This is a genomic window from Pseudomonas sp. H3_A02 (assembly GCF_054671965.1).
The window spans coordinates 5,979,391-6,037,061 of record NZ_CP162807.1; the positions used below are offsets into that span (position 1 = coordinate 5,979,391).

The 57,671-nt window shown below is 60.8% G+C and carries 52 protein-coding genes (1 of these 52 running past the window's edge); 6 read left to right on the forward strand and 46 right to left on the reverse strand.

The window, feature by feature from the left end:
- The 44 genes from flhB to AB4N80_RS26445 all read right to left on the reverse strand — a co-directional run.
- Positions 1–475, reverse strand: the 5' portion of a protein-coding gene (gene flhB / locus AB4N80_RS26230; protein ID WP_122569003.1) for a flagellar biosynthesis protein FlhB. The gene continues 662 nt to the left of window position 1, outside the view; only the first 475 of its 1,137 coding nucleotides appear in the window; it begins with the start codon at positions 473–475; its stop codon lies off the left edge, out of view.
- 3 nt (positions 476–478) lie between these two features.
- Positions 479–1,261 (reverse strand): flagellar biosynthetic protein FliR, encoded by a 783-nt coding sequence (fliR, locus tag AB4N80_RS26235; protein ID WP_122569004.1) that lies wholly within the window; start codon positions 1,259–1,261, stop codon positions 479–481.
- A 4-nt stretch (positions 1,262–1,265) separates the two neighbouring features.
- Positions 1,266–1,535: a flagellar biosynthesis protein FliQ gene (gene fliQ, locus AB4N80_RS26240; protein WP_038858957.1), complete on the reverse strand. Its 270-nt coding sequence runs from the start codon at positions 1,533–1,535 to the stop codon at positions 1,266–1,268.
- Positions 1,536–1,558: 23 nt separating this feature from the next.
- Positions 1,559–2,308, reverse strand: a complete 750-nt coding sequence (gene fliP, locus AB4N80_RS26245) for a flagellar type III secretion system pore protein FliP (RefSeq protein ID WP_053120292.1) — start codon at positions 2,306–2,308, stop codon at positions 1,559–1,561.
- Positions 2,308–2,745, reverse strand: a complete 438-nt coding sequence (gene fliO / locus AB4N80_RS26250) for a flagellar biosynthetic protein FliO (protein WP_122569005.1) — start codon at positions 2,743–2,745, stop codon at positions 2,308–2,310. The genes fliP and fliO overlap by 1 nt, the downstream gene beginning before the upstream one ends.
- The gene (fliN, locus tag AB4N80_RS26255; RefSeq protein ID WP_053120289.1) at positions 2,746–3,204 is read right to left on the reverse strand and encodes a flagellar motor switch protein FliN; all 459 of its coding nucleotides are present in this window, start codon (positions 3,202–3,204) and stop codon (positions 2,746–2,748) included.
- A gap of 70 nt (positions 3,205–3,274) precedes the next feature.
- Positions 3,275–4,243, reverse strand: a complete 969-nt coding sequence (fliM, locus tag AB4N80_RS26260; protein WP_122569006.1) for a flagellar motor switch protein FliM — start codon at positions 4,241–4,243, stop codon at positions 3,275–3,277.
- Positions 4,244–4,252: 9 nt separating this feature from the next.
- Positions 4,253–4,756, reverse strand: coding sequence for a flagellar basal body-associated protein FliL (gene fliL, locus AB4N80_RS26265; protein ID WP_060738644.1), 504 nt, complete (start codon positions 4,754–4,756; stop codon positions 4,253–4,255).
- 231 nt (positions 4,757–4,987) lie between these two features.
- Positions 4,988–6,358 (reverse strand): flagellar hook-length control protein FliK, encoded by a 1,371-nt coding sequence (locus AB4N80_RS26270; protein ID WP_122569007.1) that lies wholly within the window; start codon positions 6,356–6,358, stop codon positions 4,988–4,990.
- Positions 6,359–6,445: 87 nt separating this feature from the next.
- Complete coding sequence (locus AB4N80_RS26275; protein WP_003199096.1) at positions 6,446–6,790, reverse strand: Hpt domain-containing protein; 345 nt, start codon at positions 6,788–6,790, stop codon at positions 6,446–6,448.
- 31 nt (positions 6,791–6,821) lie between these two features.
- Positions 6,822–8,528 carry an ATP-binding SpoIIE family protein phosphatase gene (locus tag AB4N80_RS26280; RefSeq protein ID WP_122569008.1) on the reverse strand — a complete coding sequence of 569 codons (1,707 nt, stop codon included), beginning with the start codon at positions 8,526–8,528 and terminating at the stop codon, positions 6,822–6,824.
- Between the two features lie 5 nt (positions 8,529–8,533).
- A complete protein-coding gene (locus AB4N80_RS26285; RefSeq protein WP_058543552.1) occupies positions 8,534–8,839 on the reverse strand; it encodes an STAS domain-containing protein in 306 nt (101 codons plus the stop codon).
- A gap of 102 nt (positions 8,840–8,941) precedes the next feature.
- On the reverse strand, positions 8,942–9,391 hold the full coding sequence (gene fliJ, locus AB4N80_RS26290; RefSeq protein WP_053182982.1) for a flagellar export protein FliJ: 450 nt from the start codon (positions 9,389–9,391) through the stop codon (positions 8,942–8,944).
- Positions 9,392–9,397: 6 nt separating this feature from the next.
- Entirely contained in the window at positions 9,398–10,756 is a 1,359-nt protein-coding gene (gene fliI, locus AB4N80_RS26295) for a flagellar protein export ATPase FliI (RefSeq protein WP_003199089.1), read from the reverse strand.
- A complete protein-coding gene (gene fliH / locus AB4N80_RS26300; RefSeq protein WP_122569009.1) occupies positions 10,746–11,606 on the reverse strand; it encodes a flagellar assembly protein FliH in 861 nt (286 codons plus the stop codon). The genes fliI and fliH overlap by 11 nt, the downstream gene beginning before the upstream one ends.
- 7 nt (positions 11,607–11,613) lie before the next feature.
- The gene (gene fliG, locus AB4N80_RS26305; RefSeq protein WP_003199086.1) at positions 11,614–12,633 is read right to left on the reverse strand and encodes a flagellar motor switch protein FliG; all 1,020 of its coding nucleotides are present in this window, start codon (positions 12,631–12,633) and stop codon (positions 11,614–11,616) included.
- Positions 12,626–14,410, reverse strand: a complete 1,785-nt coding sequence (gene fliF, locus AB4N80_RS26310; protein WP_122569010.1) for a flagellar basal-body MS-ring/collar protein FliF — start codon at positions 14,408–14,410, stop codon at positions 12,626–12,628. The genes fliG and fliF overlap by 8 nt, the downstream gene beginning before the upstream one ends.
- A gap of 15 nt (positions 14,411–14,425) precedes the next feature.
- Positions 14,426–14,752, reverse strand: coding sequence for a flagellar hook-basal body complex protein FliE (gene fliE, locus AB4N80_RS26315; RefSeq protein ID WP_460079623.1), 327 nt, complete (start codon positions 14,750–14,752; stop codon positions 14,426–14,428).
- Between the two features lie 225 nt (positions 14,753–14,977).
- The gene (fleR, locus tag AB4N80_RS26320) at positions 14,978–16,372 is read right to left on the reverse strand and encodes a sigma-54-dependent response regulator transcription factor FleR (RefSeq protein ID WP_122569011.1); all 1,395 of its coding nucleotides are present in this window, start codon (positions 16,370–16,372) and stop codon (positions 14,978–14,980) included.
- A 5-nt stretch (positions 16,373–16,377) separates the two neighbouring features.
- Positions 16,378–17,586, reverse strand: a complete 1,209-nt coding sequence (locus AB4N80_RS26325) for a sensor histidine kinase (RefSeq protein WP_122569012.1) — start codon at positions 17,584–17,586, stop codon at positions 16,378–16,380.
- 110 nt (positions 17,587–17,696) lie between these two features.
- Positions 17,697–19,172 (reverse strand): sigma-54 dependent transcriptional regulator, encoded by a 1,476-nt coding sequence (locus AB4N80_RS26330; RefSeq protein ID WP_003199076.1) that lies wholly within the window; start codon positions 19,170–19,172, stop codon positions 17,697–17,699.
- 168 nt (positions 19,173–19,340) lie between these two features.
- Entirely contained in the window at positions 19,341–19,637 is a 297-nt protein-coding gene (locus AB4N80_RS26335) for a hypothetical protein (protein ID WP_014337157.1), read from the reverse strand.
- A gap of 11 nt (positions 19,638–19,648) precedes the next feature.
- Entirely contained in the window at positions 19,649–20,044 is a 396-nt protein-coding gene (gene fliS / locus AB4N80_RS26340) for a flagellar export chaperone FliS (protein ID WP_122569014.1), read from the reverse strand.
- A 132-nt stretch (positions 20,045–20,176) separates the two neighbouring features.
- Positions 20,177–21,607, reverse strand: a complete 1,431-nt coding sequence (gene fliD, locus AB4N80_RS26345; protein ID WP_122569015.1) for a flagellar filament capping protein FliD — start codon at positions 21,605–21,607, stop codon at positions 20,177–20,179.
- 82 nt (positions 21,608–21,689) lie between these two features.
- Entirely contained in the window at positions 21,690–22,055 is a 366-nt protein-coding gene (locus AB4N80_RS26350) for a flagellar protein FlaG (protein ID WP_122569016.1), read from the reverse strand.
- Between the two features lie 72 nt (positions 22,056–22,127).
- Complete coding sequence (locus tag AB4N80_RS26355) at positions 22,128–22,976, reverse strand: flagellin domain-containing protein (RefSeq protein WP_122569017.1); 849 nt, start codon at positions 22,974–22,976, stop codon at positions 22,128–22,130.
- A gap of 278 nt (positions 22,977–23,254) precedes the next feature.
- On the reverse strand, positions 23,255–24,181 hold the full coding sequence (locus AB4N80_RS26360; protein ID WP_163006878.1) for a ketoacyl-ACP synthase III: 927 nt from the start codon (positions 24,179–24,181) through the stop codon (positions 23,255–23,257).
- A 478-nt stretch (positions 24,182–24,659) separates the two neighbouring features.
- Entirely contained in the window at positions 24,660–27,566 is a 2,907-nt protein-coding gene (locus AB4N80_RS26365) for a TIGR00180 family glycosyltransferase (RefSeq protein WP_122569018.1), read from the reverse strand.
- Between the two features lie 63 nt (positions 27,567–27,629).
- Positions 27,630–31,211 carry a glycosyltransferase gene (locus AB4N80_RS26370; RefSeq protein WP_122569019.1) on the reverse strand — a complete coding sequence of 1,194 codons (3,582 nt, stop codon included), beginning with the start codon at positions 31,209–31,211 and terminating at the stop codon, positions 27,630–27,632.
- Between the two features lie 110 nt (positions 31,212–31,321).
- Entirely contained in the window at positions 31,322–32,887 is a 1,566-nt protein-coding gene (locus AB4N80_RS26375; protein ID WP_354336171.1) for a flagellar hook-associated protein 3, read from the reverse strand.
- A gap of 13 nt (positions 32,888–32,900) precedes the next feature.
- On the reverse strand, positions 32,901–34,967 hold the full coding sequence (gene flgK, locus AB4N80_RS26380; protein WP_122569021.1) for a flagellar hook-associated protein FlgK: 2,067 nt from the start codon (positions 34,965–34,967) through the stop codon (positions 32,901–32,903).
- Positions 34,968–34,977: 10 nt separating this feature from the next.
- Complete coding sequence (gene flgJ, locus AB4N80_RS26385) at positions 34,978–36,279, reverse strand: flagellar assembly peptidoglycan hydrolase FlgJ (RefSeq protein ID WP_122569022.1); 1,302 nt, start codon at positions 36,277–36,279, stop codon at positions 34,978–34,980.
- A 10-nt stretch (positions 36,280–36,289) separates the two neighbouring features.
- Positions 36,290–37,363 carry a flagellar basal body P-ring protein FlgI gene (locus tag AB4N80_RS26390; RefSeq protein WP_163006880.1) on the reverse strand — a complete coding sequence of 358 codons (1,074 nt, stop codon included), beginning with the start codon at positions 37,361–37,363 and terminating at the stop codon, positions 36,290–36,292.
- A 42-nt stretch (positions 37,364–37,405) separates the two neighbouring features.
- Positions 37,406–38,101: a flagellar basal body L-ring protein FlgH gene (gene flgH, locus AB4N80_RS26395; protein WP_122569023.1), complete on the reverse strand. Its 696-nt coding sequence runs from the start codon at positions 38,099–38,101 to the stop codon at positions 37,406–37,408.
- A 72-nt stretch (positions 38,102–38,173) separates the two neighbouring features.
- A complete protein-coding gene (flgG, locus tag AB4N80_RS26400) occupies positions 38,174–38,959 on the reverse strand; it encodes a flagellar basal-body rod protein FlgG (RefSeq protein WP_053146447.1) in 786 nt (261 codons plus the stop codon).
- Between the two features lie 49 nt (positions 38,960–39,008).
- A complete protein-coding gene (locus AB4N80_RS26405) occupies positions 39,009–39,746 on the reverse strand; it encodes a flagellar basal body rod protein FlgF (protein WP_122569024.1) in 738 nt (245 codons plus the stop codon).
- A gap of 174 nt (positions 39,747–39,920) precedes the next feature.
- Entirely contained in the window at positions 39,921–41,072 is a 1,152-nt protein-coding gene (gene rffA / locus AB4N80_RS26410; protein ID WP_122569025.1) for a dTDP-4-amino-4,6-dideoxygalactose transaminase, read from the reverse strand.
- Between the two features lie 51 nt (positions 41,073–41,123).
- Positions 41,124–41,801: a metallophosphoesterase family protein gene (locus AB4N80_RS26415; protein ID WP_122569026.1), complete on the reverse strand. Its 678-nt coding sequence runs from the start codon at positions 41,799–41,801 to the stop codon at positions 41,124–41,126.
- On the reverse strand, positions 41,782–42,759 hold the full coding sequence (locus AB4N80_RS26420) for an ATP-grasp domain-containing protein (protein WP_122569027.1): 978 nt from the start codon (positions 42,757–42,759) through the stop codon (positions 41,782–41,784). The genes AB4N80_RS26415 and AB4N80_RS26420 overlap by 20 nt, the downstream gene beginning before the upstream one ends.
- Positions 42,756–43,604 (reverse strand): NAD-dependent epimerase/dehydratase family protein, encoded by an 849-nt coding sequence (locus tag AB4N80_RS26425; protein ID WP_122569028.1) that lies wholly within the window; start codon positions 43,602–43,604, stop codon positions 42,756–42,758. The genes AB4N80_RS26420 and AB4N80_RS26425 overlap by 4 nt, the downstream gene beginning before the upstream one ends.
- The gene (locus AB4N80_RS26430; protein WP_122569029.1) at positions 43,601–44,329 is read right to left on the reverse strand and encodes a class I SAM-dependent methyltransferase; all 729 of its coding nucleotides are present in this window, start codon (positions 44,327–44,329) and stop codon (positions 43,601–43,603) included. Before AB4N80_RS26430 ends, AB4N80_RS26425 begins: the two co-directional genes overlap by 4 nt.
- 44 nt (positions 44,330–44,373) lie before the next feature.
- Positions 44,374–47,910: a glycosyltransferase gene (locus tag AB4N80_RS26435; RefSeq protein WP_460079641.1), complete on the reverse strand. Its 3,537-nt coding sequence runs from the start codon at positions 47,908–47,910 to the stop codon at positions 44,374–44,376.
- A gap of 52 nt (positions 47,911–47,962) precedes the next feature.
- Entirely contained in the window at positions 47,963–48,643 is a 681-nt protein-coding gene (locus tag AB4N80_RS26440) for a WbqC family protein (protein ID WP_460095668.1), read from the reverse strand.
- Positions 48,644–48,793: 150 nt separating this feature from the next.
- A complete protein-coding gene (locus AB4N80_RS26445; RefSeq protein ID WP_122569032.1) occupies positions 48,794–50,347 on the reverse strand; it encodes a sigma-54-dependent transcriptional regulator in 1,554 nt (517 codons plus the stop codon).
- A gap of 310 nt (positions 50,348–50,657) precedes the next feature.
- Between AB4N80_RS26445 and phhA the strand changes: the two genes are divergently transcribed.
- The 3 genes from phhA (at position 50,658) to AB4N80_RS26460 (ending at position 53,092) form a co-directional block, all read left to right on the forward strand.
- Entirely contained in the window at positions 50,658–51,443 is a 786-nt protein-coding gene (phhA, locus tag AB4N80_RS26450) for a phenylalanine 4-monooxygenase (RefSeq protein WP_122569033.1), read from the forward strand.
- 99 nt (positions 51,444–51,542) lie between these two features.
- Positions 51,543–51,899, forward strand: coding sequence for a 4a-hydroxytetrahydrobiopterin dehydratase (locus tag AB4N80_RS26455; protein WP_003184087.1), 357 nt, complete (start codon positions 51,543–51,545; stop codon positions 51,897–51,899).
- On the forward strand, positions 51,899–53,092 hold the full coding sequence (locus AB4N80_RS26460; protein ID WP_122569034.1) for an amino acid aminotransferase: 1,194 nt from the start codon (positions 51,899–51,901) through the stop codon (positions 53,090–53,092). Before AB4N80_RS26455 ends, AB4N80_RS26460 begins: the two co-directional genes overlap by 1 nt.
- Before the next feature lie 194 nt (positions 53,093–53,286).
- On the opposite strand, the gene AB4N80_RS26465 is transcribed toward AB4N80_RS26460, so the two are convergent.
- Entirely contained in the window at positions 53,287–53,850 is a 564-nt protein-coding gene (locus tag AB4N80_RS26465) for an NAD(P)H nitroreductase (RefSeq protein WP_122569035.1), read from the reverse strand.
- Positions 53,851–54,011: 161 nt separating this feature from the next.
- Between AB4N80_RS26465 and AB4N80_RS26470 the strand changes: the two genes are divergently transcribed.
- Positions 54,012–55,466, forward strand: a complete 1,455-nt coding sequence (locus tag AB4N80_RS26470) for a TrkH family potassium uptake protein (protein ID WP_122569036.1) — start codon at positions 54,012–54,014, stop codon at positions 55,464–55,466.
- Here the strand turns inward: AB4N80_RS26470 and AB4N80_RS26475 are convergent.
- Positions 55,423–56,484, reverse strand: a complete 1,062-nt coding sequence (locus AB4N80_RS26475) for an AraC family transcriptional regulator (protein WP_122569037.1) — start codon at positions 56,482–56,484, stop codon at positions 55,423–55,425. The two genes, AB4N80_RS26470 and AB4N80_RS26475, sit on opposite strands and share 44 nt — an antisense overlap.
- Positions 56,485–56,644: 160 nt before the next feature.
- On the opposite strand from AB4N80_RS26475, the gene AB4N80_RS26480 reads away from it, so the two are divergent.
- Together AB4N80_RS26480 and AB4N80_RS26485 are read left to right on the forward strand one after the other, a co-directional pair.
- A complete protein-coding gene (locus tag AB4N80_RS26480) occupies positions 56,645–56,956 on the forward strand; it encodes an Mpo1-like protein (RefSeq protein ID WP_122569038.1) in 312 nt (103 codons plus the stop codon).
- 12 nt (positions 56,957–56,968) lie between these two features.
- Positions 56,969–57,559, forward strand: coding sequence for an HD domain-containing protein (locus AB4N80_RS26485; protein WP_460079651.1), 591 nt, complete (start codon positions 56,969–56,971; stop codon positions 57,557–57,559).
- Positions 57,560–57,671: the final 112 nt, after the last annotated feature.

The following is a 57,671-nucleotide window of genomic DNA, read 5'->3' on the forward strand; positions in this document are numbered from 1 at the left end:
ACAAAACCAGCAGGAATTTCCCAAACGCCTTGAGCAACTCCATCAGCGCCGTGGTGGAAAACATGCGCTTGATCCCGGCGGCCGGGTTCATCCGGCTGAATTTGGGGGCCAGGCTACCGGCGGCGAACAACCAGCCACCTAGGGAAATCGGCCCGATCACGGCGGCCAACAGCAAGCAGATCAGAACAGGCTGCACCGCCAGGATCGCAATCTTGCCCGAGTGCAGCAAATGCTGGGACATGGATCCCGGAGAGAGCAGCACCTCACGGGGCAGGGAGAAATTCAGGCGCATGATCTCCAGCAGGTCCAGGGCCAAGCCGCCGCCATAAATCAGCAACCCGCCCGCCCCGGCCAGCATCACCGCCAGCGTGTTGAGCTCCTTGGAGCGGGCGATCTCGCCCTTTTCCCGGGATTCGCGCAGGCGCTTTTCCGTGGGGTCTTCTGTCTTGTCCTGACCACTCTCGCTCTCGGCCATGGTTCAGCGCGCCTGTGCCATGTCGCGTAAAAGCTGCAAGGCCTGGGTGGCCAGCGGCTGATATTGATTGAGGATATCCCCCAGGCTGACCCAGAAAATCACCATGCCCAGCACGAGGGTCAGCGGGAAGCCAATGGAGAAAATATTCAATTGCGGCGCCGCACGGGTCATCACGCCAAACGCGATGTTGACCACCAGTAACGCGGTGATCGCCGGCAATACCAGCACCATCGCCGCACCCAGGACCCAACCGAGCTTGCCGGCGATTTCCCAGAAATGATTGATCAGGAACGCACTGCCCACCGGCATGGTGGTAAAGCTCTCGGTCAAGACCTCGAACACCACCAGATGCCCATTCATTGCGAGGAACAACAGGGTCACCAGCATCGTCAGGAACTGACCGATCACCGCCGTCGTCACGCCGTTGGTGGGGTCGACCATGGACGCGAAGGCCATGCCCATCTGGATCGAAATGATTTGCCCGGCCACCACGAATGCCTGGAAGAACAACTGCAGCGAGAACCCCATCAAGACACCGATGAGAATTTGCTCGGCCACCAACATCAGTGCGCTGAGGTCCAGGGCATTGACCGGCGGCATCGGTGGAAGTCCGGGCGCGATAACCACCGTGATCGCCAGGGCGAAATACAAGCGCACACGCCGCGGCACCAGGGTCGTGCCGAAGATCGGCATGCTCATCAGCACCGCGGTGACGCGAAACAGTGGCAGGACGAACGATGCCACCCAGGAACTGATCTGGGTGTCCGTCAGCGCGAGCATCGACATCAGGTCAGCCGATCAACTGCGGAATACTGCCGTACAGCTGCAGGATGTATTCCATGAAGGTTTGTACCATCCAGGGGCCGGCGACGATCAGCGTCACCAGCATCACCAGCAGGCGCGGCAGGAAGCTCAAGGTCTGTTCGTTGATCTGGGTCGCGGCCTGGAACATCGCCACCAGCAACCCCACCAACAGACTGGGGATCACCAGGATGGCAACCATCATGGTCGTCAGCCAGAGCGCTTCACGGAACAGGTCTACCGCTACTTCAGGCGTCATATCGCCCTCTCCGCACAAAAGGCCTAAACACCGCCGAAACTGCCCGCCAGGGTACCGATGATCAGCGCCCAGCCATCCACCAGCACAAACAGCATGATCTTGAACGGCAGGGAAATGATCAGCGGCGAGAGCATCATCATACCCATGGCCATCAGCACGCTGGCGACCACCAGGTCAATGATCAGGAACGGGATGAAAATCATGAAACCGATCTGGAACGCGGTTTTCAGCTCGGACGTCACGAACGCCGGCACCAGGATGGTCAGCGGCGCCTGGTCGGCGCTGGGGATGTCGGTGCGCTTGGACAGGCGCATGAACAGCTCCAGGTCACTGCTGCGGGTCTGGGCCAGCATGAAATCCTTGATCGGCACCTCAGCCTTGGCCACAGCATCCTGCGCAGTAATTTTTTCTGCCAGGTAGGGTTGCAGCGCATCCTGGTTCACCCGATCAAACACCGGCGCCATGATGAACATGGTCAAGAACAGCGCCATGCCGGTGAGGATCTGGTTCGAGGGTGTCTGTTGCAGGCCCAGGGCCTGGCGCAGAATCGAAAAGACAATGATGATCCGGGTGAAACTGGTCATCAACATGACGAACGCCGGGATGAAACTCAGCGCGGTCATGATCAGCAGGATCTGCAGGCTGACCGAGTATTCCTGGGCCCCTTCGGCATTGGTCCCCAGGGTGATCGCCGGAATCGACAGCGGGTCGGCGGCGAACGCCAACGGTGCGGCCAGCATCAGGGCCAATGCCAACAGAATGCGCAACGGCATTACTTTTTATCCTTCTGGTCTTTCCCCAGCAGCTCCATGAGGCGCTGGGCAAATTCGGGGCTGGCCGGCTCGGTGGAGGGTACCTGCACCGGCTCCTTGAGGACGTGCAAGGCGGTGATGGTGCCCGGGCTCAGGCCCAGCAGGATCTGCTCGTTGCCGACCTGCACCAGCACCAGCCGGTCACGCGGCCCGAGCGCGCGGGAGCCGACGATGTCGATGACCTGGCCCTTGCCGCTCGGCCCCGCCTGTTGCACACGGCGCAACAACCAGGCGAGAAAGAAGATCAAGCCCAGCACCAACAGCAAGCCGAGCACCAGTTGCGCCAGTTGCCCGGCGATCCCGCTGCCTGCCGCCGGCGCAACAGCCGCCGTGGCAACCGGTTCGGCCGCCAGCACGCTCAATGGCAGCATCAACGCTGCGGCGAAGAAACCTTTCACTCAGCGCAGCTTCTTGATGCGTTCGCTCGGACTGATCACGTCCGTCAGGCGAATGCCGAACTTCTCGTTGACCACCACCACTTCGCCATGGGCGATCAAGGTGCCGTTGACCAGCACGTCGAGCGGTTCGCCGGCCAGGCGGTCCAACTCGATCACCGAGCCCTGGTTGAGCTGCAGCAGGTTGCGGATGTTGATATCGGTGCTGCCCACTTCCATGGAGATCGATACCGGGATATCGAGGATCACATCCAGGTTCGGCCCATCCAGTGTGACCTGTTCATTGCTCTTGGGCACGCTGCCAAATTCTTCCATCGGCAGGCGGTTGGAGCCGTGATTACCGCTATCGGCGGCCAGCAAGGCATCGATGTCAGCCTGCCCGGCGTCGCCGGTTTCTTCCAGGGCCGCAGCCCATTCGTCGGCCAGCGCCTGGTCATCCTGGGTGTTCATATCGTTAGCCATCATTTGTCCTCGGCGGGCAAAAATCAGTAAAAAACCTAAATCCGTTACAAACTTAAGAAGTTGACACCGCTCAGCGGCGTTCGATCGGCTCGATCACCTGCAACGCCAGGTTGCCTTTGTGAGAGCCCATCTTGACCTTGAAGGCCGGCACGCCATTGGCGCGCATGATCATGTCGTCGGGCATCTCCACCGGAATGATGTCCCCCGGCTGCATGTGCAGGATGTCCCGCAGACGCAGTTGACGCCGGGCGACCGTCGCGCCGATCGGCACGTCGACGTCGAGGACGTCCTGGCGCAACGCGTTGATCCAGCGCTCATCCTGGTCGTCGAGGTCCGACTGGAAACCGGCGTCGAGCATTTCGCGCACCGGCTCGATCATCGAATACGGCATGGTCACGTGCAGGTCGCCGCCACCACCATCGAGTTCGATGTGGAAGGTCGAGACCACGATGGCTTCGCTCGGCCCGACGATGTTGGCCATGGCCGGGTTCACTTCCGAGTTGATGTACTCGAAGTTCACTTCCATGATCGCCTGCCAGGCTTCCTTCAAATCGATGAAGGCCTGTTCCAGCACCATGCGCACCACTCGCAGCTCGGTCGGGGTGAATTCACGACCCTCGATCTTGGCGTGACGACCGTCGCCACCGAAAAAGTTGTCCACCAGCTTGAACACCAGCTTGGCGTCGAGGATGAACAACGCGGTGCCGCGCAACGGCTTGATCTTCACCAGGTTGAGGCTGGTGGGCACGTACAACGAATGCACGTACTCGCCGAACTTCATCACCTGCACGCCACCGACGGCGACGTCGGCCGAGCGGCGCAGCATGTTGAACATGCTGATGCGGGTGTACCGGGCGAAACGCTCGTTGATCATTTCCAGGGTCGGCATGCGTCCGCGAACGATGCGATCCTGGCTGGTCAGGTCGTAGCTTTTGACGCTGCCCGGTTCAGCAACGTTTTCGGTCTGTACCAGACCGTCGTCGACACCATGCAACAGCGCGTCGATTTCATCCTGGGACAGCAGGTCCTGCACGGCCATGTCGTGTTCCTACTGCAATACGAAGTTAGTGAAGAGCAACTGTTCGATCACCACTTTGCCGAGCTCTTTCTGAGCCACTTCCTGCACGCTGGCCGTGGCTTTCTGGCGCAGCATTTCCTGGCCGACGGGCGTGGCCAGGGTGTCGAAACTCTGTCCGGAAAACAGCATCACCAGGTTATTGCGGATCAGCGGCATGTGCACCCGCAGCGCTTCCAGGTCAGCCTGGTTGCGCCCTTGCAACGTAATGCTGACCTGCATGTAGCGTTGACGACCGTTCACGGTGTAGTTGGCCACGAAGGCCGGGGCCATCGGTTCGAAAATCGCCGGTTGCTTGCCCACCGGCGCAGCCTCGACCGCCACTGCCGGCTTGCTCTGAGCGCTGTGCATGAAATACCAGGTCGCCCCCACGGACACGCCGATCGCCAGGAGCAAACCCACCACGATCATGATGATCAGCTTGAGTTTGCCTTTGGTTGCAGGGTCTTTTACAGCTGCTGCTTCGCTCTTCGCCATGCCAATAATCCGTCACTAATCGGGGTTTTCACTGTTGCACGGCAAGGCTGGAGCAAGTGTTATGCCAGAAGTGTCGGTACTCAGGATGGCGGGCACATGCGATCTTCAGTTCCCATAAAACCAATATGGGAGCGAGCTTGCTCGCGATAGCGGTGGCTCAGTCCCTGCGAGGGTGACTGATAGTCCGCTATCGCGAGCAAGCTCGCTCCCACAGGGGAGAACGTCGCTGGATCAGGCGTAGTAGTCAACCGCGCTGGTGCCAATGACGCTGGTCGTGGTGGCGGCCACGTCAGCGATGCTGGCCGGGCCAGCGTCATCCGCTGCATCCGCTCGTCCGCCAGATGCCGTGGTACGCCCGGCCCGGGCCTGTTGCTGGGCTTGCTGCTCCTGGTTCTGCGAACCCCGGGATTGATCCGACACGCTGACGTCGACCTGGCCCATGCCCTGCTGGGTAAAACTCTCCCGCAAGCGATGCAATTGGCCTTCGAGGGCTTCGCGAACGCCGGAGTGGGCGCTCATGAACGTGACCTGGGTCTGCTGGTCCGGAACCATGTTCACCCGGATATCCAGGCGCCCGAGTTCGGCGGGTTGCAACTGAATGTCAGCCGCCTTGAGATTGACGCTGGACAGGTACATCACCCGGTTGACCACCTCTTCGGTCCAACCGCTCTGATTCATCGCGATAGGTTGGTTGACCGGCACCGCGTTGGCGGTTTTAGGTGTAGCGGCCTGAGTCAGCGCGGCCAGGCGGTTGGCGAAATCATCCACGCGGGTGTCGCTGGACGCGGCGCCCAGGTCCTTGAGGCCCTCGCTGATCAAGCCGCCGAAGGCCTTGTCGCCGCCCTGGCTGCCGGACTCGGTACTGTTCTGATCGGCTTGCACGCTGAGCATGCTCGCCATGCCGGCGGCAAAGGTCTGCGCCGACGTCGGCTCACCGTCGAGGGACGCTGGGGCAGCGCTCTTGGGTTGCGCCTGGCTGGTCGCGGAAACATGGCCGCCCTGCTCCATCGCCAAGCGCAAGGCGGGCAACGCGTCGAGTGGGTCGGCTTGTGGGTCGAAGGCTGGATCGATTACCGGGACCGCTGGCTGGGCCGGCGCGGCCAATGGGACAGCCGGCGCCGCGACTGCCGTAGCGACCTGGGCCTCTGTCGTGACCGCCAAGGGAGCAGGCTCCGCCGGGGCTGTCGCGACGGGCACCGTCATCTCCGGCAGCAAGCCTGGGTCCAGGCTCGGATCGACCGGAACCGCATCCGCCACCGGTGTTTCAGCCGAGTCGGCGCTGGCATCGCTGGCGGCCTTGTCGTCGCTGCTGGCCGGTTTGTTCGCGGGCAAGGGTTTGCCGCTATCGGCAACCGTCGGCTCCGGGGCGGCAGGGGTTTCGTTGCCGGTGTCTTTTTTGACGGTATTACCGGCGGCTTTGTCGCGTGCCGATTTAACCGTAGGCTCCGGGGCCGCCGCTTGGGCAGGCGCCTGCTTGGCGAAGACTTGGGCGAAGCTGGAGGCTCTACCCCCGAGGTCCGGGGCCGCTGCCGGTGAATTGACGGCGGCCTGGGGCTTGGCCTGGACAGAGGCCTGCAGCAGTGAATTAGGGGTAACGGGCATAAAAAGATCTCCGCTGCACTGAAATCATAGGTACAGTCGAGACTAGGCGATGCAAGGCACGGGCCAACGTTGTCCGGCCGTCAAATTTCAGCAGTGGAAACCTTCACGCTCTTCCCGGCAAAGCTTGCGGACATGGGCGAATTCACTGTCGATTTCGTTGACCAGCTTTTCGATACCGCCCAATGACGGCTGCTTGGCACGTTGTTCCAGTTCGCCGCACAACTCGGCCAGGCGGATGGCGCCCATGTTGCTGCTGCTGCCCTTGAAGCTGTGGGCGGTGGCGCTCAATTTTTCAGCGTCCCGTGCTTCATGCAGCACGCGCAGGCGAGCCTCTGAGTCGTTGAGAAACGTATCCAGCAACTCCAGATACCCCTCCTCCATGACTTCCTTCAACGTGCTGAGCACGTCGCGGTCCAGATGAATCTCGTTCACTTGTTCGCTCCCTGATCAAGAATGGCCCCAATTATGCCAGAGCCTCCCAGAAAAACTCCACGCGCGCACTACGACCATCGTCTGACCAACTGGCCTGGTGACTCAACTGGCGTACCAGGCTCACGCCGCGCCCCGACAACCGATCACTGTCCACCGGTCGCGCCAGCACCCGGGCGACATCGAACCCCTCGCCACTGTCTTCGACCTCGATGGCCAGGCGACCGCCCTCGCCGTTTGGCGTAACGTGCAAGTGCACCCGCACGTAACCGTCGCTCAGTTCATCCAGGCGCGTATTGCGCTCCCTATAGTAGCGGGCAAAACCCGTCGCATCACGCTTGAGGCTCGAGTCGAGCCCCAGCACCCCGTGATCCAGGGCATTGGAATAGAGCTCCGACATGACACTATAAAGGGCGCCACTCTGCGCCCTGAGCCCATGCACCTCAAGCAGCAACTGCAACAGATAGGGCATCGGGTTGAAGCGCTTGAGCGTCTGCGCCCGGAACTCGAAGCTCACCGACCAGTCCAGCGGACTGGACTGCCCGCTATCGGAATAGACCGGTGGAGGCGGATTGAGTTGCGTCGGTGCGACCAGTCGCAACTCAACCATGCTGAAGTCATCCCGCGACTCACCGCCAAAGTCTCGCAGGGCCTGCTGGATGTCCTCAAAAAGACAGTCAGGTTCACGGTTGGCCGAAAATACCTGTTGCAACCGCTCCACGCCAAACGGTTGATCATCGCGATCACTGGTTTCTATTACGCCATCGGACAACAGAAACACCCGGTCCCCCAGGGACATCGGATGCACTTCGGTACGGTCATCGAACAAGTGCGGCGTGAGCACGCCCAACGGCAGGTGCCGCGCCGGTAATGGCGTACGTTCGCCGCTGAGGCTGTCATGCAGGTAACCATCGGGCATGCCGCCATTCCAGATCTCCACCGTGCAACGCTGGAAACTGAGGCACAACAGCGTCGCACAACAAAACATATCCACCGGCAGGATGCGCTTGAGCTTGGCGTTCATCTCCCGAAGGATCTGCGCCAGGCCGTAGCCTTTGGCCGTCATGCCATAAAACACCTCCGCCAGCGGCATCGCGCCGACCGCCGCCGGCAAACCGTGCCCGGTGAAGTCCCCCAGCAGGACGTGCATGTCGCCGGCCGGGTTGAACGCGGCCAGCAGCAAGTCGCCGTTGAACAAGGCATAGGGCGATTGCAGGTAGCGGATGTTTGGCGCACTCAGGCAGCCGGAGTGGGCGATCTTGTCGAACACGGCCTTGGCGACCCGTTGTTCGTTGAGTAGATAGTCATGGTGCCGGGCGATCTGATCACGCTGCTCCACTACCGTGGCCTGCAACCGGCGCAAGCGGTCCATGGCCTTGATCTTGGCTGCCAGGATTACCTGGTTATAGGGCTTGGCCAGAAAGTCGTCGCCGCCCGCTTCCAGGCAACGCGCCAGGGCTTCGCTCTCAGTCAGCGAAGTGAGGAAAATGATCGGGACCAATTGATCCCCAGCCAGCTGCTTGATTCGCTGCGCGGCTTCGAAGCCGTCCATCACCGGCATCATCGCGTCCATCAGCACCAGATGCGGACGCTGTTCCAGATAGGCCTCGACCGCCTCTGCACCATCAGCCGCCGTGAGCACATGGTGACCCTGGCGGCGGACAATGGTCGACAACAGCAGTCGATCAGCGGCACTGTCTTCGGCAATCAGGACCGTCAGTGGCTCCGACGACGATTGCATGGCGATCAACTGATGTCGAACAGCTTGTCGAAATTGGAGATCGCAAGGATTTTCTTGACGTCGGAGCTGCTGTTGACGACCCGGATGTCCGACGCGTCGCCACCGGCATGATCGCGCAACAGCAGGAGCATGCCCAAGGCGGAACTGTCGAGATAAGTGGCTTCTTTCAAATCCACCACGATGGAGTCAGGTTTCTTGTTGAGCCGCTCATAGGACTCACGAAACTCCTGATGCCGCCCGAAATCGAATCGACCTTTGATCGAAATCGTCAGCTTATGCCCATCGGGGGATACTTCGGTAACGACTGACATGATCGGCTTCCTTGTCATGGACATACGTGTACAAGGTGTAGCATCTGGTAAAGGTCTGAGCAAGGTTTTGCATCGCTCATCCGACAAAATCCTCGTTTCGCATCAATAGGGATTCTGCCGCGGCAGGCGCTGGGACAACTCATCGAGCAGTTTCTGTTCGCGCTTGTCTTCCAACTGCCGCGCCTCGTCGATATAACGCTGCACCAGTTTGCGCAACCCTTCGACTCGGGCGAACGCTTCTTGCCAGCTCTGGCGAGCCTTCTCCAGATTGTTCTGGTGCCAGACAAGGCTTTGGCGCTGCTGGTCGATGGCGGTGCCCAGTTGTGCCAGGAACCCTTGGTAACCCAGCAACCATTGCCCGGATACCCCGTGGCTGCCGCGGGCAATCCACTGCTCCTGGTATTCAAGTCGAAAGTTTTCAAGGTCCGCCAGCTTGCTCTCGGCAACGGCCACTTGCCCCTGAAAATACGCCAGTCGCTGGACGGCGGTCTTCTCGGCCTTTTCCGCCATGTCCACCACAGGGGCCAGGCGCGCCGCACGACTCGTGGCCATGGCCGGTTACGTGCCTGAGACCGGAGCGAAAATAGTCTGCAGGTGCGCTTCGCTGGCGCCCATGCCGATGTTGTCGTTCAGGCTCTGGCGCAGGTAAACGGCCATGGCCGGGTAAAGGCTGATAGCGGTGTCGGTCTCGCGGTCACCGCCGGGCACATAGGCACCGACGCTGATCAGGTCACGGCTTTGCTGGTAGCGCGACCAGTACTGTTTGAACTGCTGGGCCCGCTTCATGTGTTCAGCACTGATCACCGACGGCATGACCCGGCTGATGGACGCCTCGATGTCGATGGCCGGGTAATGCCCTTCTTCAGCCAGGCGCCTGGACAGCACGATGTGGCCGTCGAGTACCCCCCGGGCCGAGTCGGCGATAGGGTCTTGCTGGTCATCGCCTTCGGACAGCACGGTATAGAACGCGGTGATCGAACCGCCGCCCTTTTCCGCATTGCCGGCGCGCTCGACCAGTTTCGGCAGCTTGGCGAAGACCGAAGGCGGATAACCCTTGGTGGCCGGCGGTTCGCCGATGGCCAGGGCGATTTCCCGCTGGGCCTGGGCGAAACGGGTCAGCGAGTCCATCAACAGCAGGACATTCTTGCCCTTGTCGCGGAAATACTCGGCGATGCGCGTGCAATACATGGCCGCTCGTAAACGCATCAATGGCGCATCGTCCGCCGGCGAAGCCACCACCACCGAGCGCTTGAGCCCTTCCTCGCCGAGGATGTGCTCGATAAATTCCTTCACCTCACGACCCCGTTCACCGATCAGCCCCACCACGATGATGTCGGCTTCGGTGAAGCGGGTCATCATGCCCAGCAGCACACTCTTACCCACGCCGGTACCGGCAAACAGGCCCAGGCGCTGGCCGCGACCGACCGTCAACAAACCGTTGATGCAACGGATGCCCACGTCCAGCGGCACGCTGATGGGGTCACGCTTGAGGGGGTTGATCGTCGGGCCGTCCATCGGCACCCAATCTTCGGCCTTCATGCCGCCCTTGCCGTCCAAGGCCCGTCCGGCCCCGTCCAGCACGCGCCCGAGCATGCTCATGCCCATGGGCAGGCGGCCGTTATCGGCCAGGGGAACCACGCGCGCGCCGGGGGCGATACCGGCGACGCTGCCCACCGGCATCAAGAAGACCTTGCTGCCGGAGAAGCCCATGACTTCGGCTTCGACCTGCACCGGGTGGTAGCTGTCGTCGTTGATCACCATGCAGCGACTGCCCATGGCGGCACGCAGGCCCTCGGCTTCGAGGGTCAGGCCGACCATGCGCAGCAGGCGGCCTTCCAGGATCGGTTGGCCGGCCAGCTCACTGGCCTCGGCGTAGCTGCCCAGGCGTTTGCCGAAGCTGGTTCGCTCAAGGCGCATCGCGGCTGTCCAACGCAGAAGCATCCAGTACAGAAGCGTCCAATTCAGGCACCTCCACCTCCCCATCGGCCGGCGCGGTATCAGCACCGACCAGGGGCTCGTCCGGCAACTCCAGGCTCAGGTCGGCGGCGGCCGGGTGCAGGGCCTGTTCGTGCAGTTGGTCGAACAACTTGGCCATGATCTGGCTGATACGGGTTTCAACGGTGGCATCGATGCGGCTGTGTTCGGTTTCCACACGGCAACCGCCCGGCAGCAGCGCCGCGTCCTCGACGATGCGCCAGGTTTCTTCATGGCGCTCGCGCAGGGCCTTGACCAGTTCGAAGTCCTGGGGATTGATGTACAACCGCACGTTGCCCACGCCCAACGGCAATAACTTGAGCGCTTCACGCATGACGTGTTCGATCTGGCTCGAATCGATGGCCAGTTCGCGCTGGATCACTTGTTTGGCGATGTGTTGCACCAGGCCCACCAGGGCTTTCTCGATCTGGGTGTCCTGTTCGGCGATGGGGTCGAACAGGTTGAGCATCAGCGATTCCAATGCACGGAGCTTGGCCGTCAGCGCCACATCGGCTTCCTGGCGGACTTTGAGCGTGGTGCTGTGGAAGCCTTCCTTTTCACCCACGGCAAAGCCTTCGTTATAGGCTTCCTGGCGAATGCTCTCGACTTCCTCGAGGGTCAGTGGCTGGACTTCTTCCAGCGGCACTTCCTCCATTTCCGGCAGCTCTTCCACCGGCTCCGGCTCAGGCTCGGGCACATGGGGGTCGAAGCTGGGCAGCGACCAGACGTCGAAACCTCCGACGTCTCGGCCGCGGATCAGGTCGCTGGGTGCTTCATCACTCTTGGCAGACATAACGACCTTAGATCATCTCTTCGCCGCCCTTGCCACCGAGAACGATCTCCCCGGCTTCGGCCATGCGGCGGGCGATGGTGAGGATTTCCTTCTGTGCGGTTTCCACGTCGCTGACGCGCACCGGGCCCTTGGCCTCGAGGTCGTCGCGCAACAGTTCGGCCGCCCGTTTGGACATGTTCTTGAAGATCTTTTCCTTGACGCCTTCGTCCGAGCCCTTGAGGGCCAGTACCAGCACGTCGGACGACACTTCGCGCAACAGGGCCTGGATACCACGATCGTCGACATCGGACAGGTTGTTGAACACGAACATGAGGTCTTCGATCTGACCGGACAGGTCTTCGTCGAATTCGCGGATCGAGTCCATCAACTGACCTTCGATCGAACTGTCGAGGAAGTTCATGATGTCCGCCGCGCGCTTGATGCCACCCAGGGTGGTGCGCGAGGCATTGGAGTTGCCCGAGAACTGCTTCTCGAGAATCTGGTTCAATTCTTTCAGGGCCGCCGGCTGCACGGTGTTGAGCGAAGACACGCGCAGGATGATGTCCAGGCGCACCTTGTGGTCGAAGTTACCCAGCACTTCGCCGGCTTGGTCCGGGTCGAGGTAAGCCACGACGATCGCCTGGATCTGCGGGTGCTCGTAACGGATCACGTCGGCAACGGCCCGTGGCTCCATCCACTTGAGGCTGTCCAGGCCGCTGGTATTGCCGCCCAGCAGGATCCGGTCGATGAGACCGTTGGCCTTGTCCTCGCCCAGGGCCTGGGTGAGCATCTTGCGCACGTAGTCGTCGGAACCGACGCCCAGGCTGGTCTGATCGCCGACGATGTCGACGAACTCGCTCATCACCTGCTCGACTTGCTCACGGTGCACGTTGCCCATTTGTGCCATGGCCACGCCCACGCGCTGGACCTCCTTGGGCCCCATGTGGCGCAGCACTTGGGCGGCGTCGGTCGAACCCAGGGACAGCAGCAGGATCGCGGCTTTGTCGACCCGCGACAATTTGGCAACAGCGGCTCGATTATCACTCATCTGCGTTAATCCACTCTTTCACGACCTGGGCCACACGACCCGGGTCTTCTGCCACCAGACTCTTGATGGCGTTCAACTGAGCGTCATAGCCTTCGCTCGGGCTTGGCAGCAGAATGCTCTGCGGCCCGCCGAGGCTGACGCGATCGTTGGCCAATTCGCCATCCAGGCCGCCCATGCCGCCCAGCTCGACATCACCGAAACCTGCCAACTGCTTGTTCTTGCCGCCACCGGTGATGTTGTTGAGCACCGGACGCAGCACGCCAAACACCAGTACCAGGATAAACAGCACACCCAGTACTTGCTTGACCACATCCCAGAACCAGGGTTGCGAATAAAACGGAATATCAGCGACCACTTCACCGCGCTCCAGGGAGAACGGCACGTTGATCACGCTGACGCTGTCGCCGCGGCTGGCGTCGAAACCGACGGCGTCCTGCACCAGGCGAGTGAAGCGCGCCAATTCGTCGGCGCTCCATGGCGCTCGGCTGGTTTCGCCGTTGGCCGGGTTGACCTTGACCTGATCGTCCACCACCACCGCGACCGACAGGCGATTCAAACGGCCCTGCTGTTGCTTGGTGTGGCTGATGGAACGGTCGAGCTCGAAGTTCTTGGTCGACTGCTGACGCTTGTCGGCCGGGTACGGCGCCAACATCGGCTGGCCAGTGGCCGGGTCCATGATCTGCTGGCCGTTGGCATCAATCAGCGGCTGGCCTGGCTGCACCATGCCGGCGGCTGCCGTGGCGCCACCGGTGGTTTGCGGTGCGCTGGCCGGCGAAGGCGGCTGGTTGCTCAGGGCTCCCGGTACGCCTTGGGGACCATTGCTGGCGGTACGCTGCTCAGTCACCGACTGTTCGCTGCGCAGCGCCGGTTGGTCCGGGTTGAACTGCTCGGAAGTGGACTCGACAGCGCTGAAGTCGACATCGGCCGAGACTTCGGCTTTATAGCGATCGTTACCCAGGATCGGTTGCAGGATGTTGTGCACCCGCTGGGTCAGCATGCCTTCCATGCGACGGCTGTAATCGAACTGCTTGCCGGCCATGGTCAGTGCGGAGTTTTCCGCCTGGTCGGACAGCAGGTTGCCTTTCTGGTCGACCACGGTGATCTGCGACTTGCTCAGCTCGGGCACGCTGGTCGCCACCAGATTGACGATGGCCACGACCTGGCCTGGCTCCAGGGAGCGGCCCGAATACAGCTCGACCAATACCGAAGCGCTGGGCTTGCGCTCATCGCGCACGAACACCGAACTTTTCGGAATCGCCAGGTGCACACGGGCGCCCTTGACGTTGTTCAGGCTGGAAATGGTCCGCGCCAGCTCACCTTCCAGGCCGCGACGATAACGGGTCGCTTCCATGAACTGGCTGGTGCCCAGGCCCTGGTCCTTGTCGAGGATCTCGAAACCGATATTGCCATCGGTGGGCGTCACGCCGGCGGCGGCGAGCTTGAGGCGCGCACGAGCGACGTCATCGGCCTTGACCAGCAAGGCGCCGGAATTGGGTTCGACGGTGTAAGGAATGTCGGCGGAAGCCAGGGTCTCCATGACTTGCTTGGCGTCCATGCCAGCCAGGCTGCCGTACAACGGACGGTAGTCTGGCTGCTGGGACCACAGCACCACGGCAAAACCAATCGCCACGCTGGCAGCCAGACCGACCAACAGGCCGACCTGACGCAGCATGGTCATCTCGGAGAGATTTTCCAGGAAGGACAGGCCGAACAACGGCGGTTTGCCGTCTACCGGAGTGGCCTTGGCTGGAACGTTATCAACGGCTGCTTCTGCCATGACTCAATAATTTCCTTAAACCGGCATCTGCATGATGTCTTGGTAGGCTTGAACCAGCTTGTTGCGAACCTGGGTCAACGCCTGAAACGAGACACTGGCTTTCTGCGAGGAGATCATTACATCCGTCAGGTCGACGCCACTTTTGCCAATCTCGAAAGCACTGGCCAACTGGTTAGACGCCTGCTGGGTATCGTTCACTTTATTGACGGCCTGACCGAACATGTCGGAAAAGCTGCTGCCACCCACCTGGGGGACCGCGACCGATTTAGGCTGGGCCATGGCGTCCATTTGCATGGCCCGCATGTCCAACATCAACCGATTAAATTCAATACCTTGGCTCATGGTCTACTCTCTCTGGCGGCCCGCATTTTTTTGACACTTACTCAGCGGGTATTCAGGTATTAGCAACAAGGGTGCCAGCTCCATGGCGACAGAAAACAATTGCGCGCACCAACCCATCATGTGGGAGCGAGCTTGCTCGCGATGACTCAGTCACATCCGACATCAATGCGACTGATCGACCGCTATCGCGAGCAAGCTCGCTCCCACAGGGGTTTTGGTGCTGCTTCAACTGGCGAACAGATAGGCCTCGACATCCATGCCAGCGTCGCGCATTTGCGCCAACTTGTAGCGCAGGGTGCGCGGGCTGATCCCCAGGCGTTCGGCCGCCTCCTTGCGACGACCGCGTTCGGCGCGCAGGGTGTCGATGATCATCTGGAACTCGCGGCGCCGCAGGTCATCGCCCAAGGCGCCGGCCGACTCGCCCTCGACGTCCGTCGGCAGTGCGGGGGTTGCGGTCGGTGCCGGTGCCAACGCGGGCAATGGCGCGCAGGCCACCGGGCCGGCCAGGCAGAAATCCTCCGGCTGGATCAAGCCGCCCTGCTGCAGGATCAAGGCCCGCTGAATGGCGTTGTCCAGTTCTCGGACATTGCCCGGCCACGGGTAGGCAACCAGACAGGCCCGGGCCTCGGCTGAAAGCCGGGCCGCCGCGTGCTTCATTTTATTGACGTGTTTGTTCAGCAGGCGTTCGGCCAGCGGCAGGATATCGGCGGTGCGCTCTCGCAACGGACGCCAGGCCAGCGGGAATACCGACAGACGGTAATAGAGGTCTTCACGGAAACGCCCCGCCGCCACCTCGCCGGCCAGGTCGCGGTTGGTGGTCGCCACCACGCGAATGTCCAGGCTGATGGGCTTGCGCGCACCGACCCGCTCCACTTCCCGCTCCTGCAATACCCGCAACAGCTTGGCCTGCAGGCCCAAAGGCATTTCGGAAATTTCATCGAGCAGGATCGTGCCACCGTCGGCCTGCTCGAACTTGCCGGCCTGGGCCGCGATGGCGCCGGTGAACGAACCCTTTTCGTGGCCGAACAGTGTCGCCTCGAGCATGTTGTCGGGAATCGCCGCGCAATTGATGGCAATGAACGGCTCCCCGGCACGCCGGGATTGTTGATGGATGTAGCGGGCCAGCACTTCCTTGCCCGTTCCGGACTCGCCGGAAATCAACACAGTTGAATCACTGCGAGCAACCCGTGCGGCCAATTCCAGCAGTTGCGCACTAGCCGGCTCGATAGCCACCGGGCCTTCGCCCTCGACCGCGAGACTGCCCAAGGCATGACGCGCGACCAGGTCCAGCAGTGCTTTGGGCTCGAACGGCTTGACCAGGTAATCCGCAGCGCCCTGGCGCATGGCGTCCACCGCTCGCTCGACGGCGCCGTGGGCGGTCATCAGCAAGACCGGCAGTTGCGGCTGGCGGGCACGCAACAGGCCGAGCAATTGATGGCCGTCCATGCCCGGCATGTTGACGTCACTGACCACCAGGTTGAACGCTTCCCGGCCCACCGCCACCAGCGCTTCTTCCGCCGAACCGACGGCGACGTAATCGTGCCCGGCCAACACCAGCGTATCGGCCAGCGCCTCGCGCAGGGCCCGATCATCCTCAACCAGCAACACCTTGATCGCCATTACTTTCACTCCACCCCTGGCGCGCTGGAAAACAACGGCAAGCACACCGTTGCGCAGGTGCCACGGCCCAGCCGCGAGCGCAATTGCAATTCTCCCTGGTGGGCACGGGCCACGGCCTTGACCACGGTCAGGCCCAGGCCCGTGCCGGTGGTCTTGGTGGTAAAGAACGGCTCGCCCAGGCGCGCCAGCACGGCCGGTTCGATACCGCTGCCGTTGTCGCTGACCGACAGGCGCAAGGTGTTGTTGCGTGTGTACAAGTGCACTTTCAGCCGGACGTCGCCGCCGCTGGCCTGGATCGCGTTTTCGATGAGGTTCAACACCGCGCCCACCAAGGTGTCGCGGTTGCACAACACTTCACCGACGTGGCTGTCGCACTGCCAGCGGATCGGCAATTCCTGCACATGGGTCAACGCCGCGGCCTGCAGCGATTGCAGCAAGGCCTTGGGGCTGACACGGTCGGTCAACGGCAGCTCGCCGCGCGCGAACACCAGCATGTCGCGCACCTGGTGCTCCAGTTCGTGCAGGCGCTCTTTCAAGCGTCCGGCGAAACGTTGCTGGGTTTCCATCGGCAATTGCTGCTCGGTCAGATGACTGGCATAGAGGAGCGCGGCGGAAAGCGGCGTGCGAATCTGGTGGGCCAGCGAGGCCACCATCCGCCCCAGGGAAGACAGGCGCTCGTGGCGAGCCAACTGGTCTTGCAGGTGACGGGTTTCAGTCAAGTCATTGAGCAGTACCAACTGCCCAGGCTCGGCATCCAGCGAGCGTGTCGAGATGGACAGGCGCCGACCGTCCTTGAGGGACACTTCATGGCCGTCGTCTTCCCGGGGCGCAAAGCAGCGGGCGATGACGTGCCGCCACAGCTCGCCCTCCAAGGGCAGGCCGAGCAACTCGCAGGCCGCCGGGTTGGCTTCGCGCACACGGCCGTGGGCGTCGATGACGATTACGCCACCGGGCAACAGGTCGAGAAGATTTTGCAGGCGATTAGCCAGGCGTTCCTTTTCCGCCAGCTCCTGCATACGCTGGGCGCTGACCACGGCCAACTCGCCCTTGAGTTCGGTGACCCGGGCTTCGAGCAGGCTGTAGGAATCAGTCAGTTGGCTGGACATCTGGCTGAACAGCGAAAATGCCTGCTCAAGTCCAAGCCGGCTTGCCTGTTCGGCGGACGGCAGGTGTCCCGCTTCGGGGACAGGAGACATCTGGGCGGCTTGGGTCATCGTGCTCTCTCGCTTGGCTGACCGTCAGTTAAACGGAACGTTGCGAGGGCTATAGCAATACCCGTGCCGAAAAAAAACCGCCTGAAAATCAGGCGGTTGGAAAACAGGCGTCAATCATCCGCCTGTTCATCTCCTTCGCGACGGCTCATGCCGTACTTGCGCATCTTCTCCACCAGGGTGGTACGACGGATGCGCAGGCGCTCTGCCGCGCGGGCCACGATGCCATTGGCATCGTCCAAGGCCTGCTGGATCAGCCCTTGTTCCAGGCCTCCCAGATAATCCTTGAGGTCCAGGCCTTCAGGCGGCAACAAGGCATTGGCAGTGAAGTCCGGCGTGTGGCCGTTGATTGCCACCCGCTCCTCCAGGTCGCTGCGCAGGCTGTCGACCATTTGCTCGTCTTCGTCGTCGACGTAGCGGAATTTCTTCGGCAGCTCGTTAACGCCGATCACGCCGTACGGGTGCATGATCGCCATGCGCTCCACCAGGTTGGCCAGCTCCCGGACGTTGCCCGGCCAGCCATGGCGGCACAGGGACATGATCGCCGCCGAGTTGAAGCGGATCGAACCGCGCTTTTCGTGCTCCATGCGCGAGATCAGCTCGTTCATCAGCAGCGGGATGTCTTCGACACGCTCACGCAGTGGCGCCATTTCGATCGGGAAAACATTGAGGCGGTAATAGAGGTCTTCGCGGAAACTGCCGACCTCGATCATGCTCTCGAGATTCTTGTGCGTGGCGGCAATGATGCGCACATCGACGCTTTGGGTCTTGTTGCTGCCCACGCGCTCGAAGGTGCGCTCCTGCAGGACCCGCAACAGCTTGACCTGCATCGGCAGCGGCATGTCGCCGATCTCGTCGAGAAACAGCGTACCGCCGTTGGCCAGCTCGAAACGCCCGGCGCGGCTGGTGATCGCGCCGGTGAAGGCGCCCTTCTCATGGCCAAACAGTTCGCTTTCCAGCAACTCGGCCGGGATCGCGCCGCAGTTGACCGGCACGAACGGCGCTTCGCGGCGCTTGGAGTGGTAATGCAGGTTGCGCGCGACCACTTCCTTGCCGGTGCCTGACTCGCCCAGGATCAGCACGCTGGCGTCGGTATCGGCGACCTGCTGCATCATCTGGCGCACGTGCTGGATCGCCCGGCTGGTGCCGACGAGACTGCGGAACAGGTTGGGCTCGCGGTGCCTGCCGCGCTCGCGGGCCTGATCGTACATCTCGCGATAAACCTGCGCGCGGTGCAGCGAATCGAGCAGCTTGCTGTAGCTGGGCGGCATTTCGAGCGTGGAAAGTACTCGGCGGCGCTGGTCTTCAGGCAAGTCAAGGGAAGAATTTTCGCCCATTAACAAAACCGGAAGGAACTCATCCCAGGTTGAGAGTGTCTTTAGCAAGCCCAAAAGCGTTGCGGGAGCATTTACGGTCCCGATAAGGACACAGATGACTTCACGACTGGACGACAATGAGCCGACAGCCTGCTGCCAATCATGGCTTCCGCAGGGTAAATTTTCTTCGCCAAGAAAATTCAGGATCACCGCCAGGTCGCGGCGGCGGACGCTATCGTCATCGATCAGGAGAATTTTGGTTTCACGCCACATGCAATAGCAACTTCCCTAGTCAACCCAATGCCCGAAATAGGGGGCAAGCTAGACGCTTGCAGACTTGTCATGCCTGTAGACGCCTTAAATCTGTAAACAGCTACTAGTTAAGTCAAAAAACCGTGCACAGTCAAATTTATGGCGCAACGGGCTCGGATTAACTGAGCATTAACCGAACAGATGGTAAACCTTTGCAGCGTTCTGTGCTTGATGGATCTGTTGCATCTCGTCGACGATCGCCTGTCGCTCTCCTGTCGCCGCCTCCAGCAATTGCCGATACACCCCCAGCAACTCCTCAAGATTAATCCGCAACGCCGCCTCGTCCACCTGAGACTCGCTCAGCACGTCTTCCATGCAGGAACGGCAAGCCAGATCCAACTGACCGATCGCCTCCCAGTTTCGCTCGGCCAGGGCATCAACCAAGGCATCACGGGTTTGTTCGATTCGCTGCAGGACAAGACTCATGAGAGCACTCCTTAAAATTGCGGACCAGGCACGGCAATGGCATCCCAGCCTTCCTTGACCGTGCGAAGCAGATCGGCGACTTCGTCGAGGATCTTCGGATCGGCCTTGACGTTGGCTTCGGCCAGACGTTTCATCATGTAAGCGTAGAGAGCATCCAATTCAGCGACCGACTCGGCCTGGTTTTCCAGGTCCAGGCCTTCACGCAAACCACCGACGATGCCGATGGCCTTGCTGATCAGAATGCCTCTGTTTGCAATATCCTTGCGCTCCAGCGCGCCCTTGGCCTGGGCGATACGGTCCAGCCCGCCTTCCATGAGCATCTGCACAAGACGATGGGGACTGGCTTCGGAGGTTTGCGCCTGGGCGCCAATCTTCTGGTATTGGCGAAGGGCCAACATCGGATTCATGTTCTACCTCATCAAAAAATCTTCGGTTCGTATAAACAGCGTATCGACGCCGCGTCAAAAAACTTTAGGTCGGAAAGCCGAAAGCCCGGAACGTTGTCAAAACGTTGCCGGGCTTTTTTTCGTCAGTCGAAATCAGCTGTTTTTCTGTTGTGCCGCCATCGCCTCGAACATCGAGGTGATGTTGCTCGCGGTGGCCTTCAGCTTGCCGACCAGAGTGTCCATGTCGTTGTACTTTTTGGTCAGCACGGCGGTCAGGGTCACGACCCGACGATCCAGAGCCTCCTGATCGTTCTTCAGGCGGGTCTGGGTCCTGGTCAGCGCCGTGTTCCGCTGATCGAGGATACCACCCGTCTGGCTGAAGGGTTCGATCGCCTTGCCCATGCGCTCCAGCAGGCCGTTGGTACCCGTGAACAACGTCTGGACTTCACCGCTGAGCTTTTTATCGTTCATCGCTGCGGTGAATTTGACGCTATCAAAGTTCAACGCCCCCGTTTTCTGATCGGTGGTAACACCCAACTGGGCCAGCGACGTCAGCGCGTCGCCAGCGCCGGTTTCAGACAAGGGCGTTCGAATCGTCGCCAGCAGCGAGCGAGGCAACGCGTCACCGGTCAATTTTGCCGGCACCGTCAGCTTCCCATCAGCGTCGAGCGACGGCTTGGTCAGTGCGGTAATGCTATTGGCGACCGCGTTATAGGCATCGACGAATTTCTGGATCGAGGCTTTCAAGCCATCATTGTTCGGCGCCACGGTAACGGTTGAAGTGCCCCCGTCTGCTACTCCGAGCAAATTCAACGTCAATCCGGAAATCGCCGTGCTGACCGTATTGCTCTTGCTGGTCAGCAGCATGCCATCGACGGTGAAGCTGGCATCTTTGGCCAGGGCACCGATGGCGCCCGCCGAAGAAGCCGTCAACGCAGCCCCCTCGGCCCCCACGATGTTCGTCCCATCGATCTCAAGCCCCGCAATACCACTCACCGAAATATCGGAGCCTGCGCCGGTCGTGGTCGAACCCAGCACCAGGCGCGAACCGAAGGAGTCGGTGATGATGTTCGCACTGACACCGGCAGCCTTGAGCGAAGAGTCGGCGTTGATCGCGTCGCGAACCGATTGCAAGGTGGAGCCATCCGGCACATTGAGGTTGTAGTTGTTACCCCCCTGCGAGATGGTCATCGTACCCGTGGGAATGGCACTGGTCGTACCACCAGCGAAGGCCGCCGAAGTGACTTTGGACGCAGTGGCCAGGTTGGTGACTTTGATCGCGTACGTGCCATTCACCGCCGAGTTGCTGGCGGTAGCCGTGAGAACGCCGGGAGCTGAAGATGTCGCAGCAAAACCCGAGAATTGCGGGGTCGTTGTGCTGGACAAGTCCTTCATGGCGGTATTGAAAGCTGCCAGCAACGACTTCAGGGTTCCCACCCCGGAGATACTGTTGGTAGTCGTCGTCGTCGCTCGGGTGATCTGACCTTGCTTGGCGGCCTTGTCGGAATCGACCAGCGCCTTGACGATAGCGCCAGTATCAAGGCCGGAGCCTAAACCCAAGCCAGGTAGAATTGGACTTGCCATGTGGGACTCCCTTCAGTGTGTCGCCGGCCTTTTGACCTTTACTACGCCAAAAAGAACATAACAACAAAATTCGTGCCGGTTGTCAGGCTTCGGCGCTGAACAACAAGCTGTTTGCATCATTCAAACTGTTGGCCAGTTTCAGGACTTCTTCATTCGGGATCTGGCGAATCACTTCACCGGAACCACTGGCAATCACTTTGACTACTACTTTGCCTGAAGGCTCATCAATAGAGAACTCCAGGTTGCGTTTGACCGACTGGACGAACTTCTCGATTTCCTGAACGGCCTTCTTGAGTTTGTCCTGCTCGGCGGCAGCGTCTTTAGGCGCTTCCTTGACCGGGGTCACGGTAGCAACCTCGGCTCGAGGCTTCTCCACGGGCTTGTCGACCACGGTAGGTGCCGGCTTCGCCGCTGGATAAGACAAGTTCAGCTTCACGCTCATATCCATGTCCATCACCTCTTGAACGGAAAAAGCGAGAGAGCACGCAAGCGCACTCCCCCGCTAAAACTCATCCGGCTATTACTGAAGCAGCTTCAGTACAGCGGATGGCAGTTGGTTGGCCTGGGCCAGAACCGAAGTAGACGCTTGCTGCAGAGTCTGCTGCTTGGTCAGTTGTGCAGTTTCAGCAGCGAAGTCGGTATCTTGTACGCGACCCAGTGCAGCACTGGCGTTTTCGTTGATGTTCTGCAGGTTGGAGATGGTGCTGGCGAAACGGTTTTGTGCAGCACCGAGGTCGGCACGGGCACTGTTGATGGTGTCGATCGCGCTGGTGATTGCGTCCATGGCGGCCGAGAAGTTGGTTTCAGCAACAGCGCTGTCGGAACCAACGATAGTGATTGCCGAGTCAACACCCAGGCTTGCAGCGTCGAAGCTGGCGCTCAAAGTCAGAGAGATCTGGTTGTCAGCACCGGTGTTCGAACCGACCTGGAAGGTCATGGTGCTGGCGGTACCGTCGAGCAGGTTCTTGCCGTTCAGGTTGGTGCTGTTGGCGATACGGGTCAGTTCGTCGCTCATCTGCGAGAACTCTTTGTTCAGAGCGACACGGTCATCTGCGCTGTTGCTGTCGTTACGGGCCTGGATGGCCAGTTCACGCATACGTTGCAGAATGTTGGTCTGCTCCTGCATCGCGCCTTCAGCGGTCTGCGCCATGGAGATACCGTCGTTGGCGTTCTTGATCGCCATGGTCTGACCGCGGATTTGCGAGGTCATACGAGTAGCGATCTGCAGGCCGGCGGCGTCGTCTTTGGCGCTGTTGATTTTCAGGCCGGAAGACAGGCGGGTCATCGAAGTAGAGAGAGCGTCGGAAGCACGGTTGAGGTTCTTCTGAACGTTCAGCGAAGTGGTGTTGGTGTTTACTGTTAAAGCCATGACGAATTCCTCGTTGGTTGGGTACTGCGGCTTCCGGCCCTTGGCAACCGCCGGGGTGTGGCCTAGAGAACCTTCGTAATAGTTATCGTCGGATTAGGAACTTGCTTGAGGGCTTTTTTCAAATTATTTGCTAGCAGACTGCCACCCCTTGCAAAACAAGGGTTTAGCCGCGAACCAAAGCCCGAAAAATGGCGTCAAGAAACCGCAGGATAACGTCGCAGGCAAAAAAATAGCGCCACAGGCCAGCCTGAAGCGCTATTGGGAAGAACGTGATTCGATCAGTCGCGATACAAAATCGCCGAGCCCCACGACAGACCCACACCAAAACCGCTGATCGCCACGCGCTTCCAGTCAGCATCCAGGACGTGCTTTTCCAGCAGCAGCGGAATGCTCGACGACACGGTATTGCCGGTCTCGACCATGTCCTTGATGAATTTCTCAGGCTCACCCTCGAAACGCCGCGCCACGGCATCGACAATCGCCGCGCTGCCCTGGTGGATGCAGAATGCGTCGATGTCACTGGCTTGCAATGAGGATTCATTCAGCAGTTCATGCAAATGAGCCGGTACTTTCAGCAAGGCAAAGTTGAACACCTGGCGACCGTTCATGAAAAACACACCGTCGCTGACCTTCAGATGTGGCGCGCCGGAACCATCGGTGCCGAACTTGGCCTTGCCCAACTGCCAGCTGGCGCCCTCGGCCATCCACGTGGCGGTGGCGGCATCGCCAAACAACATGGTGGTGTTGCGGTCTTCAGGGTCGACGATCTTCGAATACGGGTCGGCGGTCACCAGAAGCCCGTTCTTCAACCCTGCGGCCTCCATGAAGCCTTTAAGGGCATAAATGCCGTAAACGTAGCCCGAGCAGCCCAGCGATATATCGAACGCCGCCACATGGGTCGGCAACCCGAGTTTGTCCTGCACGATGGCGGCGGTATGCGGCAGCCCTTCTTCATCACCGTTCTGGGTGACAACGATCAGCGCGTCGATGGATTCGCGCGAAAGCTGCGGGTTGTTGGCGAACAATGCATTCACTGCTTCGACACACAGGTCCGAAGTTTCCTGGTCAGCGTCTTTGCGCGGCAGGAACGCCGAACCAATCTTGCCAAGGATGAATTCTTCATCCTTCTCGAATTTGGCACCCTGAGCGTAGTTATCCACACCAGCGGTCGGCACATAACTCGCTATGCTTTTTATGCCAATCATCATGGCTTCCCGATCATGTACTGCGACTAGGTTCACCCCCAAAAGCTCAGGGGCGCTTCAAAAATGGTTGATTTCCAAGGGCGGACGCCTTGTCAGGCGAACGGACGGGCCTCCACTCCGGGGAATACAATACAGTGAAGATGCACTTTATGACCTATGCGTCACGCCGTTTTGTCTTGGAGGGGCATTTTTTCATGACAAACGAAGCCGTGTCATTTCCCGAGACGGCATTGGAGACGGGCTAGGAATATTCAGGATGGCAGTGCAATTCGGCACGAGCACCGGCAGGTTTTACCTGCCATACCCGGTGGAAGCCGCAGAAGGCGCAATGCCGTTCACTTAAGGCCAGCGTGGTTCATTGTGGCGAGGGAGCTTGCTCCCGCTTGACCGGACTGGCTCTAATGCAAAGCGCTCACAATAGGGGCTGCTGCGCAGCCCGACGGGAGCAAGCTCCCTCGCCACGGTCTCATCTGCGGGGTTATACAGCAGGTTCGTTCAGCAACTCGGTCCAGGGTACGTTGCGCACCGGCCCCAGGGTGAAACCGGCGCCTTGCAACGCCAGGTTCCCGTTGTAGAAGCGATCCTGGGCGAACGCCCCGGCCCACTTCCCCCGTAGCGCCGTAAGCGCCTCTGGCGTACTGGCCAGCTCGCCGGACTGAATCACCTGCACATGCGGCGTCCATACCGTCAGGTACCCGGCCTGGCCGACCCTGAGGCAAAGGTCCACGTCACCCAAGGCATCGTCGAACAAATCGCTGTCTATGCCGTCAGCAGCGTTGAACAACTGCTTGGAAATCATCAAGCAGGCAAAAGACACCGCCGAGCAATTCTGCTCGACGACCAGCCGGTTCATGTAGCCCCTGGCGGTCTTCGGCTCGCCGATGAAGGGCGAGCCGACTTCATCCTTCAAGCCCAGGATCAGACCAGCCTGGGTGATACGTCCATCGCGCTCGACTAGCTTGGCGCCGACCACACCGACTTCCGGACGCAAGGCTTGATTGAGCAACGACTCGATCCAGTTGACGTTGACCACTTCACTGTCGCCCGCCAGGGTAACCAGATACTCGCCCTTGGCCTCCTGGCTGGCAGCGTTGATCCAGGAGCCCGTCGCGACGCCCGGCTCGATATCCAACAACCGAACGCGACTGGCCTGGTGCCCCTGGCCGTCGAGCCAGGTGCGCAGTACGGAATGGTTTGCAGCCTCGGTGGGAACCAGCACTTCGTAGCGCTGATATCGGGTGCGCTGCAGTACGCTGAGCAGGCAACGTTGTAGCGTCGTCAGATCGCCAATGCCATGGACGATGATCGACACCAGGGGGCGCTCGGCGAAGCGGTAGTCGATTTTGTGCGTACCTGGCACGAGCGCGCTCACGTCAGCTTGATAACCACGAACCGCCAGGTGACGCAGCAAGGTCTTGCGCTCATCGGCATTGTCTTGCACCGGCGGCGCCTGGCACGTCAGCAGAGGCTCATCCAGGTGGGCAAGCCCCTGCAGACCGTCCTGCTCGATCAAACGCAACAGCAGGTCGAACTCCAACGCATGCTTGAACTCGCGCGAATAACCGCCGAGCCTTACCAACGTCTCGCGGCGTACTAGCCAATGACGGGCCATCAAGGCCGGGGCGCTTTGCAGCAAGTCAAGGTTGAACCCTGGCCGGAAGACATCGGCCAGCGTCCCGTCGGGCTGGCGCTGGAACTCGTCCATTGCCACGGCCTGGCATTGTGGCGCGGCCAGCAACTCCACACCCGCACGGAACAAACCGCTTGGCGTCAATTCATCACCGGCCTCGGCCATGACCATCCAATCGCAATCGCTCTGGCTGACAACCTGATTGATTTTGTCGACGTAATTGCTTTCGTTGACTTTGACGAAATGCAGGACGCTCTGCGGTGTGGTCTCGGCCGGCAAGTCGCCGGTGGTGAACACAACAATCTTGAACGCCCGGCAATAGCCATTGATCACGCTGTCGAAGGTTGCCTGCATCTTGAAGATATCGGCGTCCAGATCCAGGATCAAAATGCCAAACGTCGGGCCACCGTTGCGAGCAGTCAAGTATTTGGACACTTTCAGGGCTTCACTGGCGCTCGGTTCACGCGCCTCAAGCCAGCGCAGCAATTGACCGGAGCGCGTGGCGTCGAACAACCTCGCGGTATTCTCAAACGCGGCCGCCTTGAGCCGTAGGTCCCAGGCCTGGAGCATTTGCACGTAGCGCTTGTCACCCTTGGCCTGCATCACCTCGAGCAGTTGCTTCACCAGGTCCTGGTTGAAGGCATAGCTCAGGAAAGCCCGCGCCAGCTGTTCATCAAGCGGCTCGGCGCTGGTGTTGCGCTGGGGGCGAGACAGCTCCTTCTGCTTGAGCATGACAGCTTCTAGTTCCTTCAACTGCACCTGCCCGCTTGGCGCCGCGTGCAGCAGGAATTCCAGCGAAGTGAGCACGTCGAAAAAAGCCTGGTTGTAAAAGGGCAACTCAACGTATTGCGTCGGCTCGAAACGTCGAACCGGTTCGCCACGCCGCGAATCCCAGGTCGACTCGAACAGTTTTCCAGCCTGCGGCACCGAACGTTCGACCAGCTTCTTGAGTATGGCCCGGACATGTTCCCGTGACGAAGCATCCGTGCCAAAGGCGCCGGCCAACAACGTGCCCATGCGCTCCTGTTCAGCGACTGCTCGCAAGTCCTCGGTACCAGGCGCCATGCCAACCGGGCTCCGTGGCTTCGCCACGCGGCTGCGCTCGTGTACACCATAAGGAATGTTCAGCAAGCGGACCTTTGCATCCGTCACCAACCCAAAGCAATGGCCGGCCTCCTGCAACCGCGACTCAAAACCGGCAGGTAACGAAGCGTAACTGCGCCGCAGGGTTTCAGTGCGCGTGAGGGCACTGACCAATGACGGGCAATCCTCGGCAAACACGGCCAGCCGTGCTTCGGCCGATAAGCCGGAATAATCTTCACAACCCTTGCGGTCGAACAAGTAATAGTCGACACGGTCGGCATGGGCCTCGAACGCCAGGTTGTAGCCTTGGCAGGCACCGTATTCGGCGTGTGCTTCGAGGAAACTCAACGCTTGTTCGAGCGCTTGGGGCAGCAGGAAACTCTCGGCATCGGCAACCGCCAGGTAAGGCGTGGCGACTCGCTCAACGGCTTGGCGAACCTTGTCGCCGAAACCAACAGCCGTGGGCGCATGCAGGTATTGGACACCCGGGAACGCTGCCGAGATATCAGCGTCGATCTGGCTCGATGAGTCGATCACCAGCACGGCAAATGCATTTTCGCGGTAGTGGCGCAACGCCCGCCGCAGGGCCGTCGACTGGTCGTGGGCGAGCAGCACCAGTGTAAACCGTTCACTCAACGGCGCAGTCGATCCTGTTGGGACATTGCTTTGCATATTCATTCCTTAACAAGTGGGTAGCCGCATCAACGACACCGGGAGTTTCAAGGTTGAAACTCATCAATCCGGTAGCCAACCATTGGCCCAGTACTGCAGGTTATCGCCGCGCAAGATAAAGTCGCGCAGCACCACTTCACGTAATTCGTCGCCCATCCGGTAGCTGGCAATCGGATCCGCCAGGTGCATACGGATTGCTTGCAGCCATTCTTCGGTGCTGTTGGTGAGGACCCGGGTACAAGGCAGGTGTCCCCGGTAAGCCTCGGTATCCGAACAAATCACCGGATAGCCACACGCACCGTACTCCAAGAGGCGAAGGTTGCTTTTGCAGTCGTTGAAAATATGAAATTCCAACGGTGCCAAGGCCAGGTCCAGATTCAGACTGGCCAGCTTCGCCGGGTAAGCCGCCAGGCTCACGCCCGGATGAAATTCATGGATATAGGGCTTGAGCAAATCCGGACACATGCCAAAGAAAACCCATTCGACTTCGTCAGCCAATTCCCGAACGACATCGGCGATGAGCTCCAGGTCGCCACGGTGGCTGGTGCCGCCGCCCCAACCGATACGTGGTTTGCTGGAAGTGGCACGCTGGCTTCTGAGCTGGTTCCACAGGCCGGCAGCCAGCATGTTCGGCACGACGCGGATGTCGTGGTGCATGCTGGACAACACGTCTGCCAGCGGATGGGTGGACACCACGACCCGATCACACAGGCCGATTCCTTTACGCAGCAGGTCCTCAAGGTTGTCCGGCATATTGCGGCGGTGTTCGTTTTTTTCCGGGACCCTGGCGATGTAGTCATCCAATTCATAGATGCGCATGGCGCTGGAGTAAGTCTTGACTTGAGTGATGTCCTTGAACTTACCCACGTTATAGCGACCCTGAAGGATGATCACATCCGGCGACTGGCGCTCGATGTCGATAATCGAAGGCGTGTCGTAGGCAACACGTCCTACGATGCGCCCCGCCGCTTCCAGTTCAAATAGCGGTTGGCTGACCCGATAATGCCCCACCGCCGAAGTATTGACCGCAAGCCCCAGAATCGAAGGGACGTTACGGGTAATCAACGGATTCCAGCCAGTGCGTGGTCCAGGCTCGAGACTGAAGCTCTTCCCGGTCAGCGTCAGGTTACGGTTGTAGGCAGGATCGTTGGCGATCCTGGGCAACCAGCGCTGATAGAATGCCTCCTGTTCGAGCTCCAACCGCTGCTTCCACGCCGGATCACGACTGGCTTCCACGCCGGACGCCAGTACGACATCACTGTAAGGCGTAGTGACAATCAGGTAACCGTTTTTTCCGACCTGCTGGCATAACTCCAAGGAATTGATGCGCTGTGTTGTGATCGATTCATCGAACCCACCGGCCTCCTCCAGAACCTGTTTGCGCACCAACAGGCAGTGATCGCCGACAGCGCTCCAGTTCTGCACCGTCTGCAAGCGTTGCATATAGCCGCCAGACGTGACCGATTCGTTGACGAAGGCCCTGCCCGCCAACCCACCCAGTCCCATGATCATGCCGGAGTCAATGACCCGGCCTTGCTGGTTGAGTGTGCGAGGCCCCACGATACCGACCTCGGGACGTTGCCCATGATTGAGCAATTCTTCCAGCCAGGCGGTTTCCAGCACAATGCAGTTGGGATTGAGCAACAACAGGTATTCGCCGCGGGCATGCTGTGCGGCGAAATTGCGGATCACCGCTTCGCTGGCGCTTCCCGGATGCAGAAATATTCGCAACTTCTCACTGCCCAGCTCCGCCATGGCCCGCAGCCAATGTTGTAGCTCGGCGTTCTCACTGGCGTTATCGACAATGATGATTTCGTAGTGTGGATACGCAGTCGTACTGATCAGGCTGTTGACGCAACGTTCCAGCGCGCTCAGGTCATCCTTGACGCTGATGACAATCGACACCAGGGGTCGCTCGGCGAACAGGTATTCGATGCGCGGAATCAACGCCAGCAGCGTCCCTGGGTGCAGCTGGTGCGGCACGCCAATACGCTGTAGATGAGCGCCGATCAGTTCGGCGTTTTGCTCGATGACTTTAGGCAAGGACAGCCATTGGGCAAACGAAAACGTCGACTCGACCTGGACTTCCGGAATGTGACCAACGACCTGCGGCCCATCCGTTTCCACCAGTCGCCAGATCAAGTCTTGGGGCGCCAATTCGCCCAGGCTCGAATCGAATCCACCCGAGGCCAAAAATCGGGCACGCTCGAACGCCAGTGTCCGACCCACATAGGGATAACCGCGCATCAGGTCGAGGTTGAAGTCGGGCTTGAAGATTGGCTCCACCGACTTGTCATCCACCAGCGCGCCTTCATCGCTGTAGAAACAGGCGACACCCGGCGAACTGACAATCCGGTCGGCCATGATCAGCAGCGCAGACTCGGTCAAGCGATCGCCGGCACGCAGCAGGTAGAACCAGTCGGCGCCGTCCAGTTGAGGCAGCAGCCCATTGAGCTGCTGCGCCCAGTCCGCTTGCAGGCCAAGGCGCAGGACATGGTTGTCCACTGCCTGGCGACCATTGGACAGCAACAGCACCGATTCGCAGGCATAGGCTTGGGCAGTGATACTCTGCAAGGTAACACTCAGCGCATAAGGATCGTCCTGCTCGTCAATGACGACGGGGACGATCCTCGGACGATAGGCCCAGCGAGCGATCTGCCGCGACAAGACTTGCTTGCGCAATGGACTGAAATGCCGACACGCCAACCACTGCACATAGAGGTCTGCGTAGCTTTCGATGTCCGTGCCGACTTGCGAGCCAATGACGCCCTGGCGAGTCGCAATGATCGAGTAGACGTTGATTTCTTCCCACTCGGGCGCCCCTGGCTCCTTGGGCTGGCCCAGTGTCTGGTAACGTACCCAGCCACTGGCAGGCGCCGGATCGCCACTCCGCTGGGCGAGCATTTCCTTGAGCCAGGTCAGCTCCACCGTGGCCGCTTCAAGCATCTTGGCCTGACGCGCCAGGCGCTCCGGATGCAACCGCTGGCCACTTCCCTCGGCGTAAAGCTGGACCAGATTACCCCGGCGCAACAGGCAGATGAACAAGGCAAAATCGAGGACAGCCTCGAAACCTTCACCGGGCCGCGCCAGCGCTGGCAGCAAGGCCTCGACATCGGTGCGGCGCATCAACGCGCCACTCAAACCGCCGAGAATATTACGGGTGGTTTTCTCAAAATACGCCAGCATGTCAGTGCCGTTGAACAACGCATCGAACTGCGTGATGCCGGTGTTTTCAACGCGGATCGGCAAGGCATAGTTGTCGGCATCGATTAAATGATGCTTGTTGATCACCAACGATACTTGCGCATGCTCCTGCAGGATGGCCGCCTGTTGACTGACGCAGAATGCCAGCAACTGGTCGTCGTCGCACAGGAACTTGATGAACTCGCCCCGGGATTCTTCGAGGCAGCGCAACAGGTTCTGCTGGAACCCCAGCCGGGTCGGGTTGCGCAGGTAACGCACAGCAATATTGGAGCTCTCGCCAAGTTCCTGGACAATCTGCTCGATGCCATCGGTGCGGCAATCGTCGCAGATGACAATTTCAAGGTTCTCGTAGGTCTGCTCGAGCGCGCTTTGCAAGGCGAGGCGGAAAAAGCGTGGGTGGTACGCGGGGATGGCAATGCTGACAAGAGGAGCTGATTTCACACGCGTGGCTCTCAACCGGTGGGCGCCAACTCAGGCGAGAGCAGGACGTCCTGAATCGTATAAAGGAACGGGTCAGGGACCGCTTATAACGTCACGATCCCTGCCCTGAATCACATTTTGTTGAACAATCCCAATTGAGCGATCTTGCTGAACGCCAACTGCGACGCTTGAAGCATAGTCTGCTGCAAGGTCAGGCGCGTCATCACTTCGGCCGGGTCGGAATCGCGAATCGCCGACTGGGTCTGCGAGTTGGCCAGGACAAAGCTCTGATTGGTATCGCGCTGGGTATCGAGCGACTGACCGCGACCACCGACCGAGCTCAATGCACTGGTCAAGTGGTCAGTACCACTGGCCAGGTTACCGATAGCCGAAGCCAGTGACGCATTCAGTTTCTGGATGGCGATGTTGTCGCCATCGGCCGGCGTGTTCAAAGCTGTGCGCAACTGATTTACGGTATCCAGGACGTTTTGCGTCTCATGGGTATTGACCGCGATGCTGAACTGATCGTTGGCGGCCGGGGCACCATTGAGCGTGAAACTCACGCCGGATGCGGTGGCGACGTTGCCCGCCAGGGTGCCGCTGGAAACCGGTTTGCTGTCAGCGGTCAGTGGCGCGGCGTACAGGTCGAAGTCCGTGGCACTGGTAAACTTCAGCACCGCCGTCCCCGTCGGGAAGCTGGCGTGGTAGGCCGTCGGATCGGTGATTGCGCTGCCGGTGATCTGGGTCGCGGTAGCGTTGCCCGGGCTGCGGGCCGGCGTGAACGAGTCGGGCTTGGCAGCCAGGGTGAACGTGTGGCCGGGCAACACCGTGCCGGCAACGTCGCCCGCATGAAGGTTGACGTTCAAGGTCAAGTCGACGCCGCGAAAGCTCACGGTCTGCCCGGCCTGCTTGTTAGGGTCGATGACACCGCCCTTGCTGGCTTCGGCGGTCACATCGTTACCGCCCGAGTCGGTGATTTTCAACTGGGTGCCGCTGACGAATTCCACCGTGTACGGCTCGCCACTGCGGAACTGGCTGTTGTAGGTCACGCTGGAGGACACTTGGCCGTTGGTCAACACGACGCGCCCATCGTCCACCGCTGGCGCGGTCATGGTGGCCTGGGTGCGACTGGTGTTGACGGCTTGCTGGAACACGTCCCAGCCGGTGCTGTTGGTGGCCATCGACATGGTGTCGCCGATCGGCAGGTCCAGGGTGACCTGGTCGCCGTTGTAGCTGTAGGTGCCGTCATCGTTGCGAGTGAACGGTACGACATCGCCTTTGGATCCGGCAAAAATGTATTTGCCGTTTTCATCCTTGGTGTTCATCAGGCTCAGCAATTGATCTTCGATCGATCCCAATTCCGAGGCAACCGCTTGACGGTCCGCGTCGGTGTAGGCGGCGTTACCGGCACTGACGGCCAATTCCTTGGCGCGCTGCAGTACGTTGCCGATGCTGGTCATGACCGCTTCGGTCGTGCCCAGGGTCGCCTTGATGGTGGTGACGTTGGCTTCATATTGGGACAGCATCGAAGCCTGGTTGCCCAGTTGCAGCAGGCGCGAAGCCCCCACCGGATCATCAGCGGCGGTGTTCACCCGCACCAGGCTGCTGGCTTCCTCGCTGGTCTTGACCACCTTGGCGAAGTTCTTCTGGTAGTTCGCAGCCGTGCTTTCGTAAAACTGAGAAGTGGAAATGCGCATGGGCTACGGCTCCTTAAAGACTGTTGATCAATGTGCTGAAGATTTGTTGCGCAGCCTTGATGATCTGCGAAGACGCGGTGTAGTACTGCTGGAACTTGACCAGGTTGCCGGTTTCTTCATCCAGGTCCACGCCCGACAGCGAATCGCGGGCGGTCTTGGCGTTGTTCAGGATCGCGCCAGTGGCGGCGCTGTCGAGCTTGCCCTGGGCGGCCTTGGCGCCGACGCCTTCCACCAGCTTACCGTAGGCATCGTTCAGGGAAATACCCTTGCTGCTGGAACCGGTGTCCACGGTCTTGGCGGTCTGCAAGCCGGCCAGGACCGTCCCGTTACGGTTGTCCAGGCTGCCCGGCTGGCTGAGGCTGATATTGATGCCTGCACCCTGGGACGGCGCGCCGGCGATGGACATGTCGAACGCGACGGTACGCTGCACCGGCGGTACGGACGAATCCAAGATCGGGTTGCCGCTGGCGTCCTTGAGCGGAACGCTCAGGCTCAGGGTGTTGCTCTGGCCAGGCTTGATCGTGCCGCTGCTGATCGTGCCGCCTTGAGCATCGAGCAACTGATAAGCCTGGCTGTTGCCATCGGCGGACGTCGCGCCGAACACCACCTTGACCGGCATCGAGTTCTTGATGCCGTTCTGGATGATGGTCGTGGTGGCGGCGTCGTAGATGTCCAGCTTGGTGGTCATGCTCGGCTGGCCGCTGGCCGGGATGGTCAGCGTGCCGCTGCCCCCAGGCGCGATGGCGGCGCCCAACGGCGCGGCAATCGCCAGCCGCTTGGAGTCGGTCATCTCGGTCTTGATGTTGGCCGCTGCGTTGCGGGTTGGCGTGAGCTTGAACGAGTCGCCGGCGGCCGCGGTGCCGTTGGCGAAGGTCATCGAGAAACCGTCGATCACCGGCGGCGGCGTGGTCGCGGTGTTGAACGCGCCCATCGAGGTGCCGTCGGGCAGGCGCTGGACGGTGTAGTCCGTGCCGCTGGTGAACGTCACCTTGTAGTCGTTGGTGGTCAGCTTGCCAGAGTCTGTGATGGCGATGTTGAAATTGCCGGAGCCGGCGCTGTTGTTCAACGACGCAACACTGCGCTGGCTGATCTGCGTGGCGCTGTTGATGTTAGCGAACAGGTTGGAACCGAAGGCTCCGTTCATGTCGATGCCCGAGGCCTGGACGCGGTTCATCTGGTCGGCGACCACCAGGGCTACGCGGCCCAGCTCGTTCATGGCCGGATCGAGCACGGTACTGCGGTAGCGCATCAGGCCACCGATCTCGCCGCCGGTGAGCACCTGGGTGAGGTCCATTGAGCTGGAACCACTGTTGAGCTGGATACCTATGCGCCCCGGATCGTTCTTGTCCGGCACCGCTTCCAGGGTATTGACGATGTTGCCCATCACCAACGGCTGGCCGGAGCCCAGGTAGATGTCCAGGCTGCTGCCGTTCTCGACAACCTGCGTGCCGGTGAAGGTCGAGAGCTGGCGAATGGTTTCGCTGCGGGCATCGAGCAGGTCGTTGGGGGCGCCGCCGGCGTTGGAGACTTCGGCGATTTTCTTGTTCAACTGCGCAACGGTGACCGCCAGGCTGTTGACCTGGTCGACCATGTTCGACAGGTTGCCGTTGATGTTCTGGCTCTGCTCCGTCAACTGGTTGGCAATCGAATTGAAACGGTTGCTCAGGGCCTGGGAATCGCTGAGCAGCAACTGCCGGGACGCATCGTCACCCGGCTTGGCGTTGACGTTCTGCACCGAGGCGAAAAACTTGGTCAGTGCGCCGTTGAGGCCGGTGCCGCTGTCCGACAGCAGGGAGTCAAGCGGAGTGATCTGCCCTTGATAGGCAGCCGCATCGCTGTTGAGCGACGTGGTGGTTTTCAGTTGTGCTTCAAGGAAGGCGTTATACACCCGGCGCACATCGGCCAGGGTCGTGCCGGAACCAATGAACACGTTGCCGTACTGGTTCGACGCCTTGGTGGTCTGCACGGTCTGCTGACGCGAATACCCTGCGGTATCGACGTTGGCGATGTTGTTACCCGTGGTCACCAGTGCGGTCTGGCTTGCGGACAGACCCGACATCCCGATATTGAGCAAACTCATGGTTCAGACCTTATAAAGTCGTGGTGGCGCCAGCCGAAGCGTAGTTTTGGTAACTCGTCATCTGCCGGGCTATGTTCGAAATCTTGCTGGCGTAGTTCGGGTCGGTGGCGTAACCGGCCTTCTGCAATTCGCGTACAAACTGTTCGGGTTTATCGGCCGACTTCAGCACATCTTGATAGCGACTGTTGCTTTGCAGCAGGTTGACCAAGTCATGAAAACTGTCGCGGTACGAGGCGTAGGAACGGAACTCGGCCGTCTCCTTGACCATCGCGCCATTGCGGAATTCGCTGGTGATCGCCCGCGCCGAATCGCCCTTCCAGTTGGCACTGGCCTTGATGCCAAACAGGTTGTGGCTGCTGCTGCCATCGGGCTGGCGCATCACTGATTTGCCCCAACCGGTTTCCAAGGCGGCCTGGGCCACCAGGTAGCGTGGATCGACACCGATGCGGTCGGCGGCTTCCTTGGCCATTGGCAGCATGGCGTTGACGAACTCATCGGCATCGCGGAAGGCTTTGCGCGCCGGGGCTAGCGGTGGCTGGGCCACGGCGCGACCATAGACCTGCATGTCCCCTTTCGGCTCGGAAGCCTTGAGTGCGGCCAGCCAGTCACCATTGGCCAGTTCGCCGGTGGTCGGCTTGACGGCGGCGATGGCGCGATCCGGCAGCAGGTTCTGCGCAGGCACATCGACATTGGTCGAGGTCGAAGGCACCAGCCCAGCGAGCAGGCGGTCAGCCAGTTTCGGCGGCAGGGCCAGGCGACGCTGGTTGAGCAGTTCCATGTCGTTGCGGTGGACGCCCTCGCCTTGCGGCGCGCTCACGGCCCGCGAGGCCCAGAGCGGACGCTGGCCATTGGTGCGTGACAACGGTCCGTCGGTAGGCAGGGTCCCGGCCGCCACCGGCGTCGGTACCGGCGCCTTGGCAACCTTATCCAAGGCCTCTTGTTGCTTGGCCGCCGACAACGTCGCCGCCTCACCGGGCGCCAGTGGCTTGTTCTTCGACATCTGGCGCAGCAGCACATCCGCCAAGCCGATACCACCGCCTTCGCGGGACATGGACACGGCCAACTGCTGGTCGTACATTTCCTGGTATTGCTTGGCTTCAGGCGTGTTCATCGGGTTGTCCTTGCCCAAGGCCTCGGTGGCCGAACGCATGGACTTGAGCATTTCGCCAAGGAACAGCGACTCGAATTCCTGCGCCACTTTACGCAGGTTGCCGTCGCTGTTCTTGTCGCCGACCTTGAGCTGGTTCAGGCGATTCAAGTCCGAGTAGGAACCCGAATCTCCGCTGATCAAAGCGCCCTTGCGCATATCCATGACTCGGCCCTCAAATCACGATCAGGTCGGCTTGCAACGCGCCGGCCTGCTTCAAGGCTTCGAGAATGGCCATCAAGTCGCCCGGCGCCGCGCCGACCTGGTTCACCGCCCGGACGATTTCATCCAGAGTCGTGCCCGGGCCGAACTTGAACATCGGCTTGGCTTCCTGTTCGGCATTGACTCGCGAACGCGGGACCACGGCGGTCTGACCGTTGGACAATGGCCCCGGCTGACTTACGATCGGGTCTTCGGTGATGGTCACGGTCAGGCTGCCGTGGGTCACCGCGGCCGGGGAAACCTTGACGTTCTGGCCGATCACGATGGTGCCGGTGCGCGAATTGATGATGACTTTCGCCACCGCCTGGCCCGGATCGACTTCGAGGTTTTCCAGGATCGACAGGTAGTCGACCCTCTGGCTCGGATCCAGGGGTGCGGTGACGCGGATCGAGCCACCGTCGATGGCCTGGGCCACGCCTGGGCCGAGCATGTCGTTGATCTTGTCGACGATGCGCTTGGCTGTGGTGAAGTCGGAACGGTTGAGGTTCAGCGTCAGGCTGTTGCCTTGATTGAAACCACTCGGCACCGCACGTTCCACCGACGCACCACCCGGGATGCGACCGGCCGACGGAACGTTGACGGTGATCTTCGAACCATCGCGCCCCTCGGCATCGAAACCGCCCACCACCAGGTTGCCCTGGGCGATGGCATAGACGTTGCCGTCGATACCCTTGAGCGGTGTCAGCAGCAAGGTGCCGCCGCGCAGGCTCTTGGAGTTACCGATGGACGAGACAGTGATATCCACCTGCTGGCCAGGCTTGGCGAACGCCGGCAGGTCGGCACTGATCGACACCGCTGCGACGTTCTTCAACTGCACGTTGCCGGAACCGGCCGGCACCTTGATGCCGAACTGCGACAACATGTTGTTGAAGGTCTGCAGGGTGAACGGGGTCTGGGTGGTCTGGTCACCGGTGCCGTTGAGGCCCACGACCAGGCCGTAGCCGATCAACTGGTTGGAGCGCACGCCGGAAATGCTGGCGATGTCCTTCAGGCGCTCGGCCTGAGCGGCAAAGGCTGCGGACATCATCAGGGCACCGATCAACAGCTGCTTAAGATTCAACTGGGCCACCTAGAAAGGGAACTTCGGGCTGAGGAAGAAACGGTCGAACCAGCCTGGCTGACTCGCATCGGCAAAGGCACCGGTGCCCGAATAGGTGATGCGCGCATCGGCCACACGGGTGGACGAAACGGTGTTGTCAGTGGCGATGTCGTCAGCGCGAACCATGCCGGCGATGCGCACCAGTTCGTCACCGGTGTTGAGGGTCAGCCACTTCTCGCCGCGCACGACGATGATGCCGTTGGGCAGCACATCGGCGACGGTCACGGTAATCGAACCGGTCAGGCTGTTGCTCTGGCCGGACTTGCTGTCGCCCTTGGTGGCCCGGTCGGAGCCATAGCCGGCGTTGAGGCTCAGGTCACCGCCACCGATCGGGTTGTTGGTGGTCAGGCTGGAGCCGAACAACGACGTCAGGCCGACGCTGGTCTGGCTGGTCTTGTCCATTTGCGAATTGGCGTTCTTGCTGGCCTGGGTCCGCTCGTTCAGGGTGATGGTGATGATGTCACCGACCCGGAAAGCCTTGCGGTCGCTGTACAGGTTCTGCTCGAAGCCGGCCTGGTAGATCGAGCCATTGTTGGCGGCAGCCGGCAACGGCGTGCGCGGCAACACCGGAGCGTAATACGGGTCATTGGGCCTGGGTGTCGGGGCGACACAGCCCGCGAGTGCGGTGATCCCACTCAGTGCCAGAACAGATACGAAGCGTTTCATGACCCTACCTCTTGGTGTTGCAGGCGACCCTGGGGCCGCCCTGTCTACGTGATGACGGACGTTGCGACGTGATTACAGATTCTGCGTAACGAACGAGAGCATCTGGTCGGCGGTGGAGATCACCTTGGAGTTCATCTCGTAGGCGCGCTGGGTGGTGATCATGTTGACCATCTCCTCAACGGTGCTCACGTTGGAGGTTTCCAGGGTGTTCTGCAGCGTGGTGCCGAAACCGTTCAGGCCTGGGGTGCCGACTTGCGGCGCGCCACTGGCGGCGGTTTCCAGGAACAGGTTGTTGCCCACCGCTTGCAGGCCGGCCGGGTTGATGAAGTCGGCGGTCTGCAGGTTGCCGATCACCTGGGCGGCCGGGTTGCCCGCCACGGTGATGGACACGGTGCCGTCACGGCCCACGGTAAAGGTCTGGGCATCGTTCGGAATGATGATCGCCGGCTCCAGGGCGAAACCGCTGGCGTTGACGATCTGGCCGTTGGAGTCGAGGTGGAACGTACCGTCGCGGGTGTAGGACGTGGTGCCGTCCGGCTGCAGGATCTGGAAGAAACCGCGACCGTCGATGGCCATGTCCAGCGGTTGCTCGGTGGTCTGCAGGCTACCGGCGTTGAAGTTTTTCTGGGTGCCGACAATGCGTACACCGGTACCCACTTGCAGGCCCGACGGCAGTTCGCTGTCCTGGGTCGACTGGGCGCCAGGTTGGCGTTTTACCTGATACAGCAGGTCCTGGAACTCGGCGCGATCACGTTTGAAACCCGTGGTCGAAACGTTCGCCAAGTTGTTGGAAATGGTCGTCAGGTTGGTGTCCTGGGCGGACAGACCTGTTTTGGCAACCCATAGAGCCGGAAGCATTCGATTCTCCTCGTACGCCTGTTTTTCGGCGCAGCGCTGTAATTAATAGTTAGATCTGCAAGACCCGAGCCATGGCTTCATCGCCTTCTTTGGCGGTGTTCATCATCTTGACGTGGAGCTCGAACTGCTTGGCCAGGGCCAGCACCGAAGTCATTTCATCCACGGCGTTGACGTTGCTCGCCTCCTGGAAACCCGATACCAACTGCACGTTGGCATCGATGGGCGCCGGCTGGCCGTCCTTGGTACGGATCGTGCCGTCCAGGGTCTTGGTCATGTTCTTGAGGTCCGGGTTGACCAGCTTGATGCGGTCGACTTCAGCCATCACCCGCGGGCCTTCACCCATGGCGCGAATGCTGATGGTGCCGTCCTGGCCGATTTCGATTTTCTGCTCCGGCGGCACAGCGATCGGACCGCCGTTGCCCATCACCGGCATGCCGTTGCCGGCCCGCAGCACGCCCAGGGCGTCAACATTGAGACTGCCGGTGCGCACGTAGCTTTCACCGCCGTCAGGATTCTGCACCGCCATCCAGCCCGGCCCGCTCACCGCCACGTCGAGGTCGCGACCGGTTTGAACCAGCGCACCCGGGGTGAAGTCCGTGGCAGGCCGTTCGGACAAGGCAAACGCCCGCGCCGGAAAGCTGTCGCCGAACACCGGCATCGAGCGCGCCTGCTCCAGGTCTTTCTGAAAGCCATTGGTGGAAATGTTCGCCAGGTTGTTGGCATGGGCCCGCTGCGCCAGTGCGTTCTGGCTGGCGCCGGTCATTGCCACATAAAGGTACTTGTCCACTGTCGTTCCTCTGCATGCCGGACGTTTGCCGCCCACTGCTGTGTTGCACAGCCTTAAGCAATTTGCAGACCAACTTTTTTCTGGCGGGCCCAGGCCCTTGAAACAAAGGGCTCTGGGGATTAGGAGGGCAGTGCCGAGTTGTATCGAAGACGAAAAACCGGCGGTGTCATGCCGCTAAGTGGCAAGGGCTGCCAAAGCACTGCCGAGCACATCGACCACGCGGTCTTGTTGATCCTTGGATAGACCGAGCCACATCGGCAAACGCAGCAGCCGCTCGGAATAACCGTCGGTAATTTCCATTGAGCCATGAACACGCCCATAGCGCGCGCCGCCGGGGGATGAATGCAGCGGCACGTAATGGAACACCGCATAGATCGCGTGGCTCTTGAGCGTCTCGAGGACAACCTGGCGCTCCACGCCAGGGGCGAGGAGTACGTAATACATGTGCGCATTGTGCTGGCAATGTTCAGGAACGATCGGACGACGCAGCAACCCTTGCTGCTCAAGCCCCGCCAAAGCGGCATGGTAGTGGTCCCAGACCGCCAGGCGGCGGCTGGTGATGGCTTGCGCCTCTTCCAACTGGGCCCAAAGGAAGGCTGCCGTCATTTCTCCGGGCAGAAAGGAGGATCCCACCTCTTGCCAAGTGTATTTGTCCACCTCGCCCCTGAAGAATCGACTGCGATCGGTGCCTTTTTCCCGAATGATCTCGGCGCGCAGTGCCATGGCAGGCTCATTGGCCAGCAACGCCCCGCCCTCCCCCGAGATCACGTTCTTGGTTTCGTGAAAACTGAATGCGCCAAGGTCGCCAATACTGCCCAAGGCTCGGCCCTTGTAGGTTGACATCACCCCTTGCGCGGCGTCCTCGACCACCGCCAGCCCATGCTTGCGCGCAATAGCCAGGATAGTGTCCATTTCGCAGGCCACGCCGGCGTAATGGACGGGCACGATCGCCTTGGTCCGTGACGTGATCGCCGCCTCGATCAGGCGCTCGTCCAGGTTCAGGGTATCAGGACGTACATCGACGAAAACCGGCACCGCGCCGCGCAACACAAAGGCGTTGGCCGTGGAAACGAAGGTATAGGAAGGCAGGATGATTTCGTCGCCAGGCTGGATGTCCAGCAGCAGAGCGGCCATTTCCAGCGCAGCGGTACAGGAGTGAGTGAGCAATGCCTTGTTGCACCCCGTGTGGGACTCCAGCCAGCGGTGGCACTGCTTGGTGAACGGGCCATCACCGGCGAGCATGTTGCCGAACTTGGCCTGGGCAATGTAATCCAGTTCCTTGCCAGTCATATACGGGCGATTGAAGAGTATCGTTTCTTTGCTCATTGCAAACTTCCCAGGGGAGGCATGGTCATGGGTGGCGCACAGCACAAAACTTCAAACCGCACTGATCCGCCCGCCTATCTGACTGCCGATATCAAGATTTTCATAAAAGTACGGGGTAAACCCGGCGTTCTTCATGGCCTGTTGGGTTTCACCAATCGCGTATGCAACCCGGTGCAGATTGAAGGTTTCACCGTCCCAGGTCGCAAAGCCTGCCCGGGGATCGCCATCACGTGGCTGGCCGACGGAACCGGGGTTGCAATAGACCTTGTCCTCCCCGCTCCACAAGTACTGGACGTGGGTATGGCCTGAGGCGAAATAGCGGCCAGGCAACGGCGCGAAATACGCTTGCGAGGGTCGTACGTATTCGTCCAGCGGATCGTTCCAGCCGCCATGGACGATGCTTAATTCATGCAGGGTCGAGCGCTCCGGGAGCGATCCCAGCCAGGCCAGATTCTGCGAAGTGATGACGCCCTGTTGATAATCCAGGCAGGCATTGGCGCTATTGGAACGAGGGCAGCGCTCATTCTTCGCCAGGTACCAATCATGATTGCCCATCACGGAGAAAATGTTTCGTTCGCGCAGGGCCTCGCAACACTCATTGACCTGGCTGTAATAACCCGCCGTGTCACCCAGGCAGATAATCCGCGAGACACCCAGCTCATCCAGCTTGGCAAGCACTGTCCGCAAGGCGCTGTAATTGCCATGTACGTCAGAAATGATCCCGATCATAGACAATGAAATCCTCTATATAACGAACGGCGAAACCACTGCGGATGATCGGCTGGCCCGATGTCTTGCCATCGAGGTAAAAATCCAGGCACATGGCCGCCTCGTTGTAGCCGAATGCGCGTCGTATCGAACTGGTCGAAGATATTCGCGGATTGATCTCCAGCAGGCTCCAGGAGGCATCGCTGCCACGACGGAATTGCAAGTTGGTCGGGCCCACCGGTTTGAAGGCGCGGCACAACCTGGCGACTGTTTTATCCAGCGAATCGTCCTGATATACCCAGGCCTTGGCGGTTGACCCGTCCGACGCCAACTTGCGCTGGAAGCTGATGATCGGACCGGTGTCTCCCCGGCCATCGCCAAACGCCGCCACGGTGAATTCGTCGGCCGCGCTGCCAATGATGGGTTGCGCCATGAGGTAGTCACCGAGCAGGGCCGCGTGAGGCGTGAAGTCGCGCTCCTCGCGAACCCAGACCAGCCCTTTGGAGGCGTAGCTTCGGCGCGGCTTGAGCAGGAACGGCAGGCCCAAGGCCGCCTTGAGCGCGTGAAAATCCCCCGACAGCAGACTGGGAATACGGCTGGCATCTCCCAGCGCCACCAGCGCCTGGTCCATGGCCCACTTGTCTTTGGAAAGATCAATCAAGCGCTGGTTGTTGAGCACAACCTGACAATCGAACGTCGCCAACAACGCTCGGTTATCCGACAGCCAATGGACATCCTGCTCGATCCCGGGAATCAGCAGGTCGACCTCGTGCCTGGCCAGCGTATCGCCCAGCCACTGGGCGTACCCCGCGTCAGCGGTCAAAGGAGCCTGCACGAATACATCGCACCAGCCGCGACCGACGGCGTCGTCGTAGATATCGGTGCCGACCAGCCGAACAGAAGGGTCCGCCGCACGCAGCGACTTGAGCAGGCCGTAACCCATGATGGCGCCGACGCCTGTCACCATGACAGTCTTCATGACAGGCTCTCCCGGTGCGCTCTCATCCGCTCAAAACCCTGGCGAACATCGATTCGCGGGACGAAACCTATTTGCTCGTACAAATCATGCCCACAGTCAAAGGGAGGCAAATCTGGAATATCGTTCTTTTCCGGCAGGAAGCGGACGTCCGACGGCTTGCCAAACGCCTCGAACGCGGCCCGGGCAATCTCGGAAAGACGGGGGCTGTCAGGGTGGCCGCAGTTGTACAAGCCCGTAACCCCCTGCTCTGCCAGCCGCGCGCAGACCTCGGCAAGGTCACTCAAATGCAAGTAGTTGCGCCTGGCGTCGTTGCTGCCATACAGCTCGACGGTGCGCCCCACCTGCGCCTTGTCGGCAATGGCATACAGCAACGGTTGGTGAGGCCGGCACTGCTCGCCGTCATCGTAGACCTGACTGATGCGCAGGACCGTCAACGCCATGCCGCGCTCCTGGCAATACAGGCTCGCCACTTCCTCGCCATGGCGCTTGGACAGCGAGTAGATGCCAAAGTAAGGATCCGTCGCCTGGTGACTGGCCCAACGCGACGACAGCAGAATGAAATGACGCGCCCCGCAATGTTCGGCCAGGCGGCAGGCCGCCAATGTACCGACACTGTTGACCCGTTCGGCGCGAATCAGATCATCTGGCTGGCCGCCGCCAAAATCGGCCGCTGCCAACACGACCACGTCGAAGCGCTCGTCGCAGGCGCCGGGCAACTGGCTATTCAAGTCAAAGGCAATATCAGCGTCCCGGCGCCCCGCCAATTTGACTTGGCCATAGCGCGACAACTCCCGGGCGACGGCCTTGCCAATGACTGAAGTACTTCCTATGACCAGGCTTTTCATGACGAGGTGACTGTCGCTTCCAGCATCATTGCACAACACAGCTCTGGATAATCGACGCCTACGGTGCACATGGCTTGAATGATGTCCGGACTCAAGTTCAAGTCTTTCAATTGCCCGGTGGTGAAGGGTTTGAGGAACACGCCTTCCTTGCGCACTACCTGGAGGCCCGCGGCTTCAATTTCAGCGGTCAGGGTCTGTAGCGAGTAGCTGCGCATATGGCCCAACTCCAGATCGCCACTGCCCAGCGCCGTCATGTCGCCAAGCAGTCCGGCCGCATGACCGAACCGCCGATGCAGGGATTCGCCATTGGGAACCAGCACGAAGCAACGACCGCCCGGAGCAAGGAAGCGCTTGAACCTTTGCAGTACGGTCTGTGGATCATCGACATGTTCAAGGATAAAACCCATCACGATGAGATCGAAACGCTTGTCGGTGTCGAATGTCTCGAAATAACTTTCGACGATCTCGGCCGTATTGTCCGGGTATTGGGACTTGAACTGGGCGATCACCGATGCGGAGCCGTCGATGACTGTGTGCTCGCTGAAGAACTGCGAGAAGCGGTGGGTGCTGAAGCCATGGCCAACACCAAGCTCCAGCAGGCTCTGCTCCTTGGTGCACAGCGCCATGATGCGTTGGGGATACCAATTGAGAATGATGTTGTTGTCAAACGCGTAGCCAAAGCTGTCGCTGTAGGCTGCGATGAAGGTATCGAGATCGTTGCTCATGTCACAGGTTCTCCGCTGAGCGACCAAGGTCATATTAGTAGGGATCAATCGGCCAACCAGGCTCGTCGCCAGGCGTCCAGGCGCTCGCCTTCGAGCAGCCATTGCGCCCGCACCGTCGACTGCAAGGCGTCCCCCAGCGTCGCGGAAGCCTCACGGTCTTCCAGGTGCAAGCGAATCGCCCGGATCCAGTCTCGCGCCTCGTTACTGACCCGGGACAACGGCAATACCTCGCCGCCGACAAAACCCGGCACCCGGCTGCAAATGACCGGATGGCCGCACGCGGCATGCTGCAGGACACGCAGGTCACCCGAGCAGGCATTACCCAGGGTTTCAGCCATGGGTACCAATGCAAGATCCAGATTCAAGGCTGCCATGGCCCCAGCCAACTGCTGCTGCGCGACAGCTGGATGGAGTTCCTTCAGGAAAGGCTGCAGTGACGCGGGGCAGTCGCCCAGCACCACCCAGTCCACTTCGCCAGCGAACGCGGGCAGCACGTCCGCCAGCAGTTGAGTATCCTTGCCGCCCAGCCAACCCAGGCGCGGCTTGGGCCCCATGCCTCGCTTGCTTTGTACACGCCCCCAGGCGGCCGGCAGCAGGGTTTCCAGCACGCGGATGTCGTCATGCTGGCCCTGCAACAGTTCGGCCAGCGCTGGCGTGGGGACCAGCACCCGATCGGCTTGCAGCATGCCGAACCGCAGCCGTTCCAACAGTTCATCGGCAGCGTAATCGCCCTTCAATTCCATCTGCGGCAAGTAGCCGTCCAGTTCGTAGACGGTGAAGGCCTTGGAAAACGCCCTCAGGCGGCTCAGGGCGAGCAGCCCGGCGTCATCCAGGGGGCGCTGCAACACGACGGTCGTCGGCGCCAGGCGCTCGATCTCCACCGGCGACAGCAGGCTCGAAACCGCCGCGCCTTCGATTTGCCCCGCGTCAAGCAACGTGCTGAACGGCTGGACCAGTCGCGAATAAGCACCCGCCCGCTGCTCGGTGACAAAAACCAGCACCCTTGGCACGCTGCCTTGCAGGGGATACCAGCACAGGTCCTTGTTTTCCCGGACAAAACCTTCGCCGGCGCGCAGCGAAAGGTTGGCATTGTAGGCCGGGTCGCGGGCCAACTGCGGCAACCAGCGCGCGAACAAGGCATCCTCCTGCTCGCTACTTGCACGGGCATCTGCCGCCGGGTTGACCAACAGCCGCGCGTGAGGCGTCCAGACGTTCAGGTAACCGGCCTGCTGCAGCTTCAGGCACAGGTCGAGATCGGTCCAGGGCGCCAGCAGCGGATCGGTGTCGAAACCATCGGCCTCGAGAAACAGGTCCCGCCGCAGCATCAGGCATTCACCGCCCACTGCGGAGCAGTTCTGCTCAAGCCCAAGCCGCCCCATGTAACCTGCGGCCTGGGATGGCAGGCCCTCAAACGCCCGACCGACAACGCCGCCCTGTCCCAACACCAGGCCCGCTTGTCGTATGCGGCCTTGGCTATCCTGCAATTTGCCTCCCACGGCGCCCACTTCCGGACGCTGAGCGTGATTGAGCAACGCTTGCAGCCACCCAGGCTCAAGCACAACGCTTTGCGCATCGAGCCAGAGCAGATACTCGCCGCGCGCCTCTTGAGCCGCCGCATTGCACATGGCCGCACGCGACTGCCCGGGCATGAACCGCAGCACCTGGAACCGGCCTTCGCCCATTTCCTCGACCAGCCCCAGCCACTCCAGCAATGCAGGCTCGTCGTTGCCCGGCTCAACCAGCAAGACCTCGAAGTCCACCGCGCGGGTCTGCGTCAGCAGGCTTTCCAGGCAACGCTGGAAATTCGCCAACTGTCCTTCCAGGTAAATCAGAATACTGACCGAGGCCTGCCGCTCGTGGCCGTAGTCGATACGATAGCGGCCCGGCTCCAACGCAATCGCTCGCGCCTGAGCGTAACCACGCGCTTGCAGATGCGCATCGATGACCGCACGCTCGTCCGCGCACTCCGACTGCCGCACCTCATTGGCGATCAACAGGGGTTCGTTGACATGACCGACGCTCGCCGCGCCCTGCTCGCTGATCAAGCGCAGTTGGTAGGCCAATTCAAAAGCCTCACCGCAGGCATTATCAAAACCGCTCAAGCGCACCAGCGCCTCACGACGGTACAGCCAGTGACGGGAATGGCTGGCCGGAAACGCCAACAACAAATCCAGGTTCAGATCGGGTCGCAACGAGAGGTCGATCACACCGCCCGTACGCTGCGCCTCGTCGGCGTACACCGCCAGGCACCCGTCAGGCGCATCAAGCAGATTCAGAGCCGTCACCAGCAACCCTGCGGCGATGAACTCCTCCCCCGCCTCCACCAGCATGAACCAATCGCTCTGGACGCCCTCGAGCAAGCCATTGATCGCGGTTGCCGGTTGCTTGGGATCGCACGCCAGCCAATGAACGTTGGCACGCCCCGGGTCAGTGGCCCCCATCACACACACATGGATGCGCTGGTATAACTGTCGATCCAGGCTGTCCAGGGTATGAGCCAGCGCCAACTGATTGCCGTCATCGCGGACCAGGACAGTGAAACTGGGTGCAGCCGAGCTCGCCAACTGCTCGTTGATCTGACGCAATTGCTGCGCCGTCGGGTAACGTTGGCGTAACCAGTCGAGCGCCCCCAGACGATTTCCAACCGCCTCTCGAGCGGCAGACGCCTGGGTTTTTGCAATGAACACGTCCAGCTGCTGCCAGAAAGACGCGGTGCGTTCGACGTAACGATGCAAGGCATCACCGAGGCTTGCCCGCGCCTGTTCCAACGGGTTGGGCTGATCGAGCATGGCAAAGCCGACGCTGCCGAAGAAACTATTGTCGAGCAGTGGCTGGTCGACGCCATGCCCCGGAATGAAGATCACCGGGCAGCCACACAGCACTGCCATGACGCAGGTCATTGACCACTCGTAGCTGTACATCACTTCCGCACTGCGCAGCAGCTCGGCCAGCTCAGGCAAGGACAAGGGATTGGCCATGCTCAGCAGGCGGACATCCGCTGGCAGTAGCGAGTAGTCGATCTGGTCCAACGGGTGGCGGTTCTGGTAGAGATAGCTCCCTTTACGCACAGCTGCGGCGCCCACCGTCGAGAACATTTCGATATCGATCGCCGGCAGGCACAACAGGTCACCGTCAAGGTCACCACGATGCTCGGCGAGCCGGGCGGCGTAATAGAAAAACAGGTCGGTGGGCGCGGCGTTCATGCCATTTCCCGTGAGGAACCCCTCGAAATTCAGGAGAAAACGCGCCACGACCGAACAGTTGAGCGGATTGCCTGGGAACACCTCGGGATAAACCGCGATCGGCACCTTGCCCGCCGCCGCATGGCGCTGTTTGATTGCGGAATCGATCACGGGTGTCTTGAGGTCTGGATTGACCACTTCGGTACCGCAGATGTAGGCCTCACGACCACTGAGATTGAGCATGTGGCAGAGGTAGTGCAGCGAGACGACGCCCGACGACGACTCACGGTAGGCCGGCGCCAGGAAGTAGTACGGATGCTCGGGTTTGGCATACATCAGCCGCAGACGCGCCAGCGCCTGTTCAAGCGAATGAGCGTCCAGCTGCGCAAGGTTCGACATCGGGTGCAATCTCCAGAATCAAATCAAAAAGGGTGTCACTGGCAAGGCCCGCTCAGGCAGCCCTTTTCTCCAGAAAAGCCGATGCATCCGCGCCGGTGTTGAACAACAGGTCGATGACGCTGACCGCGTGCTGGAACTCGCCATACACCTGCGGGTACTCGGGATAACCGGCATAGCTCATGTACGACACGGCGATCCCGTTGGCGGCGAACGCCGCTTCGTCGAGATAGTGACTGGCGGCGGGTCCAGAGAGGTATTCGTTGGCCCCGAGAGCCTGGCAGAGATGGATCAGGCGTTCGTTCTTGCCCTCTACGCCACCCAGGTCCTCGGAACGGTGAAGCGGTGTATGGATGCCCAGCAGGGGGCACAAGCCGGCGATGAACAGGTGGTTGATGCGAGTCAGGTGGGTGAGGTCGGCTGCCTGCTCGTAGAGCGCGCGAATCGGCGCCTCCATCTGGGCGAAGCACGGTGCGCGCCGGTAGCTCTGCTCAATCGTCTTCCAGTGCGCGGCGGCCCAATCCGCACTGGTGATCTGGACTTCATTGATCAACTGTCCGAGACGGCCCTTCTTCTTGACCGGAATACTGAGCCAATGCTCACCCTGGGCAGTCTTGATCTTGTTGCGGTTGCGCCAGTCACTCCGGGTGTACTGGACATCGTCGTACAGGATGAACGCATCGACGCTGCGGATCAGATCGAAATACCCCTTCCAAGGGATGTAGTTCGACTGCACCACAGCTATTTTTTTTGCATCCTGAGCCTCACGTACGCAGCCGAAACCGGGCCTCAGCCCTGTCAAAAAATCGCCACCTACTCTGAATAAGCGGGGGACAGCCACGATCTAGCAAATCCCATACCAGGGAAAAAACGCCCCCGCCAAGGCTCAGTCCTTGCCCACCTCATATTCACGCAACTTGTTGGCGATGGTCGTATGGGAAACCCCCAGCCGCTTGCCCAGTTGCCGGCTGCTGGGATGATCGGCGTACAGGCGCTCCAGCACGGCTTTCTCGAAGCGTCCGACGATCTCGTCCAACCCGCCCTCGAGGGAAAAATCGCCAAGGGGTTGGCGCACACCGTAGTCCGGCAAACGAATATGCTCGGCCTTCACCGTGCCGCCATCGCACAGGGAAACGGCCTGGAACAGCACGTTTTCCAACTGCCGGACATTGCCTGGCCAGTGGTAGTGACTCAGACGCTCCATCGCCGCCGGGGCCAGCTTGGGCAGCGCACAGCCGATCTGGCGGCTGGCCTGGTCGAGGAAGTGCTCCACCAGCGGCGCCAGGCCATCGAGGCATTCGCGCAGGGGTGGGATGTGCAACGAAAGCACGTTCAAGCGATGGTACAAATCCTGACGGAATTCGCCCCGGGCGCAGAGTTCGGACAAATCGACCTGGGTGGCGCAGATCACCCGGACATCCAGGTACACCTCTTCATCGCTGCCAACGCGCCGGAAGCAACCGTCCTGCAGGAAGCGCAGCAATTTCACTTGCAGGCGCGGGCTCATTTCTCCTACCCCGTCGAGGAACAGCGTGCCGCCGGCGGTCAACTCCAGCAGGCCGAGCTTGCCTTCGGCCCGTGCGCCTTCAAAGGCACCGGGGCCGTAGCCGAACAATTCGGTCTCGGCCATGGACTCCGGCAGCCCGGCACAGTTGAGGGCCATCAACGGCGATTGCCCGCGCGGACTGGCCAGGTGACAGGCACGCGCCAGCAGTTCCTTGCCGGTGCCGGTTTCGCCTTCTATCAATAGCGGCGCGTCCAGCGGTGCCATGCGCCGGGCCTCACGCACCACCGCCGCCATCACCTTCGAGCTCTGGAAAATACTGTCGAAGCCGCGCAGCTCCTGCTTGCGCACGTTGTAGATCCGCTCGCCGACCCGGTCGGCCCGGTGCAGGGTCAGCACCGCACCGGCCATGGCTTCGCTGTCGTCGTGTTCCGATTGCAGTGGCGCGATGTCGGCCAGGAACACATCGCCCTTGACCTTGACCCGCAGGCCGTTGATGCGCGACTGGTTGGCGCGCACCAGTTCCGGCAAGTCGAAATCCTCGGCGTAGCGGGACAGGGGAATCCCCGGCACCTCATCGACACGCACCCCGAGCAACTGCGCCGCCGCCCGGTTGGCCGCGACGATGGAGCCACCCATGTCGATGGACAGCACTGGGAACTCCAGGGCGCCGAGCAAGGCGTTGAGTTCCATGTGCCGACGCTCGCTGGGCATCAGGCCTACGCGCTTGACGCCAAATACCCCGGCGATGCCTTCGAATTTCGGACGCAACGCCTGGAACTGGATGTTGATCAGGTTCGGGCAGTGCAAGTAGATCGCATTGCCATGCTCACCACCGACCTCCCCCCGGGCGACGTTGATGCCGTACTCCACCAACAGGTTGAGGATGTCTCGCAGGATACCGATGCGGTTCTGGCAATGGACTTTGATGCGCATGAAAAGGCCCGGGTGCGTATTGAGATGGAAAGGCGCGCCATCAAGCTCCCTCACCACAAGGTTTTCTGCATGGCAGCGCAAATAAACGTCAAGATTATGTGACAGCTGTAGGCCATTTCCCAGTCAAAAATCCCGACAATATCGACGCACGGCTCAATACGTAACGAAAACTTTACGAAATCATCTCGTTATCGCCATACGAACTCTCGTCTGCCGGCTGCACACATCCCTGCTTCGCGTTATCTCTAATGCATCGCTGGACATAAAAACAAACAGCCTTCCCCCTGAGGGAAATCAGCAGGAGAACAGCATGAAGCAGACGCAGTACGTGGCCCGCGAGCCCGATGCGCAAGGTTTTATCCACTACACCGCCGAAGAACACGCAGTGTGGAACACGCTGATCACCCGCCAGCTGAAAGTCATCGAAGGCCGTGCGTGCCAGGAATACCTGGACGGCATCGACAAGCTGGGCTTGCCCCACGACCGCATCCCGCAACTGGACGAAATCAACAAGGTGCTAGGCGCGACCACCGGCTGGCAAGTCGCCCGGGTACCGGCGCTGATCCCCTTCCAGACCTTCTTCGAATTGCTCGCCAGCAAGCAGTTTCCGGTGGCGACCTTTATTCGTACGCGGGAAGAGCTGGATTACCTGCAAGAGCCGGACATTTTCCACGAGATCTTCGGCCACTGTCCGCTGCTGACCAACCCCTGGTTTGCGGAATTTACCCACACCTACGGCAAACTCGGCCTACAGGCGTCCAAGGAAGAACGGGTTTACCTGGCGCGCCTGTATTGGATGACCATCGAGTTCGGCCTGGTGCAGACCCCGCAGGGCCGGCGCATCTACGGCGGCGGCATCCTGTCTTCGCCCAAGGAAACTGTGTACTGCCTGTCGGACGAGCCGGAGCATCAAGCGTTCGATCCGTTGGAAGCCATGCGCACGCCGTATCGCATCGACATCCTGCAACCGGTGTATTTCGTGCTGCCCGAGCTCAAGCGGCTGTTCGACCTGGCCCACGAAGACATCATGGGCATGGTCAAGCGCGGTCGGGAGCTGGGCTTGCATGCCCCGAAATTCCCACCAAAAGCAGCGTGAACCGCATCTTTTAAGCCCAATTGAGTCTGTTGCACAACGCGGCTTTGCTTTAGCGTGGGTGCATCGACGTTTTCCAAATATTCGATCCAGGAACACACCATGAACACTCTGAACCAAGCCCATTGCGAAGCCTGCCGCGCCGATGCCCCGCAAGTCAGCGACGAAGAACTGCCGGTGCTGATCAAGCAGATCCCCGACTGGAACATCGAAGTGCGCGACGGCGTGATGCAACTGGAGAAAGTTTTCCTGTTCAAGAATTTCAAGCACGCCCTGGCGTTCACCAACGCCGTCGGCGAGATCTCCGAGGCCGAAGGCCACCACCCAGGCCTGCTCACCGAATGGGGCAAAGTCACCGTGACCTGGTGGAGCCACTCCATCAAGGGCCTGCACCGCAATGACTTCATCATGGCCGCCCGCACCGATGACGTGGCCAAGACCGCCGAGGGCCGCAAGTAATGCATTTCGATGCCATCGGCCGGGTACCCGGCGACCCGATCCTCGGCCTGATGGAGGCCTACGGGGCGGACAGCAACCCGAGCAAGTTCGACCTGGGCGTGGGGGTCTACAAGGACGCCCAGGGCCTGACGCCGATTCTTCAGTCAGTGAAGCAGGCCGAGCAGCGGCTGGTGGATCGCCAGACCACCAAGACCTACATCGGCGGCCATGGCGACGCCGTGTTCGGCCAGTTGATCAATGCGCTGGTGCTGGGGGCCGACTCGCCGTTGATCAGCGAAAAACGCGCCGGCGCCACCCAGACACCGGGCGGCACCGGCGCCCTGCGCCTGAGCGCCGACTTCATCGCCCAGTGCCTGCCGGGCCGTGGCGTATGGCTGAGCAACCCGACCTGGCCGATCCACGAAACCATCTTCGCCGCGGCCGGGGTCAAGGTCAGTCACTACCCGTATGTGGGCGCCGATAACCGCCTGGATTTCGAGGCGATGCTGGCGACCCTGAGCCAGGCACCCAAAGGCGATGTGGTGCTACTGCACGCCTGCTGTCACAACCCCACAGGGTTCGACCTGTCCCATGAGCAATGGCGTCAGGTGCTGGAGGTGGTGCGCAGCCGCGACCTGCTACCGCTGATCGACTTTGCCTACCAAGGCTTCGGCGATGGCTTGGAGCAGGACGCCTGGGCGGTCCGGCTGTTTGCCCAGGCCCTGCCGGAAGTGCTGGTCACCAGTTCCTGTTCGAAGAATTTCGGCCTGTACCGCGACCGTACCGGTGCGTTGATCGTCTGCGCCCGGGATGGCGAGAAGCTGGTGGACATCCGCAGCCAACTGGCCAATATCGCCCGCAACCTCTGGTCGACGCCGCCGGACCATGGCGCGGCCGTGGTGGCGACCATCCTCGGCAACCCGGAACTCAAAAGCCTGTGGGCCGATGAAGTCCAGACCATGCGCCTGCGCATCGCGCAATTGCGCAGCGGCTTGCTGGAAGCCCTCGAACTCCATGGTTTGCGCGAGCGCTTCGCCCATATCGGCGTGCAACGTGGGATGTTTTCCTACACTGGCCTGACGCCGGAACAGGTCAAGCATCTGCGCGAGCGCCACAGCGTCTACATGGTCGGCACCGGCCGGGCCAATGTAGCCGGCATCGACGCCACGCGTTTGGATCTGCTGGCCGAGGCGATTGCGGACGCGTGTAAATAACACCACCGTCGGCTGTAGATTTTGTGGCGGGGGAGCTTGCTCCCGCTCGGCTGCGCAGCAGTCGTAAAAAGGCTTGGCGCGGCATGCCTGGAAGATTGCATTGCTTCTTGGGGCGGCTTCGCCGCCCAGCGGGAGCAAGCTCCCTCGCCACGGTGGATCAAACCAGCCTCAAGTCATCCGCCGCCGTTGAGCAATTATTGGCCAGTCCACTCGCGGACAAACTGCCCGACATCTTCCTGCGGTGCCGTACGCGCTTCTTTCTGCGGCGTGCCCAGATAGAGGAATCCGATCACCTCTTCCCCATCTTCAAGACCCAGTCCCCTGGCCACATGCGGCGAATACGCCAGCTCACCGGTACGCCACACCCCACCGACACCTTGGGCGTACGCAGCCAACAAGATGCCATGGGCCGCGCAGCCGGCCGCCAGCAGTTGCTCGGATTTCGGGATTTTGAAATGGTCCTGCAGGCGGGCGATCACCACCACGACCAGGGGCGCGCGCAAAGGGCCGTTGAGGGCTTTTTCCACGACGGCTTCGGGTACCAGCGGGTCATTGAACTTCGCCGCTTCGGCCAGCAGTTCGCCCATGCGATGCCGCGCCTGCCCCTCGATCGTCAGAAAGCGCCATGGCCGCAACTGGCCGTGATCCGGCGCGCGCATGGCCGCGGCGAACATGAGTTCGCGCTGTTCCGGCGTGGGGGCCGGCTCCACCAGGCGCGGGACGGAAACACGGTTGAGCAAAGCGTCGAGAGCCTGCATCGGCCACCTCCTGAAAAAATGTTTGGCTATTCTAGTTGCTGTGCGGCGAGTCCGTTAGCGCAAATTCCGCGGCCAGGCGCCCAGGCCCCGCCGGCTGCTGGTTTACATGCCGCTTGTCGCAGGTAGAATGGCGCCCTTCCCTTTCAGCCTGAGCGGACTTCATGGCGTTGCCGACCCTGCGGATCATTGGTTTCATCATCGGCATCTTCCTGATCACCCTGGCGATCTTCATGGTTGTGCCCATGATCACGCTGATGGTCTTCGAGCGCACCCGCGACCTGCCGTCGTTCCTCTGGTCGAGCATGATCACCTTCGTCGCCGGCCTGGCACTGGTGCTTCCCGGGCGCCCGGAACACATCCACCTGCGACCGCGGGACATGTACCTGCTGACCGTCAGCAGCTGGCTGGTGGTGTGCATCTTCGCTGCGCTGCCGTTCCTGCTGACCCAGCACATCAGCTATACGGACTCGTTCTTCGAAAGCATGTCGGGCATCACCGCCACCGGCGCTACCGTGCTGAGCGGCCTGGACACCATGTCTCCGGGCATCCTGATGTGGCGCTCGTTGCTGCACTGGCTCGGCGGTATCGGCTTCATCGGCATGGCGGTAGCGATCCTGCCCTTGCTGCGCATTGGTGGCATGCGGCTGTTCCAGACCGAGTCGTCGGACCGCTCGGAAAAAGTCATGCCCCGGTCCCACATGGTGGCGCGGCTGATCGTGGCGTCCTACGTGGGCATCACCATTTTCGGCACCCTGGCGCTCTGGTGGGCCGGGATGAGCCTGTTCGATGCTATCAACCATTCGATGTCGGCGATCTCCACCGGCGGTTTCTCCACCTCGGACCTGTCCTTGGCCAAATGGACCCAACCGGCGGTGCACTGGGTCGCCATCGTCATCATGATCCTCGGCAGCCTGCCGTTTGCCCTGTATGTCTCGACGCTGCGAGGCAATCGCCGGGCGCTGATCAAGGACCAGCAGGTCCAGGGGCTTATCGGCGTGCTGCTGGTGACCTGGCTGGTGCTCGGCACCTGGTATTGGGCCACCACCGACCTGCATTGGCTGGACGCGCTGCGGCACGTGGCGCTGAACGTGACGTCCATCGTCACCACCACCGGCTTCGCCCTGGGGGACTACAGCCTGTGGGGCAATTTCTCGCTGATGCTGTTCTTCTACCTGGGGTTCGTTGGCGGTTGTTCGGGGTCGACGGCCGGCGGGATCAAGATTTTCCGCTTCCAGGTCGCCTACATCCTGCTTCGGGCCAACCTTAATCAACTGATCCACCCCCGCGCGGTGATCAAGCAGAAATACAACGGTCATCGCCTCGACGAAGAAATCGTCCGTTCGATCCTCACGTTCTCGTTCTTCTTTGCCATCACCATTTGCGTGATCGCCCTGCTGCTGTCACTGCTGGGGGTGGAATGGATGACGGCCCTGACCGGCGCGGCCAGTACCGTGTCGGGCGTCGGCCCGGGGCTGGGGGAAACCATCGGGCCGGCCGGCAACTTCGCACCGTTGCCGGACGCGGCCAAATGGATTCTGTCGGCGGGCATGCTGCTGGGCCGGTTGGAGATCATCACGGTGTTCGTGCTGTGTATCCCGGCGTTCTGGCGCCACTGACCGGTTCCGGCTGGCTGGCCAATCGCGCCCGGTATTCGCCGGGTGTGGTGTCGAACCAGCGGCGAAACGCCCGGAAAAAATTGCTCGGGTCGGCGAACCCCAGCAGATAGGCGATCTCCAGCAACGTCATGCCCGACTGCGCCAGGTACTGCTCGGCCAGTTCGCGACGGGTGTCTTCGAGCAGGCTCTGGAAACTGGTGCCTTCTTCCTGCAAGCGCCGTTGCAAGGTGCGCTGCGACAGGTGCAGCGTCTGCGCCACCACGTCTCGCTTGGGTTCGCCCTGGGGCAGCAGCCGACACAATACTTGTCGCGCCTTGTGGGTCACGCGGCTTTCCGAAAAACGCGCGAGGTACTCCCCGGCAAACCGGTCGTGAAGCTGGGCCATGGCTTCGTTGGCCGTCGGCAGCGGCGCCTCCATGTCGGCCCGTTCAAAGATCAGCGCGTCATAAGGCGCACCAAACACCAGCGGCGCGGGGAAGGCTCGCTGATAAGGCGCCGGGTCCGAGGGCTCCGCGCCTTGGAACAACACCTTCACCGGGCGCAGGGTGCGCCCGGTCAACCAACTGCACAGGGCCAGCGCACACGCCAGGGACGCTTCGGCGCTTTGACGGGTCGGCGGCAGATGGTCGCCATGCACCGTCAGGATCAACCCGTAGCCCTCTTCCAACTGGCGAAAACTCAAGTCGGCGCTTTCGGCAATGATCCGCTGGTAACGCACCAGCCGTTGGAAACCCTCCACCAGGGTGCGACTGGACATCAAGGCGTAACCCGCCACGTGGAACGAGGCTGGGCGCACCACCTTACCCATGTTCAAGCCAATGGCCGGGTTACCCGACAATTCCACCGCCCGTTGCCAGAGCCGCGTCATCGAATCCTGGGGGAAACGCGCATCCGGATCGTCCAGTGCATCAAAGTCCAGCCCCAGTTGCTTGAACAGCACCCGACAATCCAGGCCGTCCATTTCCAACGCCTTGACAATCCCCATAGCCCAGCTTGAAGAAGTGGTTCGTTCGCTCATGACGTTTTACTTGCATGACGAGCCGCAGGGTACGGCTGGATTTGCGAAGGATACTAAAGTGGCGCTGATTGTCACTGGCTGTTGCACATCATGGCTCTAGACTCAAAGTAAGCCGCTGGATGCATCGGTCGCCAGAACAATAACCACAGAGTCAGCCGTCGTGGAAAACGCTAAACGATTCAATACCTTCGCCGAGTTTTACCCGTATTACCTCAGCGAACACAGCAACAGCACCTGCCGACGACTGCATTTCATCGGCACCTCCCTGGTCATCCTGGTGTTCGTCCTCGCCCTCGTCGTGGGTAGCGGGTGGCTGTGGCTCGCCCTGCCCGTCGCCGGCTACGGCTTCGCCTGGGTCGGGCACTTCTTCTTCGAAAAGAACCGTCCCGCCACTTTCCAGCATCCGCTCTACAGCCTGCTCGGCGATTTCGTCATGTACCGCGACATGCTGCGGGGCAAGGTCGCGTTCTGATAAGGACTACCCATGAGCAACCATGCGCGCTTTACCCACATGCAGGAAGGGACTCAACAAGACTGGGCGAACATCGCGGCCGACTTCAGCGCCTACGCACGGCAATTGCCGGGGCGGATCCTGGCCCACTTGAAACTGCTGGACGGCGATTTCGGCGGGTTCCCGGTGGATCGCCTGACCCATTCCCTGCAAACCGCCACCCGCGCCTACCGGGACGGGCGGGACGAGGAATACGTGGTCTGCGCCCTGCTCCACGACATCGGCGACACCCTCGGTTCGTATAACCACCCGGACATCGCCGCGGCGATCCTCAAGCCCTTCGTCAGCGCCGAGAACCTGTGGATGGTGGAGAAGCACGGGATTTTCCAGGGTTATTACTTCTTCCATCACCTGGGCATGGACCGGTACCTGCGCGAGCAGTTTTGCGAACATCCGCAGTACCAGGCGACGGTCGACTTTTGTGCGAAATATGACGCAGCGGCGTTCGATCCCGAGTACGACACACTGCCGTTGAGTTTCTTCGAGCCGATGCTGGAAAGGGTGTTTGCCGCGCCGAAGCAGTCGATCTACAAGGCGGCGATGACGGAGCAGCCTTCTGGCTGACAGATTTCTGGGGGCCGCTGCGCGGTCCATCGCGGGCAAGCCTTGCTCCCACAGGTGTTGCCTGCTCTCATAGGCAGTGAGTACATGTGGGAGCAAGGCTTGCCCGCGATGG

Bases quoted from the DNA above. Each gene is read 5' to 3' on its own strand.
- fliR (WP_122569004.1), bottom strand. From the start codon at position 1,261: ATGTCGATGCTCGCGCTGACGGACACCCAGATCAGTTCCTGGGTGGCA.
- fliQ (WP_038858957.1), bottom strand. From the start codon at position 1,535: ATGACGCCTGAAGTAGCGGTAGACCTGTTCCGTGAAGCGCTCTGGCTG.
- fliP (WP_053120292.1), bottom strand. From the start codon at position 2,308: ATGCCGTTGCGCATTCTGTTGGCATTGGCCCTGATGCTGGCCGCACCG.
- fliN (WP_053120289.1), bottom strand. From the start codon at position 3,204: ATGGCTAACGATATGAACACCCAGGATGACCAGGCGCTGGCCGACGAA.
- fliM (WP_122569006.1), bottom strand. From the start codon at position 4,243: ATGGCCGTGCAGGACCTGCTGTCCCAGGATGAAATCGACGCGCTGTTG.
- fliL (WP_060738644.1), bottom strand. From the start codon at position 4,756: ATGGCGAAGAGCGAAGCAGCAGCTGTAAAAGACCCTGCAACCAAAGGC.
- AB4N80_RS26270 (WP_122569007.1), bottom strand. From the start codon at position 6,358: ATGCCCGTTACCCCTAATTCACTGCTGCAGGCCTCTGTCCAGGCCAAG.
- AB4N80_RS26280 (WP_122569008.1), bottom strand. From the start codon at position 8,528: ATGCAATCGTCGTCGGAGCCACTGACGGTCCTGATTGCCGAAGACAGT.
- AB4N80_RS26285 (WP_058543552.1), bottom strand. From the start codon at position 8,839: ATGTCAGTCGTTACCGAAGTATCCCCCGATGGGCATAAGCTGACGATT.
- fliJ (WP_053182982.1), bottom strand. From the start codon at position 9,391: ATGGCCACGAGTCGTGCGGCGCGCCTGGCCCCTGTGGTGGACATGGCG.
- fliI (WP_003199089.1), bottom strand. From the start codon at position 10,756: ATGCGCCTTGAGCGAACCAGCTTCGGCAAACGCCTGGGCAGCTACGCC.
- fliH (WP_122569009.1), bottom strand. From the start codon at position 11,606: ATGTCTGCCAAGAGTGATGAAGCACCCAGCGACCTGATCCGCGGCCGA.
- fliG (WP_003199086.1), bottom strand. From the start codon at position 12,633: ATGAGTGATAATCGAGCCGCTGTTGCCAAATTGTCGCGGGTCGACAAA.
- fliF (WP_122569010.1), bottom strand. From the start codon at position 14,410: ATGGCAGAAGCAGCCGTTGATAACGTTCCAGCCAAGGCCACTCCGGTA.
- fliE (WP_460079623.1), bottom strand. From the start codon at position 14,752: ATGAGCCAAGGTATTGAATTTAATCGGTTGATGTTGGACATGCGGGCC.
- fleR (WP_122569011.1), bottom strand. From the start codon at position 16,372: ATGGCGATCAAGGTGTTGCTGGTTGAGGATGATCGGGCCCTGCGCGAG.
- AB4N80_RS26325 (WP_122569012.1), bottom strand. From the start codon at position 17,586: ATGACCCAAGCCGCCCAGATGTCTCCTGTCCCCGAAGCGGGACACCTG.
- AB4N80_RS26330 (WP_003199076.1), bottom strand. From the start codon at position 19,172: ATGTGGCGTGAAACCAAAATTCTCCTGATCGATGACGATAGCGTCCGC.
- AB4N80_RS26335 (WP_014337157.1), bottom strand. From the start codon at position 19,637: ATGAGTCTTGTCCTGCAGCGAATCGAACAAACCCGTGATGCCTTGGTT.
- fliS (WP_122569014.1), bottom strand. From the start codon at position 20,044: ATGAATCCGATGTTGGCCCTTCGCCAATACCAGAAGATTGGCGCCCAG.
- fliD (WP_122569015.1), bottom strand. From the start codon at position 21,607: ATGGCAAGTCCAATTCTACCTGGCTTGGGTTTAGGCTCCGGCCTTGAT.
- AB4N80_RS26350 (WP_122569016.1), bottom strand. From the start codon at position 22,055: ATGGATATGAGCGTGAAGCTGAACTTGTCTTATCCAGCGGCGAAGCCG.
- AB4N80_RS26355 (WP_122569017.1), bottom strand. From the start codon at position 22,976: ATGGCTTTAACAGTAAACACCAACACCACTTCGCTGAACGTTCAGAAG.
- AB4N80_RS26360 (WP_163006878.1), bottom strand. From the start codon at position 24,181: ATGATTGGCATAAAAAGCATAGCGAGTTATGTGCCGACCGCTGGTGTG.
- AB4N80_RS26365 (WP_122569018.1), bottom strand. From the start codon at position 27,566: ATGCAAAGCAATGTCCCAACAGGATCGACTGCGCCGTTGAGTGAACGG.
- AB4N80_RS26375 (WP_354336171.1), bottom strand. From the start codon at position 32,887: ATGCGCATTTCCACTTCTCAGTTTTACGAAAGCACGGCTGCGAACTAC.
- flgK (WP_122569021.1), bottom strand. From the start codon at position 34,967: ATGAGTTTGCTCAATATCGGGATGTCGGGTCTGTCCGCAAGCCAGACC.
- flgJ (WP_122569022.1), bottom strand. From the start codon at position 36,279: ATGGATATGCGCAAGGGCGCTTTGATCAGCGGAGATTCGGGTTCCTAC.
- AB4N80_RS26390 (WP_163006880.1), bottom strand. From the start codon at position 37,363: ATGATGTCCGCAGCCTTTGCCGCTCAGGCCGAGCGCCTGAAGGACATC.
- flgH (WP_122569023.1), bottom strand. From the start codon at position 38,101: ATGAAACGCTTCGTATCTGTTCTGGCACTGAGTGGGATCACCGCACTC.
- flgG (WP_053146447.1), bottom strand. From the start codon at position 38,959: ATGCTTCCGGCTCTATGGGTTGCCAAAACAGGTCTGTCCGCCCAGGAC.
- rffA (WP_122569025.1), bottom strand. From the start codon at position 41,072: ATGAGCAAAGAAACGATACTCTTCAATCGCCCGTATATGACTGGCAAG.
- AB4N80_RS26415 (WP_122569026.1), bottom strand. From the start codon at position 41,801: ATGATCGGGATCATTTCTGACGTACATGGCAATTACAGCGCCTTGCGG.
- AB4N80_RS26420 (WP_122569027.1), bottom strand. From the start codon at position 42,759: ATGAAGACTGTCATGGTGACAGGCGTCGGCGCCATCATGGGTTACGGC.
- AB4N80_RS26425 (WP_122569028.1), bottom strand. From the start codon at position 43,604: ATGAAAAGCCTGGTCATAGGAAGTACTTCAGTCATTGGCAAGGCCGTC.
- AB4N80_RS26430 (WP_122569029.1), bottom strand. From the start codon at position 44,329: ATGAGCAACGATCTCGATACCTTCATCGCAGCCTACAGCGACAGCTTT.
- AB4N80_RS26435 (WP_460079641.1), bottom strand. From the start codon at position 47,910: ATGTCGAACCTTGCGCAGCTGGACGCTCATTCGCTTGAACAGGCGCTG.
- AB4N80_RS26445 (WP_122569032.1), bottom strand. From the start codon at position 50,347: ATGCGCATCAAAGTCCATTGCCAGAACCGCATCGGTATCCTGCGAGAC.
- phhA (WP_122569033.1), top strand. From the start codon at position 50,658: ATGAAGCAGACGCAGTACGTGGCCCGCGAGCCCGATGCGCAAGGTTTT.
- AB4N80_RS26455 (WP_003184087.1), top strand. From the start codon at position 51,543: ATGAACACTCTGAACCAAGCCCATTGCGAAGCCTGCCGCGCCGATGCC.
- AB4N80_RS26460 (WP_122569034.1), top strand. From the start codon at position 51,899: ATGCATTTCGATGCCATCGGCCGGGTACCCGGCGACCCGATCCTCGGC.
- AB4N80_RS26465 (WP_122569035.1), bottom strand. From the start codon at position 53,850: ATGCAGGCTCTCGACGCTTTGCTCAACCGTGTTTCCGTCCCGCGCCTG.
- AB4N80_RS26470 (WP_122569036.1), top strand. From the start codon at position 54,012: ATGGCGTTGCCGACCCTGCGGATCATTGGTTTCATCATCGGCATCTTC.
- AB4N80_RS26475 (WP_122569037.1), bottom strand. From the start codon at position 56,484: ATGAGCGAACGAACCACTTCTTCAAGCTGGGCTATGGGGATTGTCAAG.
- AB4N80_RS26485 (WP_460079651.1), top strand. From the start codon at position 56,969: ATGAGCAACCATGCGCGCTTTACCCACATGCAGGAAGGGACTCAACAA.